We start from the raw sequence: 57,671 nt of genomic DNA on the forward strand, positions 1-57,671 counted from the left end.
CCATTCTGACGCTCTACCGGCGCCTGATCGAGTTGCGGCGCCAGCACCCGGCCCTGAGCGTCGGCGCCTACGCGCAGGTCAAGACCGAGGGAGATATTCTGGCTTATGAACGGCAACATGGGTCGGAGCGCCTGCTGGTGGCTTTGAACCTGGGGCACGAGCCGCAGACCCTCCCGCTGCCGGCTGGGGCGAGTGGACGTTTGATGCTTTCGACCCTGCCGGATCGGAACGAGGAACCCATCGGAGCGCAGGTTGTCCTGCGGGCCGACGAGGGCATCATCATCGCGCTTGGGGTCTGAGGCCCGGCCGTGAGGCGGAACCCGCCGGTGTGAGGAGGATTGCCCCTTCGAGACAACACCTGGAGCGTTCCCCGCATGCCGATTCCTCTGCCGAACCAGCCCTATCCGGAGTCTAACCCGGCCGATCCCAATCCGACTCCCGTAAGCCCGCCCATGCCGCCCGAGACGCCGCAGCCGGAACCCGTCGGCGTGCCTCCGACGACACCGGGCGATATTCCGCCTCCAGCAGAACCCGTGGGCGTGCCCCCGACCACCCCGCAGGAGATTCCCGCCACACCGACAACGCCGCAGCCGACCGCATGAGTTGCACCACGGGAGTAGCGCTCACCCCGCCTATCGCCGCTCGCCTTGTGCCCGGAACCAGCGATAGCCATAAGGATTGAGGGAAATCGGATCGGAGGCATCGCGCATGGCTCGGTCGTCCTGGTCGCAGAAGAGCGGCCGCAATCGGTCGATCCCGTCGAGCGATATCTTCACGTCGACGGCCTGATCGGCCAGGTTGTGAAGGATCAGGATGGTCTCTCCCTGCCAGTCGTATCGCAGAGCGAGGACACCGGTTTCGCCAGTCTCCAAAACCTCGCACCGGCCCCAGCCAACCTCCGGGCAGGCGCGTCGTGTGCGCACCAGCCGCTGCAACGTGCTCATCAGGGAGCCATCGAGATCGCGCTGAGCCGCAACGTTGATGCGCCTGTAGTCGAATGCCCCCTTCGAGACGACGGGCCGCACGAGACGCTCGGCGGGGCCGGCCGAGAATCCCGCATTGGGCTCATCCGCCCATTGCATCGGTGTCCTGACCGAGTTGCGCTCCTTGAGGGAAAGATCCTCCCCCATCCCGATCTCATCGCCGTACCAGAGCACCGGTGTTCCGGCCAGAGCGAACATGAGGCTGAAGGCCAGCTTGATCCGCCGCTCGTCGCCATCGAGCATGGGAGCCAAGCGCCGTCGGATGCCTCGCTCATAGGCCTGCATTTCAGGCGCGGGGCCGAAGGCCGCAAAAACCTCAGCGCGCTCTGCATCCGACAATCGGCCGAGGTCGAGTTCGTCATGGTTGCGCAGGAAGCTCGCCCATTGGCTCTTGGGAGGGATCGCCGGCGTCCGCGCCATCACACGGCGGATCGGCTCGGCGTCATTGCGGGAAAGCGCCAGAAACAGGTGCTGGTTCAGCATGAAGTTGAAGATCATGTGGAGCCGGTCACCCGATGGCCCGAAATATTCCTCCACCTGATCCATAGTGATGTTGGCTTCCGCCAACAGCATGGACTCTGCACGACGCCAGGATGCAAAGTCCCGCATTCTGTCGAGATGCTCGTGTGGATCCTCCTTTGGCCGCTCCTCCTCCGGGAGACCGCGGTACTCGATCAGGAACGGAACCGCATCGAGCCGGAAACCCGAAACCCCGAGCTGCAGCCAGAAGCCCATCACTTTCTCGAGTTCCGCGCGCACCTCCGGATTCGCAATGTTGAGATCCGCCTGATGGGGGTAGAAGCGGTGCATGTACCAGGCCTGGGCGACCTCATCGTAAGTCCAGGTCGCATCCTGCACGCCGGGAAAGACAACGCCCTCATGGATGTTCTCGGGCTTCTCCTTGGACCAGACATACCAGTCGCGGTAGCGTGAGTTCGGGTCGCGCCGCGCCTCCTGAAACCAGGGATGATCGATCGACGTGTGATTTGCCACGAGGTCGATGATGACCCTCAAACCTCGGTCGTGGGCCGCATGCGTGAAGGCGACGAAATCACCGAGCGTTCCAAGCCGCGGATCGACGGCATAGAAGTCGGTCACGTCATAGCCGTTGTCGCGGTTCGGCGTCGGGTAGAACGGCAGAAGCCAGATGCAGGTTGCGCCAAGCGCTTCGACATGATCGAGCCGGTCGGCAAGCCCACCGAAATCACCCACTCCGTCGCAGTTCGAATCCATGAAGGTTTCGACGTCGACGCAGTAGATGACGGCGTTCTTGTACCAGAGATCGAGCATCTGAACTTCCCTAATTGACCATGCGGGCAGCACGCTCCCTGTCCGACAAGCGACTGCGCTTCGTCACGCGGCCATTCGCTCCTAAACGCCACGCGGCCGCGACAGCTCCGGCGACGCACCCGAGGGCAACCGCCGCCAGCACACCACGGGCCGTCGTCCCGGAGACCGACACCACACGTTGTCGAGATTGGGGTCCGAAGCGTCCGTGGGCTCCGGGATCGCCGGGCGGGGCCTCGAAGAGGTTGCCCTCGCGCGGCCTTCCTGAAGCTCCCGTCATCTGCCCCTCCCAGGCCTGTCGTGCCATCATGCGGTCGAGGAGGCCTGGAGCCACCATGGTGCCGAGGATCGCCTGGATCGTGGGGCTGCCGATCCACATCTCGCGGGGCGCCGTCTGGGCTGCCCGCACGATTGCCTCGGCCACGGCTTCCGGCGCGTGGATCGGCGGGACAGGCTGCAGTTCCTCAGGAAGATGACTGCGTGCCCAATCGAATTGCGGCGTATCGACGGCGGGCAGCTGCACCATCGTGAGCCTGATGCGGCTGCCTTCATGATGCAGCTCGCTGCGCAGCGAATCCGTGAAGCCGCGCACGGCGAACTTCGCTGCGCAATAGGCTGATTGCAGGGGAATGGACCGGTAGCTCAAAGCCGATCCGATCTGGACGATCGTCCCCTCACCCCTCTCTCGCATGTGGCGGAGGACCGCCAAGGTCCCATGAACCTGTCCCAGATAGGTTACCTCGGTGACCCGGCGGACTTCATCAGGACTCATGGACGTGACAGGCCCAAAGACGGTCGCCATGGCATTGTTGATCCAGACGTCGATGCGTCCCCATGTGGCGGCCACCTGCGCGGCCGCAGCATCGATCGCGCCTGCATCGGCAACATCGGCCGGGATCACAATGGCCCTGCCGCCCGCTTCTTCCACCTCACGAGCAGCACTCTCGAGCCGCTCGCGGCCGCGGGCGATCAAGGCCACGCGCCAGCCTTCCCGCCCGAATGCCACGGCAACCGCCCGACCAACACCGGCCGATGCCCCCGTGACCACGACGACTTGGGAGCCGAACTCTCTATCCTGCGGCCCGGCATCAGCCCGACGTTTTTCGCTACGGTTTCCAATCACATCGGGCTCTTTGGTTTCAGTGGATAACAATTCCTAGATATAAGAGCCGCTTACCGGGCGGGTTCCATGCACGAGAGGTCAGCCGCCCGGATTTGCGCGGCACCGGAACGGCAGGTGCCCGCCACCTGTCGGACCTATGCACAGGCTGGCAGAATGAAGGCCGGTACGCCGTTCCAGAGGATCGCCACAAGGGAGAAGCCGTTGATCAGCACACCTGCGTGACTCAAAAAACTGTCCGTCGCTGAGGCCGGCCGAATCCTCAGCCGTCGATCCTCGCGAAGCGAGACGGCCAGCAGGATGGCAGCAGCCGACAAGGTTGCCAGGGTGGTTGTGAGGATCGTGAGTGGAACGATACCGATGCCGAAGATCGTTGCGTCTGCCCATCCGCGTCCGCACAGGGTTGATGTCACCCCGTAGATGATGGTGAACTGCACCGCCCAGGCGATCATGCCGCCGAGCGCCAGCAGAACCTGCAGGGTCCGCGCTCCGCTCATCAGACGCCTCCGGTCAGGCGCGGGAAGCCATGGACCACAAGGAGGCCGACCAGCCCCTGGCCTGCCGTGTAGTACCAGAACAGCATGGTGTTATCGAACGTTGTCCGGCGCACCGTGTCGAGCTTGCCGGCGAGCCAGCGCGCGATGGTGTAGATCCCCATGACGAGCGTGGTCAGAACGAAGAAGATCTGCAGGGATGTGATAGCGTAGACTGCAGCCCCGTAGGCATGGGCCGACGGGCTCAGATCGGTCTGCCACTGCGCCCACAGATCCACGGCCGATGCTCCCCCCACGAGCAGGAGCGCCACGCCGATCAGGATCGGCACCGGACGTGGCTTCCGCCGGTCCTCGCCCCGCAGCTGCCGGCTGGCGACGGCGATGAGGATTGCGCTGCCGCAGTAAAGGAAGGCCGAGACAGCGGGCCAGATCCAGTCCGGAATCCGGATGTCCTGCGGCGGCCATGCACCCGGGTTCACGAGCCACAGGAAGAGATAGGAGAAGATCAGGCAGGTGAACACCATGCCTGAGACCACCATGAGGACGATCATCGCCCACCAGGAATGGTTCATCGGACCTGTGACATAGACCGGAACCACGATGCCGCCGCCGATATCCGCCGGCGGGCGGACCGGCCCGGGATCGGTCTCCCAGAGCCACCAGATCACGCATCCGAGTGCAAGAATGCCGCAGATCACCGCGGTGAATACGAACTTGACCGTCAGGAGCAGGAAGAAGGCTGCCGTAAACACCGCGGCGAGCACGGGCTGCCAGCCGGGGCCAGGCACCTGCAGGATGTATTGCGGCCGCGCATCGAAGGGGCTCGTCACCAGCGCTTCGCGCCCGCCCGTCGCGGTTCCGGGGAGATAATAGCGGCCGTCCTCCACATCCTTCGACAGGTTGGGCTGATCCCAGAGGGGATCGCGACTGACCACGGAGGGAATGCTGCGGGTGGCGTAGTTGCCGTTCGGCAGCCACTCGAGCGTGCTGGCGTTCCAGACGTTTCCGGCGTTGTCCTCGCCCGCGAAGCGGAAGTTGCGGGCAATATCGACCAGGAACAGCGCAACGCCCGCAGCAATCATGAAGGCCCCGATGGTGGAGACGAGATTGAGCGCGTCCCAGCCCATGCCAACCGGATAGGTATAGACCCGCCGCGGCATGCCGATCAGCCCGGTGATGTGCATCGGCAGGAAGGTCACGTTGACCCCGAGGAACATGAGGCCGAACACCCAGCGCCCGAGCCGCTCCGAGAGCGCCCGTTTGCTCGCCACGGGAACCCAGTAGTAGATCGCCGCGAAGAGCGGGAACACCATGCCGCCGATGAGCACGTAGTGCAGGTGCGCCACCACGAAATAGCTGTCGTGCGCCTGCCAGTCGAAGGGCGCCATGGCGACCATCACGCCCGTCAGCCCGCCGAGGGTGAAGATGAACAGGAAGCCGATGACGAACAGCGAGGGCGTCGTCAGCTTCATGCGCCCGGACGCGATGGTGGCGATCCAGGCAAAGACCTGGATGCCGCTCGGCACCGCCACCGCCGTGCTGGCGGCCGAGAAGAAGCTCAGGGACATCTTCGGCAGGCCCGTGGCGAACATGTGATGCACCCAGAGCCCGAAGGAGAGAAAGCCCGTTGCGATCAGGGCGAGCACCACGAGGCGGTATCCCACGAGCGGCGTCTGGGCCATGGCGGGCACGATCATCGACACCATTCCGGTCGCCGGCAGGAAGATGATGTAGACCTCCGGGTGGCCGAAGAACCAGAACAGGTGCTGCCACAGGAGCGGGTCCCCGCCCCTCTCGGCGATGAAGAACGGCCAGTCGAAGGCGCGCTCCATCTCGAGCAGCAGCGTGCCCAGGATGATCGCCGGGAAGCCGATGACGATCATCACGGCAAAGACCAGCATGGCCCAGGAATAGACCGGCAGCTTGTCGAGGCTCATGCCGACCGCCCGGGTTTTCATGACGCCGACGATGATCTCGATGGCACCCGCGATGGCGGAGATCTCGATGAAGCCGATGCCGAGAAGCCACCAGTCGGCGTTCTCGGCGGGCGAGTATTTGGTGCTGGTGAGCGGTGGATACATGAACCAGCCGCCATCCGGGGACATGCCGAAGAAGATCGTGCCGAAGAACACGAGGCCGCCGACGAAGTAGGCCCAGAACGCGTAGGCCGACAGGCGCGGGAACGGCAGGTCGCGCGCCGCCTGCATGTTCGGCAGGAGATAGACGCTCGCCGCCTCCACGGCCGGAACGGCGAAGAGGAACATCATCACCGTGCCGTGCATGGTGAAGAGCTGGTTGTAGAGATTGTGGCTGACGAGATCGTTCTCCGGCACCGCCAGCTGGACGCGCATGATCAGCGAGAGAATTCCGGCCAGGATGAAGAACAGGAAGGCCGTGCCCACATACCACAGGCCCACATAGGTGTTGTTGACCGCCGTGATGAAGCTCAAGCCCTTCGGGGCCTTCCAAGCCTTCTTCAGCGCGTCCAGTTCGCCCTCTGGGCGCGGCAGCGGGTTGGGGAACTCGGTCTCCCGGCGCTCGAAGGATTTCGGGAGCTCGGGTGCGTTCATTTCAAGCTCTCCAGATAACCGGCCATCGCCCGCAGGTCCTCGCCGGTGAGCGAGCCGTAGGAAGGCATCTTCGCCCCCGGCTTGATCTGCTGCACATTGGCGATCCAGCCGGCCAGCGTGCCGATATTGTTCGGGAACTGTCCTGCCCCGATGGTCCGCCGGCTTCCCACATGGGTCAGGTCGGGGCCGAACTGCCCGTTGGCTTCGGTGCCGCGCACCACGTGGCAGGAGCCGCAGCCGCCGCTGCGGAACAGCTCGCGGCCCCTCGCGAGGAGCGGGATCGCTGGCTCCCGGGCCGGCTGCGCCTGCATCCTTCGCCACGCGTCGAATTCGGCAGGCTCCAGCGCCACGACATCGAACGCCATGCGCGCATGCTGGGCGCCGCAGAACTCGGCGCAGACGCCGCGATAGACACCGGGTCGCTCCGCCGTGAAGTTGAAGCGGTTGATCCGCCCCGGGATCATGTCGATCTTGCCTCCGAAATTCGGGATCCAGAAGCTGTGGATCACATCAGACGATGTTACAGACACGGTGATCGGCCTGCCGATGGGGATGACGAGCTCGTTCGCGGTCGAGAACTCCGTCTGCTCGCCCTCGGCCGGATAGCGCACCCGCCACCAGTACTGCTCGCCGATCACCTCGACCTGCAGCGCGCCGGGCTGCGGAACATCGACATCGCGCATGACGATGAGGCCGTAGGGGAGAAGCAGGGACAGGACCACGATCGGAAAAGCCAGCCCGCCATAGACGATGGTCCTCCTGGTCCCGAGCCAGGCGCGGCGCTCCGGAGGGGCGAAGACCGCATAGAGCAGCAGGGCCGTCACGAGGACGAAGATGAGGGTGGCCCCCACCGTCATGACAACGGTGAGCCAATAGAGCTGCCAGGCATCGCCCCCGGCGGGATCGAGGGCTGACTGCACGCCGCTGCAGCCTGCAATCGGGACAGCCCACAAACACCCGCCTGCGCACCTCGCGACGGGGTCCCACCGCCATCGGGGGCGCGTCAGGGTCGTTTCGTGGTCCATCCGCCCTAGGTCATTTCTGCATGCACTGAACGGAAAAGCTTGGCCGTGAGACTTGGTTCCCGAAAGCCATTCCCGAACAGGTCCCTCAGGATCGAACTAGGTCTCGCCGTGGGATTGGCCACCATCGTGCTCGACTTCCCTGCTTTCGCTCACGGGACAGCGCCTCACGGCGCGGGCGATCTCTGGCATGTGTGGCATGCGGATCCGCTGGTTTCGGTCCCGCTGCTGTCATCGTGCCTGCTCTTCCTTCGGGGCGTCTATCGCCTGCGGCGGGATCTTGGGCGGTTTCCTCCCGGCTTCGCACCCCGCCAGATCGCCTGCTTCGCCCTGGGGGCGGCTCTTCTCGTCGTCGCGCTGCTGTCGCCGCTCGAGGCGCTGTCGTCAAATCTCCTCTCGGCTCACATGGTGCAGCACATCCTGCTGATCGCGGTCGCGCCGCCGCTCCTCGTCCTCGGCAAGCCCGAGGTCGCATGGCTTTGGGCCCTGCCGGCCCATTGGCGGCGCGGCATGGCGCGCCACGGCCCGTTGCGGTCCGCACTCGCATTCCTGTCGCCCTGCGCAAGGCCTGTCACGGCAGCCCTGATCCACATGGCGACCTTGTGGATCTGGCACAGCCCGATGCTGTTCGATGCAGCGGTCGCCTCCGACGCATTGCACTGGCTGGAGCACGTCCTGTTCTTCGGCACGGCGCTGCTGTTCTGGCGGGCCGTGATCAAGGCGCATTCCGGCCGGGAGGCCGCCGCTGCCGCCCTCATCGCCTGCTTCATCACCCTGCTGCAGAGCGGCCTGCTGAGCGCTCTCCTCAGCTTCGCCCGCGAAGCCCTGTATCATGCGCCTGACACGATGGATTGGGGTTTGACGGCCCTGGAAGATCAGCAACTGGCAGGAGCCATCATGTCCCTTCCCATGTGCGCGATCTATCTTGCGGCGGGGCTCTTGATGGCCCTTCGGCTCCTGACACCCGGCGGATCGGAACGAGGGCGGCCTTCACCGGTTGCCACCGCAGACCTGCTGAAGCCGAGCCGATGATCCTTCGCCCACTCCTCATGACCCTGATGCCGATTGTCCTGACGGGACTTGCCGCCTGCAGCGACACGCAGGACCCGTCCTCGCGCCTCGCGATCGCAGGCGGAGAGCCGGAACAGGGCCATGCGCTCATTCAGGCCTATGGCTGCGGCACCTGCCACACCATCGAGAATGTGCGGGGCGCGAGGGGCAAGGTGGGGCCGCGCCTGGAGAATTATGCCCAACAGCATCTCCTCGCAGGCTTCCTGCCGAACACGCCGCGGAACCTGATCGCCTGGCTGATAGACCCACCAGCCCTGAAGCCCGCCACCGGCATGCCCGCGCAAGGCGTGACCGAGGCGGAGGCGCGGCACATGGCAGCCTACCTCTATTCCCTGGGTCGAGACGGCATGCGCGTCTATCCGCCGGATCCGCCTCTTCCGCTGCGCCCCGAGGACGAAGTGACTGCAGACATCCCGAACCCTCCGGCTGCTCCCTCAGAGACCGATGTCCGCACCCGCCGCATCGTCCCCAATCCCAGTGGCAGCGTGCCGAAGAGCTAAGGCTCTTCCACCGCCTCTTCAGTGTAGGTCGGCCGGACCCGCATCAGGGCCACATAGACACCGATCCACAGAGCGGCAGCCGCGAGAATCAGTCCGAGAGCGAACCAGGAAAGCTCTCCACGCGGCTGCAGCACCCAGAGCATATGCGTGGTGTGGTGCAGGAGCGCCAGCGCGCTGCCGATCAGCATCGCCATGCGGTTCACGCCGGAGGGAACGAGGACGACGATGGCGGCAAGCATGAGCGCGTAGGACGTCCCGAGAAGAGCCAGACTTCCGTCGCCTGAGCGATCCAGATACCACGCGACTTCGTGCGGCAGGTTCGCGAGCCAGACGATGAGGAACTGCGCGAACCACGTCCAGGCCGTCAGCAGCAGCAGGGTCAGCAACGCGCGCTCGAGACTGGCCATGCGCTGAGGAGAAGCAGGTTCCCTCTTAAGAAGCGTGATCAAAATGGCGCTCGCAAGGGCTGCGAGAACCTGCCCCAGGCCGAACGCGAATCCAAACAGGCTCGACCACCATTGCGGCTCCCGCGACAGCACCCAGTCATAGGCCGAGAAGGTCATGACCGGCGTCAGCAGCGCGAGGCCGATGGCGCTGGCGCGGCGCAGGTGACGGGTATGCGTCAGCCAATAGGCCAGCCCTGTGCAGATCAGAATATAGGCGGCACTCCGGATCATGAAGAAGCCGGGGCTCAGGAAACCTGCCCGTGCAGGAGGAAGGGCGAGCGGATGTGCGGCCCACGGGAAAAGCTCACCGAGCCCGAAGGCCAGCACGAGGCCCAGGAGCAGGAAGAAAGGCAGCGTCAGAGCCGCGCCTTCCGCCTCAGCACGGACCGGCGCAAGCCAATCCTCGTTCATGAGATGCCCGACCATCAGCACCACGAGACTGCCCATCGCAATGCCCGCAAGGGCCACGAAGACGATGTAGAGGGCCTCCATGGCGGTCATGGCTTCGCGCTCTCCTGTCCTGACGCAGCCCCGATCCCACGCGCCTGCAATTCCTTGATGTGGTGGGCGATGGCCCAGCGGTCCTCAGGGAGCACACGGTCGGCATAGGGGAACATTCGTCCCTTGCCCTGCGTGATCACCTGCACGATCTGCTCGGGCGCCAGGGACCGCAGGCGCTCCTCATGGTAGGAAGGCGGTGGGGCAAAGCCCCGGGAGACAACAGGACCGTCGCCACGGCCGCTCACACCGTGACAAGGTGTGCAGAAGACCCGGAACCGCTCCTCGCCGCGGGCGAGCAGAGCCGGCATTCGCTCCGGCCCCGGAGGTGCGAGGGCGGCGGCTTGCGCGGACGCTCCCCTTGGCACCGTGCCGGGAGGCACCGGCATATAGGCTCGCTGCACGGTGCGCGTCGAAGCGACGGCGTCCCGCTCCTCCGTCCCGGTGTCGCAGGCGGCGAGCAGCACAAGGGCGGCGAAGGCTGCAGCTACTCGCACGCCGGAACCTCCTGAACGGCCAGAGGCGAGAGTGCTCCCAGAAACTCGCGGACGACAGTGCTGTCGAATTCCGGATCGTCCTGCAGGATGCACAGGAAGAAACGATCCTCCGACGCACGCTCGAAACCCGGCACTGCGAAGACGGGATGATGCAGGCGGGGCAGCCGCAGGATCACGAGCAGGCTAATGAGTGTTGCTGCGCCCGCCCAGAGAATTGCGACGATCAATGAGGCGGGGATGAAGGCAGGCCAGCTGTTGAGGGGCCGTCCGCCCACATTCAGCGGATAGTCGATGGCGTTCATCCAATATTGCGAGGCGTATTGAATGACCCCTCCCGTGAGGCCGGCGACGAGCGCGATCCAGGGAATCGCCGATGTGCGAACGCCGAGTTCCTTGGCAAGATCGGAGAGAGGGAAGGGACTGAATGCATCGAGCCGCGTGTAGCCGGCGCGTTTGGCCGCCCTGACCGCCTCCATGAGAGCCTCAGGGGTCTTGAACTCCGCCATGATGCCATAGGGCTGCCGTGTCATGAGGACTTCTCCTCGTGCTCGTCATGGCGGGTCTCGAACATGGAAATCACGGGCAGGAAGCGGACGAAGAGCAGCAGCAGGGCTGCGAACAGCCCGATGGTTCCCAGGAAGAGACCCGTTTCCGGCAGCGTCGGGCTGTAGCCGCGCCCGACGGAGGGAAGGTAATCGGTCTGAAGCCCGCCGACGATGATGGAGAAGCGGTCGAACCAGATGCCGATGCCGATGGAGATGCCGATGAAGACCCCACCCACGGTGCTCAACCGGGCGGCCCTGAACCAGAACAGCTGTGGGATCACGACAGAATAGACGATTGCCGTCCAGTAGAGGCCTGCGTACTCGCCAGTCATGCGAGTGAAGGTCGCCTCCTGGGCCAAGCCTCCCGACAGGAGGGCTGCGGCGATCTCATCGATGTAAAGGTAGCCGGAGATCAGGGCGCTCGCGAGCACCAGCTTGCCCAGAAGGTCGATGTCACCCTCGTCGATGTACCGCCCGAGCCGTAGGCCCCAGCGGAGGAGCACCGCGACGAGGAGGACGATGGAGAGGCCCTGGGCCAAGCCCGTCGCCACGAAATGGAGCGGCTGGCGCGTCTCGTGCCAGTCGGGCACCAGGGTCACGGCGAACTCGAAAGCGACCGTGCTCTGCATGATGAGGATCAGGGGCAGCACCAGGATGGCGACAAGCCGGTAGGCCCGCTGGTGGCAGGCCCAGTGGCGCACGGAGCCGCGCCAGCCGAGCGCCAGGACACCGTAGATCCGCTGCACGATCGGGCGCCTGGCACGGTCCCGCAGGGTCGCCAGATCCGGGATCAGGCCCACGTACCACAGGAGGCTCGTGACGATCACGTGGGTGCTGATGGCCCAGAAGTCCCACGTCAGGGTGCTGCGGAACTGCGGCCAGACCTCGAAGGTCGCCGGATAGGGGAATGTCCAGTAGAATAGCCAGGGGCGTCCGAGGTGAAAGATCGGGAAGATTCCGGCGCAGATGACGGCAAACAGCGCAACCCCTTCGGCGAAACGGTTGACGGCCGTGCGCAGATCGTGCCGGCGCAGGACCAGAATAGCGGCAAAGAGGCTGGCGCCGTTGGCGATGCCGATCCACCAGGCGTAGTTGATGAGATCGAAGCCCCAGACGTAAGGAATGTTCACGCCCCAGACGCCGACGCCGATGATCGTGACGGAGATCAGCGTATAGCCGAGAAGCGCCACGAGCCCGCCGGCGGCGAGAAGCGCAAGCCACCATGCCCAACCGAAATGCGGGGAGAGCGGAACATCGGCCACCCGGCTCGTCGCTGCATGGGCGTCGCTGGTCATGGGCTCACCCGTTCTCCTTCGGGTCTTGGACACGCGCGAGATAGGTGGTGCGCGGCTGCGTGTTGAGCGCTCCCAGCAGCGCGTAGTTGCGCGGGCTTCCCTTGAGGCGGCTGACAGAGCTGTCGGGATCGTTGATGTCGCCGAACACGATGGCCTGCGTCGGGCACGCCTGCTGGCAGGCGGTCATCACCTCGCCGTCATTCAGGCGGCGATCCTCGACGCGGGCATTGGCGCGGGCAGCCCCGATGCGCTGGACGCAGAAGGTGCACTTTTCCATTACGCCGCGGTCGCGCACCGTCACCTGCGGGTTCGTGGCCTCAAACGGGGCGGAGACGTCGGTGCCCTGATAATCGAGGAAGTTGAAGCGGCGCACCTTGTAGGGGCAATTGTTTGAGCAGGTTCGCGTGCCGACGCAGCGGTTGTAGACCATGTCGTTGAGCCCCTCCGAGGAATGCACCGTTGCGTTCACCGGGCACACGACCTCGCAGGGGGCCTTCTCGCAGTGCATGCAGGGAACCGGCTGGAAATAGGTCTCGGGCGCTGCCGGATCGCCGGCATAGTAGCGGTCCACCCGGAGCCAATGCATCTCGCGCCCCTTCGCCACCTCCTCGGGGCCGACAACGGCGATGTTGTTCTCGGCCTGGCAGGCGATCACGCAGGCATTGCAGCCGATGCAGGCATCGAGATCGATGGCCATGCCCCAGGCATGTTCCTTGTAGGGCCATTCGGGATAAATCGATGGGTGAACCGGCTCGGGAGGCACGGCCTCGCCGGGCGCCACAACACGCACGATGTCCCGCCCCTGCAGGGAATGGTGCTGCTGCGTCGAGATGACGGGTATCCTCTCGCCGACGCGCCGAAGCTCTCCCGACGTGACCCAAGGCAAATCCGAAAAGCGGACGGCATAGGCATCGAAGCCGATCCCGTTGCCGATTCGTCCGGCCATTTGACGGCCATAGCCGAGGGGCAGCGTCACGGCGCCGGGCGCATGGCCGGGCAGTAGCCATACCGGCGCCCGCACGACGCGCCCGTTGACTGACAGGTCGACGGCGTCACCCGATGCGAGCCCGAAGATCTCCGCCGTTTCCGGCGCGATCAGAGCGGCATTGCCCCAGACCTGCTTCGTGAGCGGCTTGGGCAGTTCCTGCAGCCAGCCGTTATTGGCATACGAGCCGTCCCAGACGGAGGGATCGGGCGCAAACAGCACATCGAGCCCTGCAGACAGGACGGGTGCAGCGGGCTCTGGCCTCCAGTTCGGCTGGACGGCGACATCGACCGTGGGGGCCGCGGAACCTTCGACCACGCCGTCCTCGAGGGATCGCACCCAACGTGCGTCGAAAGCGTCGCCCCAGGCCTCGCGCCACGTGGCCTGGACCAAGCCGCGGCCATCCACGTTCTGGCCTGCCATGAGGCCGAGGAATTCCTCGGCACTCAAGCCGGATTTCAGGCGCATCGTAGTCGGTTGACGCAGACCCACCGTGCCGTCGAAGGCCCGCAGGTCGCCCCAGCTTTCGAGCGGGTGGCTCTCGGAAATATGCCAATGACAGACGGCGGCCGTCTCGTCCCTGTGCTGTCCGAGATGCAGGGACAGCGGCACGCGCCGCACGAGCGCTGCCAGTTCAATATCGGCCGGCGCCGTGTAGACGGGGTTGCCGCCGAGAATGACAAGGCGCGAGAGCTGCCCGGCTCGAATGGCTTCCGTCAGATCACCGAGTGACCCGACCGCGCCGCCTGGAATGCGCAGGGGCTCGATGGCGCGCAGGGTCGTGCCAAGGGCACCGAGGCGCGCGTTGATGGCCAGTGCCAGCGCATGAACGCGAGCGGGCTGCTCGCGACCCGCTGTGACGAGACTGCGGGCTCCGGCGCGACGCAGCGCATCGGCCAGACGGGCAATGGCCGGATGGGAACCGGACGGTGCAGCCCCCGTCTCGAGAGCCACCGCAAGCGCCTCGACGAAGGCTTCGAAATCCCTTGGGCGGAGCGGAATGCGCTCGTCCGCACGGGCACCCACGAGGCTCGTGCGTGTTTCGACAGCCAAGAGCTGCGGAAGCCCCCGGTCCGGCGCCCGCCGTCGCGCCTGGTAATCGGCCGCATAGCGGATATGCCCCGGCTCCTCGGCGAAGAGATCACCTCCCAGGGTCACGATCGCATCGGCCTGGGTCAGGTCGTAGACCAGCTCCACGGCGCGTCCGAAAACGGACATCGCAGCAGCATGATGATTGGCATCGTCGATCGGTGTGAACACATGCCATTGCGCATGCGGGAAAAGCTGCCGCGCCTGCCCGATCAGCCTGTGCAGAGTCGGCGATGCGGTCGGGGGCATCAGGATATGCAATCCCCTGCCCTCGTCGACCACGAGTTCATTGCGCACGGGGCGGATGAAGTTCGTGAGCGCCTCCCACGATCTCGGCATACCATCGTGCAGCGGAATGTCGGACCGGTCGGGATCGTAGAGCGAGAGGATCTCGGCCTGGGCGAACACGTCGGTGGCGCCGAGGCTCGCGGGATGAAGTCGGTTGCCTTCGATCTTGATCGGGCGCCCCTCCTGCGCCTTGACGAGCACGCCCCTGCCATAGCCGTTTAGCGCCAGGGAGGTGGCGATCGTCACCGGCACACCCGGCACATGGCCCGGCATGTTGTGGCTCTGCGACAGGAGCGGCGCCTTTGCTCCGGCATCGCTGCCGTTGCAGGCCGCCAGCCCTCCCAGGGCCAGGGAGGCGCTCATCAGCCTCAGCAAGGTGCGCCGGTCGATCTGTGCGGCCTGCACGATGTCGGGGAACTCGGCCTCGATATGGCGGCGCACCTCCGGCACGTTCGCGAGTTCTTCGAGGCTGCGCCACAGACGCGGCCCCTCTTCCGTTGCGAGGCGAGCCCTCAGGGCTTCGAGATCGATCGTCGTTCCCTCGCCCATCGAACCTACCGGTGGCATGTGTTGCAGCTGGTGAGTCGCCGGGAGGCTTCCCGGTAGAACTCGCGAATATCCGCAGGCAGTTCATCGCCATGAGGCTCGTAGCCCATGGTGAAAACCGCCTCGCGGGGGCGAAGGCTCGGCACCGGATCGCGATGGCAGTCCAAGCACCAGCCCATTGAGAGGGTTTGGGTCTTCACCGTCTTCGGCATCTGGTCCACGCGGCCGTGACAGGTTTCGCAGGCGACGCCCTTCGTCACATGGGCCGCGTGATGGAAATAGGCATAGTCCGGCAGGCGGTGAACCGAGGTCCATCGGATCGGCTGGCCGAGCGTGAAGCTCGAACGGACAGGCTCGAGAACGCTCGCCCCCACCCAGACCTGCGAATGGCAGGACATGCAGGTCTGGGCCGAGGGCATGCCCGCGTCCGCCGCGCGCTCCACCGTCGAGTGGCAGTAACGGCAATCGATGCTGAGCTGGCCCGCGTGAAGATCGTGCCGGAACGGGACCGGCTGCGGCGCCGGCTTGCCGACATTCCAGGTGCTGTCCGCACGGGCCCACAGATAGGCGGTCACGCCCGCGCCCACGATCCCAAGCCCCGTGAGCACGATGACCACCCGGAACAGGGTGGTTGCTGCCGGTGTGAAAAGTTGCGCCATCGCCCGTGCTGCGCACCCTTCATTGTGTCAGGCTCCGCGCCCGAGGAGAAGCTTCGCTGTTGGACAATCGGTTCGGCGCAGGATCGTTCCCTCCTCGGAATCGGCAGCCTGTACCCTAGAGGTCAGTCAGTGTGACATTGCTCTCTGGGTTACGGGTGGGGAGTTACAATCCTGCCAGCAGCCTGGAAGCTGCTGACCTGTTCGGCGAGTGGATCGATGACGTTGCTGGATCGTGTCGCAGGAGAAAGCAAGGGAGCTCCCCTTCCTTTCTGGATGTCCGCTCCAAGCGTCTCGGTTGACGAGGGTCTCAGATCTCCAACAATCAGCTCCAGACGGTCACAGGTTCCAGAGCGTGGGTGCACACTCCATCGGTGTGGTGCTTCCATAGGGGCCACAGGGTGATCCAGGCGCCTCCGACAGGCCTGACGAGCCAGTGGCGTTGCGGAGCCAAAGGCTGACGTTCACAGCATTCCAGCGACGATGGGATCTCCCCGGGGATCATCACAGCCAGGAGGCGATTTGCTCCAACGGCTTCTTGACACCACCGTAAACCGGCACCGTGCAGCCCTCGGCTGGGTAACCGACAACGAGGAGGATGTAGGGCTTTTCCGTCTCGGGGCGACCGCAGATCTCGTTGAGAAAGCCCATTGGGCTAGGAGTGTGGGTGAGTGTGACCAAGCCGGCCTCGTGGAGTGCTGCGATCAGAAAGCCTGTGGCGATTCCCACCGATTCCGGCACGTAGTAGTTCTTGACCTTGCGTCCGTCAGGCCCTTCGCTTGACCGCTGCCCGAAGATGGCGATCAGCACGGGCGCCGTCTCGACGAAAGGTTTGCTCGCATCCGTACCGAGCGGAGCCAATGCATCGAGCCACTCCTGGGGAGCGCGGCCGCTGTAGAACTCGCGCTCCTCGGCCTCCGCCTCCTCCCGAATGCGCCTTTTGATGTTTGGGTCAGTGATCACGGTAAAGTGCCAGGGCTGGAGGTTGGCGCCAGACGGCGCCGTGCCCGCAGCCAGAATGGCATACTCGACCACCTCCCGCGGCACCAGCCTGTCGGAGAAGTCCCGCACCGTCCTCCTGCGCTTGATGTCCTCGTAGAAGGCTCGTGCCCGCTCGATCATCTGCTCTCGCGGGTAGGCGCGATACGTGCCCAGAGGCTCAAGGACCAGACGTGTCATGACGTTCTCCTGGGTGGGTTCAAGTCACCCGTTCCACCATGGAGCGCAGGCTAAGACCCTGGACGACGATTGTGAATACGACGACAGCATAGGTTGCGGCCAGCAAAGCGGGCTTTTCGGCGACATCGGGCAGGGACAGCGCCAGCGCGATGGAGATCCCGCCGCGCAAGCCGCCCCACGTCAAAACCGGAATCGTCCCAGGCAAAAACTTTTGCCGTGTTCGCATCACCGTGACCGGAAGCGCCACGGCCAGGAAGCGGGCGAGGAGCGCAAGGGGAATGCTTGCCACGCTGAGCCAGGCAAAGGCAGGATCGAAGCCGAGGACCAGGACCTCGAGCCCGATCAACAGAAACAGCACGGAGTTCAGGATCTCGTCGACGAGCTGCCAGAAGCCGAAGACATACCGCTGAGTCAGATCGCTCATGGCATCCTGCGGGCCACGGTTGCCGATGAGGATCCCGGCCACGACGACCGCGATGGGTCCGCTCATGTGAAACTACGCAGCCGCCGCATAGGTGCCGGCGGCGACCGCCAGGGATATCAGAGTTTCCAGAGGATAGTTGTCGATTACGCGCATCGACCGGTAGGCGACGTATCCCGTGACGAACCCGAGGACCGCGCCACCAAGAGCTTCAACGAAGAAGAGCTCGGCAATATGCCCAGGGCTGGCACCGCCTTCACCAGCTCCCGACGCGATGGCGAGCAGGATTGTGAAAACCACCACGCCGATCCCATCGTTGAACAGGGATTCGCCCGACATATCGGCCTCGAGTGTCTCCGGCACCTTCACGGACTTGAGCGTACTGAGAACCGCAACCGGATCGGTGGGACTGATCAGGGCGCCGAACACCAGCGCCCATGTCAGGGGGAGCGGCACTCCAAGGATCCCGGAAATCCACCACAAGCCAACACCGATGATGGCGGTTGAGATCGCCACGCCAGCTGTTGCCATGACCCCGATGGGCCAGGCACGCCGCTTCAGCAGCGAGAGATCGACATGAAGAGCGCCTGCAAACAACAGAAAGGCCAGGACCCCGTTGAGAACGGTCGCCCTGAAGTCGACCTGGCGCAAAAGGACGGTGAGGTCCTCGTAGAGGTGCACCTCCGGTCGGACAATCTCGACCCCGATCAGGAGCAGGGAGGCGACAAGGCCCATCGTCAGCAGGCCTATGGTATGAGGCAGCCGTATGACGACATGGTTGAACCAGCCGAAGGTGGCGGTCAGAACGAGCAGAACGGCAATGAGGTCAAAGACGGAGAGCATTTGCCGCAATTCTTATTTCGAGGAGAGGTTGAGACGCTACCCCCTTCGCAGGTCCCGACGCAGCACAGCGATCTCGGCTCGACGAGCGCTAATTTCCTTCGCTCCTGCCACCTCGTCCGGGCAGTTTGGCGGAACTCCTGTTCTTCCAGACCACCGCTGCAATGATCAGCGCAAAGGCTGCGACCCGCAGCAGATAGAGCCAGCTGCGTTCCTCCCGCGCCACATCGATTAAGGCGACGAGCGCCTGATTGGCAGCCAACAGCCAGAACGCCGCCGCAAAAGCGGCAAACAGAAGATCCCGGGTTTTGGTCCAGAAACGGAGAAAGAAGAGGCCTGCGATCAGGAACCCCATCGTGATCAGGCCGGAGATGAAGTGGGATGTGACGGCACTCACTTACTCGGTCTCCCAGATGAAGCCAAACAGCAGGACGCTGACGGCAGCAAGAGACGCGAGGTTCCTGAACGGGACGAGGTCGACGCTCGGCAGAACCAGTAGATCAATCACGACCAGCAGGTTGTTAACGGCGAGAAGAACGAAGCAGAGCGCGCTCCAGAGCAGGAGCTTGGCACGGGACTGCCCGTAGCTCCGCACCAGGAGAATGGCGCATCCGGCACTCGTGAGAAGGCACAAGCTGTAGATGATGGTCTGAAAGCTGAGCATGACGTTCAATCTTTCTTCAGACGGAATGCGTCGGCAAATGTTGCGAGCTTGTCGTTGGATGGTGCAAACAGCGCTCGGGTGACGACAGAGGGGCGCTCACGGTAGACGCGCTCGAGTTGCTGGACGAGACGGTCCAATTCTGGAGAGGCTGGGCTGTAGCGATACGTGCCGCTCGCCTCGCCTTGAATCAATCCTGCCTGCTGCAGGCTGGTGATGCCCTGGCCGACAACCATGTCACTTGCACGCATCTCCTGCACGAGATCGGCAGCGTGCCACCCGCGGCTCGTATGCCGGTAAAGCCAAAGCAGCAGTTCGATATTCCAGACCGACCGGAGGGAGTGCCGGAGGAACTCACGCAGTTCATCATCCATCAACCAGTGCCCGCATCCTTTTGGGGTTCCAAATCAAGTGGGGAGGAGGCTTCTAGGCTTCGGCGGAGTAGCCGTCCAGCCCAAGGGTCCAGATTGGCATGAACCCGCCCTCCGGGCCTTGTGTCAGTACCTCGGCTTGGGCTCCGAACTTTCCCGACGAGACGGCAACGGCGATTGCAGCCTGAATGGCTTCGCCTTTCCGGGGAAATGCACCAAGGATGGAGCCTCCCAGTTGAACGGCCCAGCGGTCATCGACAGGCACAACGAGATAACGGTCAAGCTGCATGCCTTAGCCTTATAGGGCACTGAACCGGCAAGACCAGCCTGAACCGGGTAGCTTAAACCGAATAGGGCGGATAGCCTGTCCGCCACGAGTACGAGTGGAGACAAGCGCAACCTCCTGGCAGATCCTGCCAACACAAGGTGAAGCGCAGGCGGATTCCCGCGCGGCTTATCTCAATTGCCAGTGACTGCGGGCAGAAGCGCAGCCTCGGGAGGAAAGGCGGGTCCGACGCTCAGGCTATAATCCTGACGGGTTATCCTGCCCGTCGGCCGTCGAAGGACACCAAGTTGAGTTCGCCGAGATCGGACAAAACTTGAGGTCCACTAGAGAAGGAGCCTGCCTCGCGGAGCAAGGCAAGCTCTTCGCTGTGAACTTGGGCATCGCGGATTTTTGACCGGTAATGTGAGGTCTTCGACCTTGGTCCGTCACGAGCCCCGTGGGCCGTTCAGCTTTGGATGAAGGCAAGAAGATCCGGGTTGATGATCTCCGGGTGCGTGGTGCACATCCCGTGCGGCAATCCCTCATACACCTTGAGCGTGCCATTCCTGACGATCTTGGCTGCGAGCAGGGCCGAGTCGGCAATCGGGACGATCTGGTCGTCGTCCCCGTGCATGATCAGCACAGGCACCTCGATCCTCGTGAGGTCCTCGGTGAAGTCGGTCTCAGAGAAGGCCTTGATGCAATCGTAGTGGGGCTTGATGCCACCCATCATGCCTTGGCGCCACCAGTTGTCGATGACCGCCTCGGAGACCTTCGCTCCGGGACGGTTGAATCCATAAAACGGACCGGCAGCGACATCTCTATAGAACTGAGCGCGGTTGGCCGCGAGCTGAGCCCGGAAGCCGTCGAACACCTCGATAGGCAGTCCGCCGGGGTTCTTGTCCGATCTGACCATCACCGGCGGCACGGCCCCGATCAACACAGCCTTGGCGACCTGGCCCGGCTCAGCCCGGGCAACGTAATGCGCGACCTCGCCGCCGCCGGTGGAATGGCCGACATGGATGGCCTGTCTCAGGTCAAGGGCTGTGACCAGTTCGGCGACATCCGCGGCATAGGTGTCCATCTCATTGCCTGTTGCAGTCTGGGTGGAGCGCCCGTGGCCGCGGCGATCATGCGCGATCACACGGAAGCCCTTATCGAAAAAGAACTGCATCTGGCAGTCCCAGTCGTCAGCACTCAGCGGCCAGCCGTGATGGAAGACGATTGGCTGCGCGTCGCGGGAGCCCCAATCCTTGTAGAAAATCTGCGTACCGTCCTGGGTGGTGATCGTGCTCATCGTCTTCTCCTCGCGCAAGCAGAGCGCAGGGCTGAGCTTAAGACCGGTATTTGACACCCTTGTGGCATGGCACCACCTTCGCCACCCGGAGGCCGGAGGCCCCCGGCCTCCCTTGAGGCGCAGGGAGGGATTGCCATGAACGGGGTCGATCATATTTGGCAGTCGTGATCCGCGCCCAGCATAGTTTCGCATCTCGCTTGGACGGAACTCTGCTGATATCTGAATAGATAAATGAAATAATCGGCAACGCTTGCTATTGATCAAGAAAAGACATATATAATTCCTATCGGATTTTGGCCGGACAATCGGGTCGTTTCGCTTTTGGTTCTTCCAGGCGCACGTTCGGACTTTCTTACCATCACATCGACGAACCGAGCTAGGGTCACGCTTTTGCGTGACTTCGCTCACGTGCATCTGCAACAATCGTGAAAGGTTACCCCAATGATTACGGGCACAGTAAAATTCTACAACGACATGAAGGGCTTCGGCTTCATCCAGCCGAACGATGGCAGCAAGGACGTATTCGTCCACGCCACCGCCCTAGAGCGCGCCGGTATGCGCGGCCTCGTCGAAGGCCAGAAGGTCGCCTTCGACACGGCTGAAGACCGCCGCTCCGGCAAGATCGCCGTCAACAACATTCAGACCGCGTGACCTTTGATGTCCGGCCCAGGACATAAGCCTGAGCCGCAAAGTCTGAAGCCGCCCCACGGGGCGGCTTTTTGTTTGGACCGGCAGACACCTTCTCGCAGCGATCTGCCCGCGGTAACTGAATTCCACGAGGAATGAATGTCCCATAAGTATCAAGTTCATCAACTGGTCCGGATCATCCATCCGCGAATGTCGGACAAGCGTGCAAGCGCAAGCGGCATCTATGAGGTGACCCGCCTCATGCCGGCCGACCAGACCGGCGAAGTCTCGTACCGCATCAGGTCATCCGGCTTCGGCGAGCGTGCCGTGCGCGAAAGCGAGATCGCCGCTCGGGCATCCGAGATTTGACCAGCGGCGACGCCTTCTTCCAAGGATCTCAGATCTACGACCCGATCGCGCTGCTTCGACGGGACGGCGAGCTCCTGTATATCGCCCGCGTGGACATGAAGGCCTCACGACAGTTTATGATCCTGACGCCGACCGGCGAGCCTGCTTGGCCGCATGAGCCGCTCGGCAGCCTCTCGGACATCGGCTGGTCGCTTCGAGCGCATCAATGGCACGATGCGACGCCTGAGCCCGTTGGGCAGAATGAGCGCTTGGCCAAGACGCTGGCTCGCCTGCTGATCGAGCGCGCTTAGGTGGTCGACCCACCCAGGGCTAGCCTGGCACGGACAAGGAGGAACGGATTATGACTGATCAACCGACCAATCTCGATGCTCATCGCGGCATGGCGGCCCAGAAGGCAACCGACCTTCGACGTCTCCGGTCCGAGGTCGAAGCCGATCAGGAAGCGCTACGAGCGACACAGGCAGAACTCGAAGACCTGCTGGCAGCCGCGCCCGCCAGTGATTGGCACGAAGCGGTTGAGAAGGCACGCTACCTGCTTGGACTCTTCGCGCAGAACTTGGATGCGAGCGATCTCCGCCGTCGCAAGCTCATCGACCGTGTCCTGGCTGACTTCGATCATCTGCTCGACAAGACGCCTCATGACTGAGATGATCCCGCATGAGAACTTCCGGATAGCGGAGACCAACCATGGCCAGAGGTGAACAACGCAGTAACCGCGAAGCAAAGAAGCCGAAGAAGGAAAAGCCCAAGGAGGCGATCCCGAACTCACCCTTCGCGAACCAGGGCAAAGGCGGGACGCCCGCGAAGCCATCCACTGGCAAGCGCTAGGGTCCTTGCGCATCGATCTGTGAACGGCCTGCTCGGTGCGTTGTCTGAACACGGCCATTCCCGAGAATGCGACGTGTTGGCCAAGCACCCTCATAAGCGTCCGGCCATTGACCAGCCCTTCCTGACACGTGCATGACCCTGCACGAAATAAGGTAGAGAGCTATTCATGATCCCCTGGGTCTTACTCGATACGGCAAAAATCCCTGGTGACGGTGGCGAACTGCGTCTCAAGAAGCGCGGTGCCGAATTCTCCATCATGTTGGGCAGCAACGAACTGATGAACAGCCGCCTGAGCGGCTCCGAAGAGGCGCTGGCCAAGCTGTCCTGCCTGAGACTTCAGGATCGGGAGCGACCAAAGATCCTCATCGGCGGGCTGGGGATGGGCTTCACGCTCCGTGCCGCGCTTGCTGAACTCGGCTCCGAGGTTCAGGTGACCGTGGCCGAACTCCTACCCGCCGTTGTAGCCTGGGCGCGAGGTCCTATGGCTGAAATCTTCGGCGACAGCCTCACAGATCCCCGTGTCAGCATCCATGAGGGAGATGTCGGGCGTCTGATAAGATCAAGCCGTTCTGCTTACGATGCGATTCTGCTCGACGTCGACAATGGACCCGAAGGCCTGACACGCAAGGCCAATGACAGCCTCTATGACTTGCCAGGGCTAAGCTCCGCCCAGGCGGCGCTCACACCTGGGGGTGTCTTGGCCGTGTGGTCATCGGCGCCAAATAGTGCCTTCACCCGACGTCTGCGCCATGTGGGGTTTGCCGTAGACGAGGTCGGTGCGCGCGCCAAGGGAGCACGGGGTGGCGCAAGACACACAATCTGGATTGCAACCAAGCGAGGGGGCCCAACTGCCCCGCGGGCACGAAGCTAGAGAGCCAACGTCACGCGTGCTTCGTTCCCTATCAGAGCCAGCGCGCAAATTTCAGGCCGAATCGCCCGTTTCGATGACTTTCCCTGCCCGGGGCATGGTCAATAACAGAATCCATAGACGCGCGACTTAGGTCAGCAGACTTGAGCCAACAGACTTGGACGAGGAGCAGCAGAGATGATGAAAAAGCAGATGGTTGCAATCCAAGATGTCTATGTGCCCGTCCAAAGGCGTCAAACGCTCGATCCTCAGAAGGTCGAGGCCCTTGCCGAGAGCATGCTGGCCAAAGGACAAGAGGCGCCTATTCTCGTGCGGCCCGATGGCAAGCGTTTTGTTCTGGTCGAAGGTTTGCATCGCTTGGAAGCCTGCAAGGCTCTCGGAGAGACAACGATACCCGTTTACTTGGTTCAAGCGCGCAAGCATTAGCTGGCGCCTCCTGAGACGACGCTCCGGCTGGACCGAGGAATGGACTGCAAAAGTCATGCTTCGCCTCCCCTCACCGGGTCAGACAAATTCCTCGGGTTTACCTCGCCTCGACCGAGTTCGGCAGCGAGGTGTTCCACTCTGAGCCAGCCGTCCCAATCCGGGAGAATGCTCCAATCCGGATTGCTGAGGTAGGCATGCGGGAGCCGGTAATGGAAAACCGGCCGCGGGCCGATCTTCTCCCGTGGGAGAGTTTGGCGCACCTGCCCCTCATTGAGGTAGGCAAGCACCGGCAGGAGGTCGAGGGCACGTTGGCGCGTAGGATTGGCCGCTAAATAGTCGGCGGTTAGGTCGGCCAGACCGGGCCAATAATCCGGAGCAAGGACGCGCTCCTTGTAGCCCCCGGGGTAGTCCGGCGGAAGCGCAAGCGCGAGCCTCCGGCTGCCCCGGGCCGTCTGCCGCCTGAGGTCGTCGCTGACCAGAAGAAACGCCTTGAGGAAAGCCGTGAGTGTCCGCGCATCGAGGCCTGGTGGGTCGATGTTGAAGTGCAGGCTGAGTGAGTTCTGGAAGATGACGCCACGGCCCCGGGCGCCCACCGACCGAAGGCTTGCGAGGGCCTTGTCCACCTCACCGAGCTGAGTTGCCGGGATGGGTGCGGTGATGAGCTCCCGCGGGACGAAGGACGACAGGAGGGTCCCAAGGATCGCGGCGCCGCGGCGGCCAAGCCCCACATCCAGATCCGGATGGCGAGCGGGATGGATATGGCGCAGGTCCAACTCGACAGAGAGATTGCCCAAACGGGTGCCACGCACCTTGATGGCGTGAGGATCCTCCGGCTCGACAACCCCGCCCAGATCCCGCGCAAGGGCGGCAGCTGCCGTGCTGACACTAGGACCGAGAAACTCCACCTCGACGCCCACGCGTCGCACGCCGCCATCCGCAGAGATCATCGCGGCGGCTTCAAGGGGGTGGGATGATTGGCAGGACTGTTCATGCATCGCATGAGATGGGAACGCTCACATCGTATGGCAATAACTTAGTAGGGGCTGCTTCTCGTAGGTCCCGTAGGCCCTACTTCCCTATGTCTCTGCACCGCAGATCAAATTCCGCCTGGAAGGTGGTCGGCAACTGCCCCACATTTCCCAAAGCAGACAGGTGCAACAGGAGGAGGATATGCTTCTCGGTTCCGGTAATCGGTTTATGCACAGGGTCGGGCTTGCCTCAATTCTTCTCGCTCTGGTGCAGGCAACGCCCGGTCAGGCGCAAGGAGTGGGGTACCTCGTGCCGGCTTTCGTGAAGGATAATGGGCAGGCGGATCCGGAATACGAATGCGATGCACCTGGAGCACCTGTGATCACCCTTGAGACGCAGAGCAAGTACCAGCAGACTGATACCTCCCGCACGACGATCGACGAAACCGCCAACGAGAACTACCTAAAGGCCGTGGTGCCGCTTCGGACTTATGCCAAGGGGTTGGTGAAGATAGCGAACGACTACGTGCGATCGAGCCCGACCAATCCTGCGGTAGCCGGCTGTGCGCTTGATTGGCTGGAGCATTGGGCCTCGGCAAACGCAATGACCGACATGCGCTCGAAGCAGGCCCTGTACAATCTGGGCCAGACACTCGGCGGTTTCGCGTTGGCCTACCTCCAGATCCGGAATGCCCCAGACTTGTCGGCGGACAAGAAAAAGCGGGTTGAAGCCTGGTTAAACTCACTCGGCAAGCAAGTGGTCAACTTCATGGACGACAACCATGAGGTCTCAGGCAGGAACAACCATCGCTACTGGGCGGGCCTTGCCGCCACTGCAGCGGGTATCGCCAGCGATGACAAGCATCTGGTCGGATGGGGTATCGACAGCGCACGCATCGGCCTTGCGCAAGTCACGCCAGAAGGCACACTGCCGCTCGAGGTCAGCCGGGGCAAGCGAGCCCGCGACTACCATATCTACGCCGCGGAACCGCTCATCGCGACAGCGGAACTGGCGCGCAGCCGGGGTGTCGATCTCTATGCCGAAAAGAATGGTGCTTTGAAGCGGCTGGCAGACCGAGTGGTTGCATCCCTCGACGACCCATCGTTCTTCGAGAAGGCCACAGGCACAAAGCAGGAGCCTTTCCCCGATAACGGCACCGTGCCGGCAAACCGCATCGCTTGGCTTGAAATTTACCAGAGCCGGTTCCCCTCGCCGAGGGTCGAGGCGGTGCTCGCATCGAGGCGCCCCCTCGCGTCAAGCGGCCTCGGAGGAGATCTCACGCTTCTCTTCCACGGCAGCAAGTGACACCTGCATGTCATGCGATGAGGCCAGGCGCGCTTCTTCTCAAATCATGCCGAGGCCGCCGTTGATCTGAAGGATCTCTCCAGACAGATAGGAAGCGCGGTCCGATGCAAGGAAGAGCACGGCTTCGGCTACATCCTCCGGCTGACCCTCCCGGCGGAGAGGCGTTCGCTCGACCGTCGCCTTGCGGCCCTCGGGCGTACTGAACACGTCGTGAAAGCGCGTGCCTATGAGGCCTGGCGCTACGCCGTTCACGCGGATCCCGAGCGGGCCGACTTCCTTCGCCAGCGCTCGGACGTAGGTCGCGACCGCGCCCTTGGTCGCGGCGTAATGGGAAGCACCAGGGCCGCCGCCGTCGAACGCAGCAAGCGAGGACATCAGCACCAGGGTTCCGGATTTTCGGGGCTCCATGCTGCGCAGGGCCGACTGGCAGGCGAGGAACGTGCTTGTCAGGTTGACGGCAATCGCCTCCTGCCAGAGGTCCAGGGATGTCTCGACACAGCGGCTGCGCTTGAGCAGACCGCCGGCATTCGCAAAGAGGATATCGACTGGCCCGAACGCCTCCTCGGCCTTTCCGAATGCGTCGGCAACGCTGGCTGGATCCGTCATATCGGCTTTGATGCCCAAAACCTGACGCTCAGAGCCGTTGAAATCGCGCTCCAGGACACCGGCTTCCTCGGCGCTCGTCACATAGGTGAAAGCCACCTTGGCACCTTCCGAGGCAAAAGCCCGGGTGGTGGCGGCACCGATCCCGGATGCCCCACCGGTGATCAGGACGGTCTTCCCCCTGAACTGGGACTCTGACGGCATGGCAACCTCCCTGCAGATAATGCGCCCATGAAACCTTTCGCCATCAATTGGCTCTTGCCAGGGCTTCGTCAACTGATATCTTAGATTAATAAACTGATATCTCTGTCATGGCCCTGACCCTGGAAAGACCGCTTACAGATGTCCTCGACCCCAGCCTTCTGGCTGGGAACGGACCCCTTGTCGTGCAGATCCACAGGGCGTTGAGGAACCTCATCCTCGAAACCGTTCTGCTCCCCTGGCAAACCCTGTCGGAAAAGGACGTGGCTGCATGCCTGGAGGTCAGTAAGACGCCCGTACGCGAGGCGATCATCCGGCTTTCGGAGGAAGGGCTCATCGCTGTCATTCCCAAAAGCAGGACCTATGTGGCGCCGATCAACCTCGATCGGTTTTTGGAAGGCTGCTTCGTTCGCCTCCAACTTGAGAGCGGCGCGGCCAAGCGTGCCGCTGCGGAACGAAGCCTCGAGGACGTCTGCAACCTGAAAGCCTGCCTTGCCCGTCAGGAAGAGGCCATAGCAGCAGAGGATTACACGGCATTCCGGCACCTCGACGAGGAGTTTCACTCTCTCATCATCGAAGCCGCAAAATTGCCGGGTGTCATTCAGCTCCTTGAGACCGCGAAGGTCGAAATCGACCGGATCCGCAGTCTCAAGCAGCGCCTGAACATCCGCGCCACCGATCGGGTCCTGGCTCAGCATCGGTCGATCACGGCAGCGATCGCCGACAAGGATCCGGCCAAAGCCGAGGAGGCCATGCGAGCCCATCTCGGCAGCATCGAGACCAAAGTTTGGGAGCTTGGGGAGAACCCGGAGTTCTGGGCGCTCTTCGAAGCGATCAACCGGGAACGCCCCCGGTTCAGACTCTCCGCATAAACCAAGAACAGGAGCGGAGGCGAAGGGAGGAAGGCAGGATGGCAGACGCGGCACTCGACAGGGAGAGCGGCGGCGGATCCGTGAGAATCATGGACGGCGTCATCGCGACGCCTGAACTCGCCACGCCGCCGGCCTTTTCCGCGACCGGTCCGGGATACGACTTCCGCAAGGCGGTCCGTACCCTGCTCAGCGACATGCGCCGGGACTGGCAGCTCTATGTGCTGCTCGCCCCCATGATCATCTGGTTCGTGGTCTTCCTCTACACGCCGATGTACGGGCTTCAGATCGCTTTCAAGCAGTACAGCCTGTTCCGTGGGATCGACGGGAGCCCGTGGATCGGCTTCGACAATTTCGTAGCCCTGTTCAGCAACGAGTACTTCCTGCGAGCGGTCAAGAACACGCTCCTCATCAGCCTCTACTCGCTCGTTTTCGCCTTCCCGGTTCCGATCATCCTGGCCTTGATGTTCAACGAGATCCACCATCAAGGGTTTCGCAGGATCGCCCAAACCATCACCTATCTGCCTCATTTCATCTCGGCGGTGATCATCGCTGGCCTCGTCGTGAACTTCCTATCGCCCACGACCGGAATCGTGAACATCATCCTTGACCGGCTCGGCTTCGAGAAGATCTACTTCCTCACGATTCCGGAATATTTCCGCCCGATCTTCATCGGCTCCAACATCTGGAAGGAGGCCGGGTTCGACTCGATCGTCTATCTGGCGGCGATCGCCGGCATCAATCCGGCCCTCTATGAATCGGCCCGCATGGACGGTGCCTCGCGCTTGCAGATGATCCGCTACATCACGCTGCCGTCGCTTCTTCCGGTCATCATGATCATGCTGATCATCCGCGTCGGCCAGCTCATCGAAGTCAACTTCGAATATATCATCCTGCTCTACCAGCCCGCCACCTTCGAGACGGCCGACGTAATCTCCACCTTCATCTACCGTGCGGGCCTGCAGAACAACCAGTATGCGCTCGGAACGGCGGCAGATCTCTTCAACGCCGTCGTAGCACTCGTCCTCGTGGTGGGCGCCAATTGGCTGAGCCGGCGCTACAGCCAGCATTCGGTGTGGTGAGGTCTGGTATGTCTGCTCGCGCGCTCACCTCCGACACCTCCCACGAACCCTTCAATCTCTATACCCGGGGAGACAGGATCTTCGGATTCGCCAACACGGCTCTCCTCCTGCTCTTCGTTCTGAGCACCCTGTATCCCTTCGTCTACATTTTGTCGGCGTCGCTGAGTTCGGGCTTTGCGGTCACGTCAGGCCAGGTCACCCTTTGGCCGGTGGACATCACGCTCGCGGCCTACGAATACGTCCTGGCGGACCAAAAGTTCTGGATCGCCTACGGCAACACGCTGTTCTATGCCTTCTTCGGCACAATCACGAGCCTGCTCATCATGGTGCCGGGCGCGTTCGCGCTGTCCCGGGCAAGGCTCAGAGGGCGCCGCATCATCGGATTCATGGTGGCCTTCACCATGTGGTTCCACGCGGGGCTCATCCCGTTCTTCCTCAACATCCGCGATCTCGGGCTGCTCGACGCTCGGATCGGCATCGTCCTGGCATTCGCCTGCAATGCCTTCAGCGTGATCCTCCTGCGCAACTACTTCGAGTCCGTGCCGGCCTCGTTCGAGGAGGCCGCCCGGATCGACGGCGCGAGCGACTTCCAACTCCTGTGGAAGATCTTCATCCCGCTTGCCAAGCCGGCGATCATGACGGTCGCGCTCCTGTGCCTCGTCTCCCGCTGGAACGGCTATTTCTGGGCCATGGTGCTTCTGCGCAGCGAGGAGAAGGTTCCCCTTCAGGTCTACCTGAAGCGGACGATCGTCGACATGCGCAGCGACGACACCTTTGCCAGCGCTCTCATGTCCACGGAATATTCGTTCGAGACGATCACGGCAGCCATCATGGTCGTGTCGATCCTGCCCATCGTGATCGTTTTTCCATACGTGCAGAAATACTTCAACAAAGGCATCACACTCGGCGGAGTCAAGGAATAACGAGGGAACGCCGCGCCGGGTCGGCTTGCCCCAGAGGAAACGCTTTCGGAGGACTACCATGAGAAGGATCATGACAGCCGCGCTGCTGTCGGCCGTTCTGGCCGCGGCGCCCGCTGCGGCTCAAGACGCCAAGACCACCAAGATCGTCGACAAACCGCTCGAGCTGACGATCCACATGCATTTCCGCGACAAGTACGTGTGGAACGACGAGTGGCCCGTGGCCAAGGAGTTGACCCGTCTCACGGGCATCAAGCTGAAGAACGTGGCCTCGAAGGCCACCACCCTCAGCCGTGAGGCGTTCAATCTCCAGATGGCTTCGGGCAACCTGCCGGACATCATTGCCGGCAACGAACTCCGCCACGATTTCGTGCGCTATGGGATGGAGGGCGCCTTCCAGCCCCTCAACAAGCTCATCGACCAGCACGCCCCGAACCTGAAGCGCTTCCTCGCGGAGAACCAGGAGGTTCGCAAGGCCATCACCGCGCCGGACGGCAACATCTATTGGGTTCCCTATGTGCCCGACGGCAAGTTCGCCCGCGGCTGGTTCATCCGCTACGATTGGCTGGAGAAGCTCGGCCTGAAGCCGCCGCAGAATGTGGATGAACTCTACACGGTCCTGAAGGCCTTCCGCGAGCGTGATCCGAACGGCAACGGCCAGAAGGACGAGGTGCCGCTCTTCTTCCGTGAGCCCGACTCCGAGCTCCAGCGTCTCGTGGTGCTTTGGGATGGTCGCTCCAGCGGCTCGGACGCCGCACACGACTTCTACATCGACAACGGCAAGGTCAAGCACCCTTATACCGGCGACAACTATCGCATCGGCATGCGCAACATCGCCAAGTGGTATGCGGAGGGGCTCATCGACAAGGAGGTCTATACCCGCCGCGCCCGCGCCCGCGAGGCATTGCTCGGCGCCAATCAGGGTGGCATGACCTATGATTGGTTCGCGTCAACTGCTGGCTACAACACAAGCCTCAAGGATAAGGTGCCCGACCTGAAATTCCTGGCGATCGAGCCGCCGGCCAGCCCGACAGGCAAGCGCATCAACGAGAACCGGCGCGCACGCCTGAGGCCTGATGGTTGGGCGATCACGGTCGCCAACAAAAGTCCCGTCGAGACGATCAAGCTCTTCGACTTCTACTTCACGCCCCAGGGACGGCTGCTCGCGAATTTCGGCGTCGAGGGGCAGCATTACGACATGGTCGACGGCAAGCCGCGCTACAAGCCGGAGATCCTGAATGCCAAGGCCCCGGTCAATGCGCAGATGTGGGACATCGGCGCCCAGATCCCGGTCGGCTTCTGGCAGGACTACGAGTACGAGCGCCAGTGGACCAACGAGGACGCACTCAAGGGAATCGCGCTCTACGAGAAAGGCAACTACCTCATCGACGAGTTCCTGGGCGTCAGCATGACGGTTGACGAGCGTCAGGTCTTCGACCGCCACATGCCCAATATCCAGACCTACATGATCGAGCAGATGCAGGCCTGGGTGCTCGGCTCGCGCGACATCGATAAGGATTGGGAATCCTACAACGCCCAGCTGAAGAAGCTCGGGTTGGATCAGGTTCTTGCCGTCATGCAGAAAGCCTACGACCGTCAATATCGCTGAATGTCTGCCGCCAGCCTTCGGGCTGGCGGCTCCTCACCATCGGATCCGCCATATGTCGACCAGCGTCTACTCGCATTCCCCCGCCAAGCAGCCCATCCTCGACCAGCCGAAGGCCGGTACGCTGACGGTGAAATACAGGCCGGACGCCGAAGAGGTTTATGAAAATCCGCCGCGGTTCGTGTGGCTTCCGACCCTGGACGAAGGATCCCGCTACGTGCTGCAGGTGACGGAGGGCAGCAGCGGGAACGGCAAGCCCATCTTCACCTACGAGAATCTGCCGAGAAACTTCTTCACGCCGGATCACGCCTATGCTCCGGGCGAATATTCATGGACTTATGCCGTCTGGGATCCCAACCGGGGCGCTCCTGCGAGCGCCTGGAGCGAAAGCCGCTGCTTCACTGTGCCAACAGGCTTGGATCCGGTTCCTCTCCCGTCCGGCATGGCTCGGGCCAAGGCCGCCCCTCTGTCCCATCCACGGCTCTGGCTGGACGAGGATAAGGCTCGCGCCTTCGCCGCAGCCTTGAAGGATAATCCGGACCATTGCGGTTTCCGGACCTTCTACGAACGCTCCGTTAAGCCATGGATCGGCCGGCCAATCATCGCCGAGCCTGCCCCCTATCCCAACAACAAACGGGTCGCCTCCCTGTGGCGGCAGATGTACATCGATTGCCAGGAAGTGATCTACGCCATACGGCACTTGGCGATCGCAGGCCGCCTGCTGGAAGATGAGGAACTTCTCGTGCGGGCCAAGGAATGGCTTCTCGCTGTCGCCGATTGGGATGTGCTCGGGCCGACATCACGTGCCTACAACGACGAGGCTGCGTTTCGCGTGGCGAGCGCCCTCGCCTGGGGCTACGACTGGCTTTACGGCTGTCTTGATGCGCAGGAGCGGGCGATCGTCCGCGCAGCGCTCCTGGCGAGGACCCGTGAGATCGCCGACCATGTCATCGGCCATGCCCGCATTCACATCTTTCCTTACGACAGCCACGCGGTGCGGGCTCTGTCGGCCGTCCTGACGCCTTGCTGCATCGCCCTGCTGGACGATGAAGAGGAGGTCCGGGACTGGCTCGACTACACGGTCGAGTATCTGTTCAGCATCTACTCTCCGTGGGGCGCCAAGGATGGCGGCTGGGCGGAGGGTCCGCATTACTGGACCACCGGAATGGCTTATCTGCTGGAAGCGGCCGGCCTCATCCGCAATTACTACGGCGTCGACATTCTCCAGCGAACCTTTTTTCAGGCCACCGGCAACTTCCCTCTCTACACGAAGGCACCAGGGGTGCGCCGCACCTGCTTCGGCGACGACTCCACCATGGGTGATCCGCCAAGCCTCAAGACCGGCTACAACATGCGCCAGTTTGCCGGAGCGACAGGCAACGGACACTATCAGTGGTATTTCGAGCAGGTGAAGCGCGACGATCCAGGCACCGAGGACCTGTTCTACAATTACGGCTGGTGGGACTTCGCCTTCGAGGATCTTCAATACGCCCATGACCTCAGGACGGTCGAGGCCAGGCAGCCGACGGATCTCCCGCTGCTGCACGTCTTCCACGATATCGGCTGGGTTGCTCTTCAAAAGGACATGAGCGATCCGGCGCGCCACCTCCAGTTCGTCTTCAAGAGCAGTCCCTACGGCTCCCTGAGCCATAGCCATGGTGATCAGAACGCGTTCCTGTTGCGCGCCTTCGGCGAGGATCTGGCTATCCAGGGCGGATATTACGTGGCGTTCAATTCCTCCATGCATCGCCTCTGGCGCCGTCAGACCCGTTCGAAGAATGCAATCCTGATCGGCGGCAAGGGCCAATATGCGGAACGCGACAAGGCGCTGGGCAAGGCGGCGTCAGGTAGCCTTCTCGAGGTGAAGCAGGACACCACAAGCATCTTCATGAGCGGGGACGCCACGGCCGCCTACCGGTCCCTCAATCCCGGAGTGAAGCTGGCACAACGAGACGTGCATTTCGTGCGCGAGCGGTACTTCGTGATCGTTGACCGCGTCTCCCTCAAGGAGCCGGAGCCGATCACGTTCCTGTTCCACACCGAGAACGAGATGGAGATCGGCGGTCAAACCTTCCGGGTGACCGGCAAGCAGGCAGGCCTCTACGGCCACTTCGTCTTCAGCAGCGCGGGCAAACCCGTTCTCCGGCAGCATCAGGGCTTTCCGGATGTCGACCCGGCGGAGGTCGAGGGCTTCCCGCTGCAATGGCATCTTGCCGCCGAGGTGCCCGCTGCCCGACAGCACAACCTGGTCACGCTGCTCGTTCCTTATGCCCTCGATGAGCCGTCACGCGTCCTGCACTTCATCGACGATCAGGGCTTCAGCACGGATCTCTATTTCGTGGACGAAAACGATCAGGAGTTCTCGGTGGTGCTGCCAAAGGAGTTCTGAGCAAACAGAAGATCAGGATGCCTGACCTGGGCCGGACTCGGGACCCCCAGTTCTTCCCGGCAGGCCATCTTACGGAACCAGCCGACCTAAGCTCCAGCCGAGTGGGCTTGTAGGCGAACTCGTGCGTTGTTGCTTCAGCAACCCGCGCACCAGGAGCCACCGTGTCGGACACCAGTCTTGCAGAAACCATCGCCCAGGTTCCCCTCGCCTTTTCCAATTGGAAGCCGATTCGGCATCTGGAAGACCCGCTTCACAAGGATCTGTCGGCCGTCACGCGAATTGGCGACTGCCTCTTTCTCGCTTGCGACGAGACCGCCAGCGTCGAACGCCTCAGGCGCTTGAACGACGGCAGCTTTGGAGATCATCGGCATTTCGTCCTCGACGCGCTGGCCCACCTGCCGGCCGGAGCCGACGGCGAGATGGACATCGAGGGCCTCTGTGCCGATGAGGGCTTTCTCTGGGTTGTCGGCTCCCACTCGCTCAAGCGCTCCAAGCCAAAGCGGGATGCGAACGACAGCAGGGAGGCTCTACGGAACATGGAAGAGATCGAACGCGAGCCCAATCGCTACTTCCTGGGACGCATCCCTCTTGTGGAAGAGGTTCCGGGGCTTTTCCTCCCTGCCCGATCGGACGGGGAGCGACAGGCCGCCTGGCTCAGGCTCGGCAGGAAGCAGAGTGCCCTTGAGCGATGGCTTGCGGGGGATCCTCACCTCGGACCGTTCCTGAACATCCCGTCCAAGGAGAATGGCTTCGACATCGAAGGGCTTGCGGTGCGTGGAAACCGGGTCTGGCTTGGACTGCGCGGCCCTGTGCTGCGCGGCCATGCCGTGGTTCTGGATCTGGAGTTGAAACAGAAAGCGCCGGATCGGCTGAAGGCGCGCCGGGTTGATGGCGGGCGCCGATATCGCAAGCACCTGCTCGACACCCGAGGCCTGGGCATCCGCGACATGCGGTTCGAAGGAGATGATCTTCTTCTGCTGGTAGGCCCAACCATGTCCCTGGAGGGGCCTGCGTTTGTGCTGCGGTGGCGGGATGCGGCTCAGGATGACGTCTCCGGCGTGATTGCCCCCGAGCGGATCGAGACCATTGCTGAACTGCCCTACCAACTGCATGTGGATCATCCGGAAGGGATCGAGCTCTGGCCTGAGGCCGGCGAGGGCGCCCTGCTGATCATCTACGATGCGCCAGCCCCGAAACGGACCGATCCAGACACGTTCACGGTGCGGGCGGACGTGATCTGCCCGAGTGGAGCAGGCTCAGGCCAGAGCTGACGGATCCCCTGGCTCCTATGGGCTGCAATCGCGGCACTTGATCCGGGAATGCGGTAGAACCTTGTCCGAGCTCATCCGTTCCCCTTGTGAGCGTCTCAGGACGCCGTGCTCGAAGGAGGAATACATGTTGAGGATGCAGCTTGCAGCAGGCCTTGCCGCAACCGCCCTGTTGGCCGGTTCGGCCCTGGCTCAGACGACGGCCCCGACCCAGCCCGCCGGGCCCGGTCAGGTGATGACGCAGATGCCGCCGGACCTCATGCGCGGCTCGCAGCTGATGGGCATCGACGTATATGGGGCCGACAACCAGAAGATCGGCGACATCGATGAGGTTCTGGTGGACCGCCAAGGCAAGATCCATGGTCTTGTGGTAGGCGTCGGCGGCTTCCTGGGCATCGGCCAGAAGGATGTCGCCATCCCGTTCGATCAGGTGCAGTGGATGTCGAACCAAGAGGTTCAGGCCTCCGCCAACACCGGCCAGCGCAGCGCAGACACGACGGTGCCAAGCACCGCCACCGGCGGAGCGGGTCAGCCGGCGACCACCGGCAGCACAGCCGCAGGCACCACCGGCTCGCCTGGAGCGGCCGGAACCCTGGGTGGTGCGGGAACAGGTGGCTCCACAGCCGGAGCCGGCGCCACAACGGGTGGAAGCGACCCCAATACCCCTGCCCGCGCCATGGTGAAAATGACCAAGGCCGACCTGCAGAACGCACCTGAGTTCCGCTACAGCCAGGATGCCAACCGCGCGGGCGCTGCGGGAAATACGAACCCGCCTCCGCAGAATGTGAATACCCCCGGAAATACGCCGCCGAACGCACCGCGGCAGTAACCTGGAGATTATCCGAACAGGCGGGATTGGCGGCATCGTCAATCCCGCCGAGCGAACCGATCAAGGCAGGCGGCCTGCGCCTCTTCCTTCAGGCCGCCTGCTGGCTGGCCGATCCGATCGAGATTGCGATCGTGCAGCACACTCCTTCACGCTCGAACCTGACGTCCAGTTCGCCTGCGAGCTCCTGAACGATGGTCTGCCGGAGCAGGCGGGATCCAAACCCGGAACTTGGCTGACCGTCCAGCAGGGGGCCGCCCCGCTCGCGCCACTCGACGGTGAGAATGGGCTCGCCGCCTCCTTCATCGGTCCTCCAGTCCACCTGCACCTGACCGGATGCCAAAGACAGGGCCCCGTGCTTGACGGCATTGGTGGCGAGCTCGTGAAGTGCCATGCCCAGCACCACCGCGGATTTCGGGGAAAGCTGCACCTCCGGGCCGTGGAGCCGGATGCGCGAGGGAGCCGTTGCATAGGGCTGAAGCTCCGTCTCCAGAATCGTCCTGAGGGAAGCTCCTTCCCAATGCGTCTCATTGAGGAGGTTGTGGGTGCGTGAGAGCGCCAGCAGGCGCTCCTGGAAGCGCTGCTGCGCCACCTGAGGCGGCACTCCCTGACGCGCAGCCTGCCAGGCCAGCGACTGGACGGTCGCGAGTGTGTTCTTCACCCGGTGGTTCAGTTCGTCGATCAGCAGCTTCTGGCGCCGGTCGGCTTCCCGGCGTTCCGTGACGTCCTCGACCACGCGCACAGCGTAGAGGAACTCCCCTGCGGCACCCCGGACCGCCGTGCTGGTCACGCGCGCCCAGCCGCTGCTGCCGTTCTTGCGGCAGAACTTGCTGTCGGTCGTATAGGTGTCGAACTCACCTGCCACCTGCCGGCTGAACAGGTCCAAATCCTGTTGGAGAGTCGAGGGATCGGCCGCGTGCCCGAAATGCACACCCAGCAGTTCCTCATGGGTATGGCCGGTCAGTCTGCAGCGTGCCTCATTGACGGAGACGAATCGCCCGTCCCTGTCCACCTCGGCAATGCCCACTGCTGCATTGTTCTGCGTGGCCCGCAGGCGGGCCTCGCTTCGAGCCAGCGCAGCCTCCCGGCTCCGCAACTCTGCCGAGGCGCCCGTCAGGGCCTCCCCGACCCGATCGATCTCCATCAGTCCGGTCGATCCCGCGGCGATCGGCTCGCCACAACCGAGGCGCTGCGCCAGACCGGCCAATCCCTGGACGGACTCCGCGATGCGCTTCCCGAACCCGCGAGCGAGAAGAAAGGAAAGCACAAGCAGACCCATCCCGAGTCCGAACATGGTCCAAAGGGAGCGGCGCAGGGGGGCTTGGACGATCTCGGCGGGAACGCCCACGAACGTCGTCCAATTCGACAGTTCGGAGCGGGCATAGGCTCCAAGCACCTCGGTTCCTTCGAGATTGCGTCCCTCCCAGATGCCGTCAGTCTGACGCGCCGCCTGGAGGAACTCGTCGGGGGCAGTCGTTCCGACGAAAGCCTCATGCCGGCGGGAACGGGCTACTACGCGATCTGCCCGGTCGATGATCGTGGCGACCCACTGGCCGGGAAGCCCTTCCGCCTGCAGAACATCCGCAATCCGCCGAGGTTCGACCGCCATGGACAGCACATGGGTCACTGTATCGTCTTTGAGGACGGGAACCCTGACGCTGATGATCGGGCGGCTGGCCGTTGCGCCGGTGAAGAGATCCTGGACCACAGGGCGCTTGGTTGCGATCACCTGCTGGTCGATCGGGAGGTTGGCTCCCTTCGGCAGAGGCGAGCCCCAGGGCAGGCGCGTGTTGACGACCTGCTGACCCATGATGTCGCGAACCACGATGGCGTAGTCGTCCGGCTTGGCCCGCGACCAGGATTGGAGGGTAATTTGGGTTTGGCGCTGGAACGCCTCGAAATTGCCCTCGAGCAGGGTCGAGGAGGTTGCAAGGGCCTGAGCGGCGGCTTGGATCCCAACGAGTTCGCGGTCGACCGAGGCCATGATGCGCTGGGCGGTGCCGAGGGTCTCCTCCTCGTAGTGATGGCGCTCCGCGCCCGCATAGCGCCACAGCAGAATGGCCGTGAAGACAAGGCTCGGCAGCACGAGAGCGGCGCCGAAAGCCATCAAGCACTGGCGAATGGTGTAGCTTCGCGATGAGACCATGCAAACTAAATACCGCTTCTGCGATCCAAGTCGAGTGACCGGCTAGAACTCCTCATGCCTGATGGTTATGGCCAAGGCGGTCCGCCTCAGCGGCCGGCGCCGTCCGCAGCACCAGCTTGCCCGCCGTCTTGCCGGACTCAAGGGCCTGATGCGCGCGAGCCACATCGGCCAATGGAAACGTCTGCACCCTCGGGGTCCGAAGGCGGCCCTGTTCCACCCATGCCGTGAGATCGTCCACAGCGGGGCGCAAGAGATCGGTGCGGGAAAACAGGAACGACAGGTTGAATGCCACCACGCCCTTGTTCTCGCTCGTCATGGACAGGGGATTGAACCGTGGGACCCTCAACAGCCCGAGGCCGGCCTTGAGATAGCTGAAGCGTCCGCCCTGCTTGGGCAGCATGGTGTGAAAGCCGTAGACCAGCAGCTTCCCGGTCGGCCTGAGATGCGCGTAGCTCTGGCCTAAGGTTTCGGGACCATTCGCATCGAAGACGAGGTCGTACCCTTGAGGGCAGAGGCGCTTCGCCTCCTCCCAGAGCGGCTGCCGGGATTTGTCGATCACGGCATCGGCCCCCAGTTCACGCACATGCTCGACCTTGTGGCTCGATCCCACGACCCCGGTGACGTCCAGATCGTGCAACTTGCACAGCTGGACCAGGGCCGAGCCCACACCGCCGGCGGCCGAGTGCACGAGGACCTTCATGCCGGGGCGGATCGCCACATTCTGCAACAGACCATGATAGGCCGTCAGGTGAACAGCCAGAAACCCTGCGGCGGCGTCGAAATCCAGAGCCCGGGGCTTGGGCCAGACCAAGTCTGCGGGGGCACACACGTGGGTGGAATAGCCGTTGAAGAAGGTGAGCCCGAACACCGCATCGCCCGGCTTCACATGTGCGACCTCGGGGCCGACCTCCTCAACATGACCTGAATACTCGAATCCCGGCGTGATGGGCCAGCCGACGAACCGGCGGGCCGATTCATACACGCCCCAGCGCACGCAGATGTCGGCATAGTTCACCCCCACGGCCTGCGTGCGGATCAGGACTTGCCGGGGACCCGGCTTCGGCACGGGATGACTTTCAGCTTTCAACTGCTCATAGCCGCCAGCCTGATGGATGACGACTTTCCGCATCATTTCCGATGACATGATCGTGCTCCCGCAGCCCCGGCGAAGAGGTGAGCCATAGCATATCCGGTCTTGAATCGCTCGGCGTCGGCTTGCTCCTGTCGGCTCGGCAGGCGCAACGCATGTCCGGAGAATATTGAACACGCCGCTCAGGTGCTGTTCACTAAAGCCGGAATGTCCGCAGCATGAACGCCCAGGCAGCAAGGAACCATGCCCCGTTTCTCGGCCAATCTCGGTTTTCTCTTCTCGGATCGCCCTGAGATCGAGCGGGTCGCCGCTGCCGCCGCCTGTGGCTTCAAGGCCGTCGAGATGCACTGGCCCTACCACGTGCCTGCCCATGACATGCGTGAGGCACTGGCCGCCCACAACCTCACCATGCTCGGGTTGAACATGCCTGTGGGGGACGCTCCAGGAGACTTCGGCTTGGCCGCCTTACCGGGTCGGGAGAATGATTTCCAGCATGCGCTGGATCAGGCCCTGTCCTATGGCAGCACCATCCAGGCCACCGCCATCCACTGCCTCGCCGGGATTGTCTCTCCCGACGATCGCGCGGCTGCCGAGCGCACCTTCATCGCCAATCTGCAATGGGCGGCCGATAGGGCCGGCGAGGCAGGCATGACGGTGCTGATCGAGCCGATGAACCATCGCGACAGGCCTGGATACTTTCTGCAGCACGTGGAGCAGGCGGCCGCCATCGTCGAACAGGCGGGCCGCCGCAACATCAGGCTCATGTTCGACTGCTATCACGTGCAGATCACCCAGGGCGATCTGACCACGCGGCTGCGAACCCACCTGAACCTCATCGGGCATGTACAGATCGCCGCGGTGCCGAGCCGCGCCGAGCCGGACGAGGGCGAGGTCAACTATCGGGAGATCTTTCGAACCCTCGACAGCCTGGGCTACCAAGGCTGGGTCGGGGCCGAGTACAGGCCGCGAGGGCGCACCGAGGACGGCTTGGGCTGGCTTTCCACATTATCGGGCGGCTAAGCGGACGCCCCTCACGCACCCGCTGCAACGAAGTCGTCTCGCATCGGGGTGAACACATCGAGCAGAACGCCGGCTTCGATGGCAACCGCTCCATGCACGGCATTCGGCGGGACAAGAAAGCTGTCCCCGGGCCGCAGCCGCTCGGTGCGGCCGTCGATGGTGACGTCGAAGACACCCTGCTCGACGAGACTGCACTGGACATGCGGATGCGAATGGGCGGCGCCGACGGCTCCCGCCTCGAACGCCACGCGGACCATCATCACGCCCGTATCGTAGGTCAACACCTTGCGGCGGATGCCCTCGCCTGCCGCCTCCCAGGCGGTGTCACGGTTGAAAGCGAAGGCCGAGCCTTTGCGAGTCATGATCATCTCCGAAATGCGTTATCGGGCAAGCCATCCGCCGTCGACGGGCAGAACGATGCCATGGATGTAGTTGGCTGCGGGCGAGGCCAGGAAGACGGCGGCGCCGCCGAGATCGGCTGGATCGCCCCAACGGCCGGCGGGGATTCGCCCGAGAATCTCGCCGCTGCGCTTCGGGTCGTTGCGCAGAGCCTCGGTGTTGTTGGTGACGAAATAGCCCGGCGCGATGGCGTTGACGTTGATGCCCTTCGACGCCCATTCGCAGGCGAGCAGCCGCGTGAGGCCGGCAAGCCCGCTCTTGCTGGCCGTATACGATGGGATTCGGATCCCGCCCTGGAAGGACAGGAGCGACGCGATGTTGATGATCTTGCCGCCTTGCTCATCGGCCATCATCGTGCGCGCCACTGCTTGGGACAGGAAGAAGGTGGATTTCAGATTGACGTTCATCACGTCGTCCCAATCCTTCTCCGTAAAGTCGATGGCATCGGCACGCCGGATGATGCCGGCGTTGTTGACGAGAACATCGATCCGGCCGCTGAGCGTGCTCGCCTCGGCAACGATGCGCTCGACCGGCTCGAGGGAGGACAGATCCGCCTGCACGCTGTGGAACGCAGCGCCCGCCTCGCGGCACAGGCGCTCCGTCTCGTCCATGCTCGAGCGGCCGACCGCCACGATGGAGGCACCGGCCTGAGCCAGCGCCAACGCGATTCCCTGACCGAGGCCCGTGTTGGCCCCGGTGACGAGAGCGGTCTTGCCCGTGAGATCGAAAGAGAACGTCATCGCCATGTCCTCAGCGCAGGGCGTCCATGGGCACCATGTCCATGTCGGTGAAGTCCTGGTTGTCGCCGCCCATGGCCCACACGAAGGTGTAGTTGCTGGTGCCGACGCCGGAATGGATCGACCATCCGGGCGAAAGGATCGCCTGCTCGTTCGACACCACGAGATGCTTGGTCTCGTCAGGCTCACCCATGAAGTGGAACACTCGGGTGTCGGGCTGCATGTCGAAATAGACATAGACTTCGGAGCGACGGTCATGGACGTGCGCCGGCATGGTGTTCCACATGCTGCCCGGCTTGAGCTGCGTCATGCCGAGAACGAGCTGCGCCGAGCGGCAGACCTCCGGATGGATCATCTGGAAAATGGTGCGGACATTGCCATTCGCCGCATCACCCAGATCCACGCGGCGCGCGCGGTCGAGGCCGATCTTCACCGTCTCGAAACGCGCATGCGCCGGGGTGCTGACCAGGTAGAACTTGGCCGGGGTAGCGGCATCAAGGCTCTCGAAGCGCACGTCCTTCGTGCCCATGGCGATGTAAAGGGCATCGCGGGGGCCGAGTTCATGGACGGTCCCATCCGTATGGACGCGGCCCGCGCCACCGAGATTCACGACGCCGATCTCGCGACGGTCGAGAAAGTTCGGAGAACCGATCTGCTTGTGCGTTTCCAGCTTGATGGGCCCGGACGTCGGCGTCGCGCCGCCGACGACCAGACGGTCGATATGGCTGTAGGTCAGCTTGACCTCGCCGGGAACGAACAGCGTCTCGATCAGGAAGTGGCGGCGCAGTTCGGCGGAGCTGAAGTGGCGCACGGCTTCGGGATGGCATACCTGCCGGATGTCGATGGTCATCATTGCCTCTTTCAGTAAAGGGATCAGCGGAACAGGGCCGGCAGCCAGAGCGACAGGCCCGGGATGTAGGTGACGAGGAGCAGCACGACGACGCTGGCGCCCAGGAACGGCCAGATGGTCTTCATGGCCTCGCCGATGGAGATCTTGCCGACTGCGCAGCCGACGAAGAGAACGGAGCCCACTGGCGGCGTGTTGAGGCCGATGCCGGCATTGAGGATCAGGATCACGCCGAAATGGACCGGGTCGATGCCGAAGGCCTTGATGACAGGCAGGAAGATCGGCGTGCAGATGATGATCAACGGCGCCATGTCCATGAAGGTGCCGAGCACCAGCAGGATGACGTTGATGAGGAGAAGCACGACGATGGGATTGTCGGACAGCGCCTTCATGAGGGAGATCGTCGCCTGCGGCACCTGCAGGAAGGCCATGAGCCAGCCGAACGCGCTGGCCGCGCCGATGACCAGCAGGACCATGGCCGTGGTGCGCACCGCCCCGAGCGTCGCCTCGACGAAGCCCTGCCAGTTCAGCTCGCGATAGACGAGGAGCGTAATGAGCAGGGCATAGACGACCGCGATGCACGAACTCTCGGCCGCAGTGAACACGCCCGAGCGCACGCCGCCGAAGATGATGAAGATGAGCAGGATGCCGGGCACGGCCGAGACGAAGAAATAGGCCAGCAACCGAAATCCGGGGAATGGATCCGACGGATAGCCGCGGCGCAGGGCGACGATGTATGCGGTGATCATCAGGGCGACGGCCAGGAGGAACCCCGGGACGATTCCGGCGGTGAACAGGTCGGCGACCGAGATCGTTCCGCCTGCCGCGATCGAATAGATGATCATGTTGTGCGACGGCGGGATCAGAAGCGCGATGATCGCCGAACTCACCGTCACGTTGACGCTGTAGTCCCGCGCGTATCCCCGCCGCTCCATCTGCGGGATCATGATACCGCCGATGGCCGAGGCATCGGCCACGGCCGATCCCGAAATGCCGCCGAACAGCGTGGAGGCCACGATGTTCACCTGACCCAAGCCGCCGCGCAGATGCCCGACGAAGCCCGCTGCAAGGCGAATGAGGCGGTCGGCGATGCCGCCCCGCATCATGAGGTCGCCGGCATAGATGAAGAAGGGAATCGCCATCATGGCGAAGGCGCTCATGCCGGAATTGACCTGCTGGAACACCACGACCGGCGGGAGCCCCATGTAAAGGACGGTCGCGAGGGAAGCGATACCGAGGCAGAACGCGACGGGCGTGCCAATCAGAAGCAGCAGCGTGAAGACGCCGAAGAGAACCCAGATCTCCATGAGGTCATTCCTTCACGACAACGAGATGGGGCTCGCCCGCGCGCACCAGCGGCGCCTCTTCTCCGGCCAGGAGAAGGCGAACGAGCTTTTCAAAGGAAAAGAGAGCAATCAACGCGCCGCCCACTGCGAGGGGCACATAATCGAGGCCCTGAGGGATGGGCAGCCCCGGCATGGCGGCGGACCATGTTTCCATGGCCAGCATCGTGCCGTACCAGGCCATGGCACCGCCGAAGATCATCACCAGCACCTCGGTAACGGCGAGCATGCCCTGCCGCAGGACGGATGGCGCATGGTGGAGAGCGATCTCGAAGCCGAGATGGTTGCCCTCCCGCACGCCGACAGCGGAGCCGAGAAGAATGAACCAGCTCATCAGCAGAAGGGAGGCCGGCTCCGTCCAGCTCGGCGACTGGTTCAGCACGTATCGTCCGAACACCTGCCAGGCGACAAAGGCCGTCATCAAGACGAGGCCGGCCCCGGAGATCCAAAGCGCCGCACGACTGACGACAGCAAGAACTCGGGACAGCGCGGCAAGACCATCGCGCATCGATCAAATCTCCAGCGGGAAAAGAGGGCCGGCCGAAGCCGGCCCAGTTTGGTTCGGGAGGACCGAACTCAGTTCATCGCCTGGATGCGGGACACGAGATCCTTCACCTTCGCGTCCTTGGCGTATTTCTCGTAGACAGGCTTCATCGCGTCGATGAAGGGCGTCTTGTCCACGTTGTTGATCTGACTGCCGCCGGCCCGGATCTTCGCCTCGGCCTGCTTCTCGCGGGCCTCCCAGAGCTCACGCATCTTCGCGACCGATTCCTTGGCGGTTTCGCGCACGGCCTTCTGGTCCTCGGGCGAAAGCTTGTCGAAGCTCTTCTTCGACATCACCAGCACTTCCGGCGACATGGAATGCTCGGTGAGCGAGTAATACTTCGCCACCTCGGAATGACGGAAGGAATCGTAGCTCGGCCAGTTGTTCTCGGCGCCGTCCACCACGCCCGTCTGCAGGGCCGAGTAGACCTCTCCCGGAGGCATCGGCGTCGCGTTGGCTCCGAGCGCGTTGACCATGTCGAGGAAGAGGTCGGACTGGATCACGCGGACCTTCATGCCCTTCAGGTCGGCCGGCGTGTTGATGGGACGCTTGGAGTTGTAGAAGGACCGGGCGCCCGAATCGTAGAAGGCCAGCGCCACGAGGCCATGAGGCTCGAACGCCTTCAGGATCTGATCGCCGATGGGACCATCCATGGTCTTGCGCATATGGTCGACGGACCGGAAGATGAAGGGAAGGCCCGGGACCAGGGTCTCGGGAATCAGGTTGTTGAACGGACCCATGTTGATCCGGTTCAGGTCGATGACGCCGAAGCGGGTTTGCTCGATCGTATCCTTTTCCTGGCCCAGCTGGGCGGAGTGGAAGACCTGCACCTTGTACCGGCCGTTGGTTTTCTTCTCCAGCAGGGAGCCGAAATGCTTGACTGCTTCGACTGTTGGATATCCATCTGGATGAATGTCGGCAGAGCGCAGGGTCGTCTGGGCGCTGGCCGTGCCGCCCATCATAGCGGCGCACAGACCGAGCGCAGCAACCGCGAATGTCCTTTTCGTCAGCATCATCTTCCTCCTTGGGCTTCCTCTAATGTCCTATTGGTTCAAATCCGCCCTTGCTGGACAGATTACCGCCTTCCCCAAGGGCCCTTGGCCCCTTGGTCCAGACCGAGGAGCCGTCTTTCGCGGCTTACTTGGTCGACGATTGTATGGTAGTATACACTAATATATGACGCAACTCGCCAAAAGAATGAGATCCGTTGTGAACAGCCCCTTTTCTACCGGTCATGGCTCTGCGGCCCAGCGCATCGAAAGCGAGTTGCGTCGCCTGATCATTGCTCTGGAGCTCCCGCCGGGCAGCCGGCTCTCCGAGCAGGACATCGCCGAGCGTCATGGCGTTTCCCGCCAGCCCGTTCGCGAGGCGCTGATTGGTCTGGCCAGAACCCGGCTCGTGGAAATCCAGCCCCAGCGCGGCACGACAGTCGTGAAGATCTCGGTTCGGAAGATGATGGAGTCGCGCTTCGTACGGGAAGCGATCGAGACAGCCGTCGTGCGCCGGGCCTGCTCATCGTTCGACACGCAGAGCCGGGAACGGATCGACGACCTTCTGGAGTTGCAGGACCAGGCAGCCAGCCGGGACGATCATGCGGCCTTCCAGCGCTATGACGAACTCTTCCACATCGCGCTTGCGGAAGGAGCCGGCTGCCCCCTGGCCTGGGAGGCGGTTCAGGACATCAAGGCCCATATGGACCGGGTGTGCCAGCTGACCCTTCCGGGCCCGGAGGCAATGCTGCCCCTGATCGACCAGCACCGCGCCATCATGGCTGCGATCGATGCCCGCGACGAGGATGCGGCAGCAGAAGCAATGCGCCGCCATCTCACGGAGATCCTGCGAGCCTTGCCGCGCGTCGAATCCGAGCACCCGGAACTCTTCAGTGCGTGAGCACGGAGATCAAGAGGACTCAGGGGTGTAGAATCCCGATCTCCTCCTTGTGATTGGTCAAGCTCCAGGCAAGCCGTAAGCTCTCCCACCCTCGCATTCCCCCTGGAGCAGGACGTGCTGTCGCGCAGACAAGTCGTACACCTGATCGGATCTCTCCCTTTCATCGGCGCCGCCTCGGGAGCAAAGGCCCAGGTGGGCGGCTTCTACTACAGCGGTCCTCCGAGCGATCACTTCGACGGCCAGCGCTTCTTCAACCCCGGCGGGGAGATTTCCCGCGGCTTCGGCGACTTCCTGCGCTGGCGGCTCACCAAGAGCGCGGCGCCATGGCCTGAGCCTTACCCGAGCCCGTTCCAGGACACGCCCCCGGTACGTGTGGGACGGCGCGACCTGCGCGTCAGCTTCGCCGGGCATGCATCCTTCCTGATCCAGATCGCCGGCCACAACATTCTGACAGACCCGATCTGGTCCGAGCGCGCGAGCCCTGTGCCGTTTGCCGGACCACGGCGCTACAATCCGCCGGGCATCTCCTTCGATCAGCTGCCCCGGATCGACGCGGTGCTCATCTCGCACAATCATTACGACCACATGGACGTGCCCACCCTCGCGCGCCTGTGGCAGCGCGACCGCCCGCGGATCGTAGCGCCGCTCGGCAACGACGCCATCATCCGGGCGCACGATCCGGGCATCGCCGTCACTGTCATGGACTGGGGCGACCGCCTCTCGCTCGCGCCCGACCTCCAGGTGTTCGCCGAGCCGGCGCACCACTGGTCCGCCCGCGCCACGAACGACCGCAATCATGCACTCTGGGCCTCCTTCATGCTGCGCGGCGGCGGCCGTTCCGTCTATTTCGGCGGCGATACGGGCTTTGGCGGCGGCAGGCATTTTCAGGGCATCGCCGCACGGCATGCGGGTCCGGATGTGGCCCTTCTGCCCATCGGGGCCTATGAGCCGCGCTGGTTCATGGCGCCCAACCACATGAATCCTGAGGATGCGGTTCGCGCATTCGGCATTCTCAAGGCCAGATCGGCCTTAGGGTATCACTGGGGAACCTTCAGGCTTACGGATGAAGGCGCCGATCAGCCGCCCCGGGATCTCGCCCGGGCTCTGCAGGCACGAAACATTCCTGCCCGCCGCTTCACGGCCATGAGGCCGGGACAGGTCTGGACGGCCTGATCGGGCCAGACGAGGTCCTGCGACCAGCACCAGCCACCAGGTTCTTGGAGCCCGCTCCTCATTCACTGACGAGGATCTGCCCTCCAGGCGGGAACGCAACGGGTTTCCGTGCTTTGCCAAGGGAGCCATTCAATCGATGGAGCTTCCATGTCCGACACGCCAAAGCCTTCTGACCAGCCACCTGACGTTCCGGGTCCCTTGCCGGAACTTCCTTCGCTGGATCCTTTCGAACCTCTGGAAGACGACAAGCCCACCGACGAGCCCTCCCGTCCCGCGGATGTGCCCATCGTGCAGCCAGGCACCCAATGAGGCGGATCGCGCAGGACGGAGCCTCGCGGGCACCGTCCTGCCGTGCAAGCGGTCAGGACCAGCTCATCCGGGATGCATCGACCTGGAGATCGTCGATGGTCTGAACATGGTCCACAGCCGGCTGATCGAGGGTGGTCGCGGCATGCGACGTATCCGAGGATTGATCGCCATGGATCTGCTCCGTCCATGAACCGGTTGCAGTGTGGCTCATCTCGGCCTCCTCATCGGCCATCAGGAGGATGAGGTCCGATCCGGCCCCGGTCTGCATCGGCTCCGTGCCATGGGAGGCAAAGCCCTGCCCTTCTGGTGCCACAGGCTGCACCTCGTCGACCACCACATCCACGGATTGCCGGATCGAGGCGGCGCCGTCGCTGTCGAACAACACGACACCGATGCTGCGGGTGCCGGCCGCTAGTCCTGACTTATCGCCGCTCTCGAGCATCAGGGACTGCAGCACGGCAGCATAGGTTTCGGGAGAGGCATGGCCGCTGAGGGTCAGCGTGCCCGTCTCGCCAGCATAGGCACCTCCCACGAGTTCGATGCCGGTGTCGCCGATCATCGTGTGCCCGTTTTCATTGTGCAGGGGGTAGCCTTCAAGGTCGAGCCTATCGCCCGGCTGCGCTCCGGAGAGCGTGACGACAGCGCCACCGAGTTGCGTGCTGTCGATGTCGGTTGCGTGCGCTGTGCCGAAGAGTTCTGTTTGATGATCTCCCGCATCGGCATGTTCGCGGGTCGTCAGGGTCAGCTCGGGTGCATCGTTGACCGGATTGAGGGTCACCGTGAATGGCTTGCTGGTTGTGGCGGAGCTCGCAGAACCTGTTTCGGTGCTGACGGCCTCCACCGTCAGGTTCAACGTGCCGTTCCAGTTCGCCGGGGGATTAAGCTTGAGGCCATGTATATCTCCCGCCGGAACGCGCCACTCGCCGCCGCCATGCGCAGTGCCGGCGGACAGCGTGAATCCCTCGGGAATCCCGAAGATGCTGACGACCATGGTCTCGGAACCATCGGTATCGATGAGGGACGCGGAGAGATCGAGCGCAACGGGCGTGTCCTCCTGGCCTGCTACGTTACGTGCCTCGATCTGCGGTGCATCGGCGACAGCTTCGACCTGGACCTTCAACGTAGCCGCAGTGCTGGCGATGTTGCCGTTGGAGGTCTCGCGCGCATGAGCGAGCACGGACAGGTTGGCGGTGCCGCTCCAGTTTACGGGCGGGATCAGGTTGAGGTTGGTGAGCTGCGCTGACGTGAGGGTCCAGGTTCCGTCGCCGTTGTTGGATCCGGCCGAAAGGCGGGCGCCCTGGGGCAGGTTGCCGATCACCACCGAGAGCACCTCGGAACCGTCGGTATCGACGAGGCTTGCCGAGAGGTCGAGCGGGATGGCGCTGTCCTCCTGACCCGTCACATCCCTGGCTGTTACCTGCGGCGCATCGGCCACGGCCGTGACCGTCACCGCATGCGTGCCCGTCACCTCCCGGCTCACGCTCGTGCCGTTGCCCGTGTCGATCAGCATCGCCCTGACCGTGAGCGTAAAGTCCGCATCCGCATGCTGCGCCGGATGAACAGCCACCAATCCTGCCTGCAGGTCCACTGTGGACACCTGCCACACGCCGGGCGACAGCTCGGTGCCGTGGCTCAGCCGCGCCCCCGCAGGCACTCCCGACACCTGGGCGAACTCGCCCCAAGTCTCCGACGGATCGGGCGTGGCAAAGACCGGCCGGATCACGATCGCCGTGTCCTCCTGGCCCGTGCTCGCACCCGAGATCGTGCCGGCATCCGCCACCGGGTCGAAGCCTACCGTGAAGCTCGCTGACGTGCGGGCACTCGAGCCGTTGCTGCCCTCCGTGGCCACGGCGGTCAGGGTCAGGGTGTAGCTGCCGGAGAAGTGGGCCGGTGGATGAAGGGCAAGACCTGCCAGCTGATCTGGCGTGAGCTTCCAGGTGCCGTCCGGCTGGCGTGTGCCGGCGCTCAACGTGGCATCGCTGGGAACCCCGCCGAGCACGAAGCTGAGGCTCTCCGAGCCATCGCCGTCGCGCAGGGCACCGCTTAAGCCGGCGAGGCTCACGGGTGTGTCCTCGGAGCCGCGGGCGTCCATCACCGTGACCGTGGGGGCATCCGCCACCGCCTCCACCTGCACCCGGAAGGTGGTCTCGACGGAGGCGCTGCCGCCCTGGCTTTCGTGGGCGGTGGCGCGCAGGGTGAGGGTGATGGAGCCGGAGAAGTGTTCGGGCGGGGTGAGGGAGAGCTGCGCCAGGTTGGAGGCCGGCACGCTCCAGGAGCCGTCGGGCTGGCGGGAGCCGTGGGACAGCGAGGCACCCGAGGGCACGCCCAGGATGAGCACCGTGAGCGTCTCGGAGCCGTCGCGGTCCACCAGTGCCGCCGACAGGTCGAGACGGATCGCGCTGTCCTCCAGGCCACCAGCATCGCGCGAGCCGACCACCGGCGCATCGGCCACCGCTTCGAGCTCCACCTTCAAGGTCGCCTCAGAGGTGGCGACTTTGCCGTTGGAGGTTTCCCGCGCATGGGCGAGCACGGACAGGTTGGCGGTGCCGCTCCAGTTTGCCGGCGGGATCAGACTGAGATTGGTCAGCTGGCCGCGCGTGAGGGTCCAGGTTCCGTCGCCGTTGTTGAGACCGGCCGACAGGCGAGCCCCCTCCGGCAGGTTGCCGATGACCACCGAGAGCACCTCGGATCCATCGGTGTCCACGAGGTCCGCCGAGATGTTGAGTTGGACGGTCGTGTCTTCCTGGCCCGACGCATTCATGACCGTGAGAACTGGCGTATCGGCTACAGCCTCGAGTTTGATCGAGACGTTCTGAGACGTGGTGCGCGTATGCTCGTTGCTGGCTTCCTGCGTCGTTGCAGTGACCGTCAGCTTCAGGTCGCCGATCCAGTTGGCGGGCGGGATCACGCGCACGCCGTCGAGATGAGCAGGATCGACCGTCCACGTGCCGTTTCCGTTGTCGGTCACGCCCGGGCCCACGATCCGAGCGCCGGGCTCCACCTTCGAGATGATCACGGACGTAACCGTTTCGCTGCCGTCCCCGTCGCGGGGACTGATCTTCAGATCGAGCGGGATCTCGACATCCTCCGCTCCGGCAGAAGGAGCCACACCGATCGATGCGCCGTCGGCCACCGCTTCCACCGTGATGGTCAACGTGGCCGGGCTCTCCGCCTCCGATCCCGTCTTCTCCGTCGAGATGGCGGTGATCTTCAGGGAGATCGTGCCGGCGAAGTCGGCCGGAGGGATCAGTTCCAGGCCGGCGAGCTGATCGGGTCGCAGCACCCAGGATCCGGTGTCGGGATCGCGCACGCCGGCCGAGAGCCGCGCTCCTTCAGGCACGTTGTCGATGCGGATGCCCAGAGTCTCGGAGCCGTTGTCCGTATCGACTGTCTTGGCGCTGATCGACAGGGCAACCCTGGTGTCCTCGGAGGTCGACGCGCTCGAAACGGACAGCTCGGGAGCCTGAGCTACGGGGGCCGTGCCCGGAACGCCGCCAGGATCTCCGCCGGATCCGCCTCCGCCTCCTCCAGGAGGTGTGACGGTAATCTCGACGACACCGGTGCGAATGGTCTGGTCGCCTTCGCGTTCGGTGACGACAACCGAGACCTTCAGCTCGATCGGGTCGTTGTCGCCAGCTTTGGGGCGAATGGCGAGGAAGGGGAGATTCTCCACCGGCACGAGCCAGACGCCTTCACCGGCTGGAATGCCGTGCGACAGCGAAGCCCCCGTGGGCACACCCCGCACCCAGATCGTCAGCGTCTCGGACCCGTCCGTATCCGTCGGAACGGCGGTGATGTGCAACGGGATCCAGCCGGCGCTGTCGCTTGTGCTGTTGTGCCCGGTGCCGGTCGACGGCTCGATCGTGAGAACCGGAGCGTCGGCATCGCCGCGCGGGTTCACCACCATGTGCCCGCTGATTTCCTTCGTGACCGTCCTGCTTCCGTCCGTGTCCTGGATCGTCATGCGGACAGTCAGGGTTTCGGCCACGTCGCTGTTGCGGGGCATCGTCAGGGTAACGCCAGCCATCTTCTCGGCGGCGATCCGGTAGAAGCCATCCGAGTCAGCGGTGACGATGCTGTTGTCGGCAAGGCGCAGCACCGCGCCGGACGGAATCCCGCCGATGACGATCTCGCCGATCACCTTCTCCGATCCGTCACGGTCCCTCAGGCCGGGATCGAGGTTGAGCCTGATGGGCTCATCCTCCGTTCCGTGCATGGTGCCCCATCTGCCGGAGCTGCCGTCGAGCCCGCCCACGGCAGGATTATCCACCACCGCGCCCACATGGACTGGGAAAGTGACGCGGGTGGAGGCCTGATCGCCTCCGTCCTTTTCCTGCGTGACCGCCGTGACGGTGATGTTGATGGTGCCGGCGAAATCCGCCGGGGGGCGCAGCGTCACGATCTTGGCCTCATCGGCCGTCAGCGACCATGTGCCGGGGCCGCGATAGGTTCCGACGGACAGAAGAGCGCCGTTCGGGATCCCCGAGATGACGAAGCTCAGGATCTCCGAGCCATCGTTGTCCGGCAGGGTCGCGGTCAGATTGAGGGGGATATCGCTGTCTTCGGAACCCCTGGCACTCGTGACGTCGAGGATGGGTGCGTCGGCGTCGGCGCGCACGGTTACCACAAGCTCCTTCGGCAAGCTTCTGGCCGTGCTGCCGTTCGGCTCCGCCGAGATGGCGAAGACCTTCAGGTGCATGTCCTCGTCGGAATGGGGCGGCGGAGTGATGCTCAGGCTGCCGGCCACGCCGACCGGCACGCTGATGCTGTTGTCGGCGTTCCTCGTCAGAATCACGCCGCCTGCGCGCACGATGGCGCCATCCGGCACATCTTCCAGCCGGTATGCGATGATGGATTCGGAATTGTCGATATCGGTCGTCCGAGCCGTCACGTGCAGCGGGATTGCCGTATCCTCGTCGCCGTATGCCCGGTTCACGAACAAGTCCGGTGCATCGGCGACCGCGTCCACCTGGACCTTGAAGGGAATCGTGACAGAACTCTCCGCGCCGCCATTGGTCTCCCTGGAAGTGGCCGTGATGCTGAGCGCGATGGAGCCCGAAAAGTCACGTGGCGGCGTGAAGGTCAGATGGGCCAGATCAGCCGGCTTGACGCTCCAACTGCCGTTGGCCAAGCGCTCACCCGGTGCCAGAACGGCTCCATCCGGAACCCCCAGGATGACGATCGACAGGGTCTCCGATCCATCCAGATCCGTCAGCTTCGCGGACAGGTCGAGTGGGATTGCCGTGTCCTCGCTGCCCTTCGCATCGTGGGCCGTGACAGTCGGCGCGTCCGCAACCGCGTTCACTGTCACACCATAGGTGCCGCTGATCGTACGGCTGACGCTCGTTCCGTTGCCCTTGTCGGTCTGAGTGACCGTGAAGGTCAGCGTAAAATCGTCATCGCTGTTCGGCGGCGGCTTGATCGTCACCCGCTTGTTGATCAGGTCGTTCGTGTTGACCTGCCAGACGCCCGGCGAGATTTCCTTTGTTCCAGTGCCGCCTTTGAGCGTGGCGCCCAATGGCACTCCGGTGACTTCAGTGACTGTCGACCAGGTCTCCGAGCCGTCCTTATCGGTGAGGGTGAAACTCGGCTTCAGCGTGATATCCGAATCCTCTGAGCCGGAGGTGCTGCCGCTGATGGTGGCCTTGTCCAGGACAGGATCGATCCCCACGGTAAAATTGGCCGAGGTCGAGGCTGTCGGCTGGTTGTCTCCGGCTTCCGTGGCAATGGCGGTGAGCTTGAGGGAGAGACACCCTGAGAAGTTCGCCGGGGGCTTGAGGGTGAGGCCCGTGAGTTGGGCTGGCGTGAGCTTCCAGCTGCCATCGGGTTGCTTCGTGCCTGCACTCAAACTGGCTGTTCCCGGCACGCCGCTGAGCACGAAGCTCAGACTTTCCGATCCGTCCAGATCGCGCAGCGCGCCGCCCAGGCCGGCGAGGCTCACCGGGGTGTCCTCATAGCCATGGGCATTGGCCACCGTGACGGTCGGCGCATCGGCCACGGCGGCCACCGTCACCGTGTACGTTCCCGTCACGTCCTGGCTCACGGTCTTGCCGTTGCCGGCATCCGTGAGCGTCGTCCGGATCGTCAGCGTAACATCCGCATCCGAGTTCTCCGCCGGATGCAGCAGCACCCGTCCGGCTTGAAGATCGGCGGTCGACACCTGCCACACACCCGTCGACAGCTCTGTTCCATGGCTCAGGCGCGCACCGGTCGGCACCCCTGAAACCTGGCTGAACTCGGCCCAGGTTTCCGAACCGTCCTTGTCGCTCAGATTGAAGACCGGCTTCAGCGCGATGCCTGTATCCTCCGACCCGGATGTGCTGCCGCCAATCGTGGCAGAATCGAGCACAGGATTGACCCCGACGGTGAAACTGGTCGAGCTGCGGGCCTCCGACCCATTGCTGCTCTCGGTGGAGATCGCCGTGACGGTCAGCGTATAGCTGCCCGAGAAATTCCCAGCTGGGTTCAGCTTGAGATCCTTGAGCTCGCTGGGGCTCAGCGTCCAACTGCCATTGCCGTTGTTGAGACCGGCGGAAAGGGTTACGCCTGCAGGAATCCCGGCGACGACGACCGAGAGGAGTTCCGAACCATCTTTGTCGACCAGAGCCGCCGAGAGGTCGAGCGGGATAGGGCTGTCCTCCTGGCCTGTCACATCTCTCGCCGTGACCTGCGGGGCATCGGCCACGGCCGCGACCGTCACCGCATGCGTGCCTGTCACCTCCCGGCTCACGCTCGTGCCGTTGCCCGTGTCGATCAGCGTCGCCTTGACCGTCAGCGTGAAGTCCGCATCCGAGTGCTCGGCCGGATGGAGAGCCACCAATCCTGCCTGGAGGTCAGCGGTGGATACCTGCCACACGCCGGGCGAAAGTTCGCTGCCGTGGCTCAGACGGGCACCCGCCGGCACCCCTGACACCTGACTGAACTCGGACCAGGTCTCCGATCCATCCTTGTCACTCACTTCGAAGATCGGCTTCAGCGTGACGGGAGTATCCTCAAGGCCCGAGCCGCTGCCGCCAATAGTGGCAGCGTCCACCACCGGATCGAAGCCCAACGTGAAGCTGGCCGAGGTGCGGGCCTCTGAGCCGTTGCTGCTCTCCGTTGCCACAGCCGTCAAAGTGAGATTGTAGCTGCCGGAGAAATTGGCCGGTGGTTTCAGCGTTAGGCCTGAGAGTTCCGCATGGGTCAGATGCCAGGTCCCGTCCGGCTGGCGTGTGCCGGCACTCAAGGTGGCATCACTCGGTACTCCGCTGAGCACGAAGCTCAGAGACTCCGAGCCGTCGCGGTCGATCAGCGCGCCGCCGAGGCCCGCAAGGCTCACAGGCGTGTCCTCTGAGCCGCGGGCGTCCATCACCGTGACGGCAGGCGCATCCGCCACGGCATCCACCTGCACGCGCAAGGGGGCCCGGGTGGTCGCCGTCGAGCCGTTCGAACTGCGCGATGTGGCTTCGACCGTAAGGTTGATCGCGCCGGAATAGTGCTCCGGTGGGCGAAGGGTGAGACCATCGAGTTCGGAAGGCGCCAGAAGCCAGCTGCCATCGGTCTGGCGTGTGCCGTGCGACAGGGATGCATCCGCCGGGACACCAAGTATGCTGATCGATAGCACTTCGGACTTGTCCGTATCGGTCAGGCCTGCGGACAGATCGAGCGCAATGGCCGTATCTTCGGGACCTGATGCGTCGCGGGTGGTCAGAAGCGGTGTGTCGGAAACATCCTCGACCCTGACCTGGAACGGAAGATCCGTGGTGGCCGTGGTGCCGTTCGAACTCTCCCGTGCCGTTGCGCGCAGGGTGAGATTGACCGTCCCTGAGAAGTCGTGCGGCGGTGTGAATGCGAGGTGCTCCAGATCGGCAACGGGAACACTCCAACTTCCGTCCGGCTGGCGCGCGCCATGTGAAAGAATGGCACCCGGAGGAACATTGAGAATGCTGACGGCGAGCACCTCGGAACCGTCGGTATCGACCAGAGCCGCCGAGAGGTCGAGCGGGATGGGGCTGTCCTCCTGGCCCGTCACATCTCTCGCCGTGACCTGCGGGGCATCGGCCACCGCCGTGACCGTCACCGCATGCGTACCTGTCACCTCCCGGCTCACGCTCGTGCCGTTGCCCTTGTCGATCAGCGTCGCCCTGACCGTCAGCGTGAAGTCCGCATCCGCATGCTGCGCCGGATGCACCGCCACCAATCCTGCCTGCAGGTCCCCTGTCGACACCTGCCACACGCCGGGCGACAGCTCGCTGCCGTGGCTCAGCCGCGCCCCCGCAGGCACTCCCGACACCTGGGAGAACTCGCCCCAAGTCTCCGACGGATCGGGCGTGGCAAAGACCGGCCGGATCACGATCGCCGTGTCCTCGGCGCCCGTGCTGGAGCCGGCAATCGTGCCGGCATCCGCCACCGGATCGAACCCCACCGTGAAGCTCGCTGACGTGCGGGCACTCGAGCCGTTGCTGCCCTCCGTGGCCACGGCGGTCAGGGTCAGGGTGTAGCTGCCGGAGAAGTGGGCCGGTGGATGAAGGGCAAGACCTGCCAGCTGATCTGGCGTGAGCTTCCAGGTGCCGTCCGGCTGGCGTGTGCCGGCGCTCAGGGTCGCGTCACCCGGCACGCCGCCGAGCACGAAGCTGAGGCTCTCCGAGCCGTCGCCGTCGCGCAGGGCACCGCCCAGGCCGGCGAGGCTCACGGGGGCATCCTCGGAGCCGCGGGCGTCCATCACCGTGACCGTGGGGGCATCCGCCACCGCCTCCACCTGCACCCGGAAGGTGGTCTCGACGGAGGCGCTGCCGCCCTGGCTTTCGTGGGCGGTGGCGCGCAGGGTGAGGGTGATGGAGCCGGAGAAGTGCTCGGGCGGGGTGAGGGCGAGCTGCGCCAGGTTGGAGGCCGGCACGCTCCAGGAGCCGTCGGGCTGGCGGGAGCCGTGGGACAGCGAGGCACCCGAGGGCACGCCCAGGATCAGCACCGTGAGCGTCTCGGAGCCGTCGCGGTCCACCAGTGCCGCCGACAGGTCGAGACGGATCGCGCTGTCCTCCAGGCCACCAGCATCGCGTGCAATCACGGCAGGTGGATCGGCGAGGATATCGGCCGGTTCCTGCGGATCCGGCTTCAAGGTGGTGGGCGGTGTCACAACGCCCGGATTGTCAGGAATGTCGCCGAACACCGGAGACGTCACCTGCACGGATGAACCATCCGTTTCAGTCTCGACGGAACCTGACGAGGATCGTGCAAGGTTCGCCCTGGGTCCGATCAAGGGAGCCGGCGCTGCGGACAGCGATAGATCGACACCGGCCGGTGCCTCATCCAGCATGATCGCAGGTTTGGCCGGCGGCGCGAGATCCAGGGGCTTCAAGGGCTCGTCCTGTGGCGCCAGCGCCAAGCTCCATTCAAGAGGGCCGATTTCATGGGGCCGGAGGGCGATGGCCCCGGACGGCCCTCCTCTCACCATGCCGAACGCCGCAACCGCCTCCGTTCCGCCCACCAGGTTTCCGCTGGCACCTCCGTCGCCCATCGGGAGGCTTCGCTGAACCGCCCGCAGGGCGCGCAGCGCCTCCTCGTCGACCACGCTGGCGTCGAATGGGATGGTTGGATCGGGTTGCTGGCTCATGCGATCAGCGTCCTCAACGCTCGTGGAATGATGCCGCCATGGCGGAATAGATCGGCTTCAGCAGGTACTGCAGCACTGTCTTGTTGCCCGTCGTGATGTCGGCCTGAACCGTCATGCCGGGCACGAGCTGCGCCTTGCCGGGGTCGCGACCTACATGCTGCTGCTTGAGCGCCACGCGCACGCGGTAATGGGGCTGCCGCTGCTCGTCGAGGAACGTGCCGGCCGAGACGCGCTCAACGATGCCCTCCACGGCGCCGTAGCGCGCATAATCGAAGGCCTGCACCTTGACGTGCACGGATTGCCCGATCTCGATGAAACCGATGTCGCGTGGCATGATCCGCACATCCGCGACAAGCGGCGCGTCCTGCGGCATGACTTCGGCGATCAATCCGCCGGGCGGCAGGACCGTGCCGGAACGGTGAACGGCCAGCCCGCGCAGGACACCGGCAGCCGGGGCGCGCAGCAGCGTCCGTTCCGCACGGTCCTCCAGCTTGCGGACGGC

51 protein-coding genes and 1 pseudogene (2 of these 52 running past the window's edge) are annotated in these 57,671 nt (G+C 63.7%); 22 read left to right on the plus strand and 30 right to left on the minus strand.

Annotated features, from left to right (window positions below; all coding sequences use genetic code 11):
* Together MA07_RS19780 and MA07_RS29095 are read left to right on the plus strand one after the other, a co-directional pair.
* Positions 1–299 carry the end of an alpha-amylase family glycosyl hydrolase gene (locus tag MA07_RS19780; protein WP_036355662.1) on the plus strand. 1,294 nt of this gene lie to the left of the window's left edge, so only the last 299 of its 1,593 coding nucleotides appear in the window; the start codon falls outside the window, past its left edge; it ends in the stop codon at positions 297–299.
* Between the two features lie 75 nt (positions 300–374).
* The gene (locus tag MA07_RS29095) at positions 375–602 is read left to right on the plus strand and encodes a hypothetical protein (protein WP_081929063.1); all 228 of its coding nucleotides are present in this window, start codon (positions 375–377) and stop codon (positions 600–602) included.
* Positions 603–632: 30 nt separating this feature from the next.
* Here MA07_RS29095 and MA07_RS19785 read toward each other — a convergent pair whose 3' ends face one another.
* The 5 genes from MA07_RS19785 to coxB all read right to left on the minus strand — a co-directional run bounded on the left by MA07_RS19785 (position 633) and on the right by coxB (position 7,374).
* Complete coding sequence (locus MA07_RS19785; RefSeq protein ID WP_036355665.1) at positions 633–2,273, minus strand: alpha-amylase family protein; 1,641 nt, start codon at positions 2,271–2,273, stop codon at positions 633–635.
* A 10-nt stretch (positions 2,274–2,283) separates the two neighbouring features.
* Positions 2,284–3,393, minus strand: coding sequence for an SDR family oxidoreductase (locus MA07_RS19790; protein WP_348270412.1), 1,110 nt, complete (start codon positions 3,391–3,393; stop codon positions 2,284–2,286).
* A gap of 134 nt (positions 3,394–3,527) precedes the next feature.
* On the minus strand, positions 3,528–3,887 hold the full coding sequence (locus MA07_RS19795) for a hypothetical protein (protein WP_036355668.1): 360 nt from the start codon (positions 3,885–3,887) through the stop codon (positions 3,528–3,530).
* Positions 3,887–6,454, minus strand: coding sequence for a cbb3-type cytochrome c oxidase subunit I (locus tag MA07_RS19800; RefSeq protein WP_052003349.1), 2,568 nt, complete (start codon positions 6,452–6,454; stop codon positions 3,887–3,889). The genes MA07_RS19795 and MA07_RS19800 overlap by 1 nt, the downstream gene beginning before the upstream one ends.
* Positions 6,451–7,374 carry a cytochrome c oxidase subunit II gene (coxB, locus tag MA07_RS19805; protein ID WP_244445303.1) on the minus strand — a complete coding sequence of 308 codons (924 nt, stop codon included), beginning with the start codon at positions 7,372–7,374 and terminating at the stop codon, positions 6,451–6,453. The genes MA07_RS19800 and coxB overlap by 4 nt, the downstream gene beginning before the upstream one ends.
* A gap of 150 nt (positions 7,375–7,524) precedes the next feature.
* On the opposite strand from coxB, the gene MA07_RS19810 reads away from it, so the two are divergent.
* Positions 7,525–8,508 (plus strand): cytochrome c oxidase assembly protein, encoded by a 984-nt coding sequence (locus tag MA07_RS19810; RefSeq protein ID WP_160195461.1) that lies wholly within the window; start codon positions 7,525–7,527, stop codon positions 8,506–8,508.
* The gene (locus MA07_RS29100; protein ID WP_200879404.1) at positions 8,505–9,047 is read left to right on the plus strand and encodes a c-type cytochrome; all 543 of its coding nucleotides are present in this window, start codon (positions 8,505–8,507) and stop codon (positions 9,045–9,047) included. The genes MA07_RS19810 and MA07_RS29100 overlap by 4 nt, the downstream gene beginning before the upstream one ends.
* Here the strand turns inward: MA07_RS29100 and MA07_RS19820 are convergent.
* The 13 genes and pseudogenes from MA07_RS19820 to MA07_RS19880 all read right to left on the minus strand — a co-directional run bounded on the left by MA07_RS19820 (position 9,044) and on the right by MA07_RS19880 (position 20,926).
* Positions 9,044–9,994, minus strand: coding sequence for a hypothetical protein (locus MA07_RS19820; protein WP_036355675.1), 951 nt, complete (start codon positions 9,992–9,994; stop codon positions 9,044–9,046). The genes MA07_RS29100 and MA07_RS19820 overlap by 4 nt on opposite strands.
* On the minus strand, positions 9,991–10,488 hold the full coding sequence (locus MA07_RS19825) for a cytochrome c (protein ID WP_052003352.1): 498 nt from the start codon (positions 10,486–10,488) through the stop codon (positions 9,991–9,993). Before MA07_RS19825 ends, MA07_RS19820 begins: the two co-directional genes overlap by 4 nt.
* Entirely contained in the window at positions 10,479–11,018 is a 540-nt protein-coding gene (locus MA07_RS19830) for a DUF3341 domain-containing protein (protein WP_036355678.1), read from the minus strand. Before MA07_RS19830 ends, MA07_RS19825 begins: the two co-directional genes overlap by 10 nt.
* Positions 11,015–12,328: an NrfD/PsrC family molybdoenzyme membrane anchor subunit gene (gene nrfD / locus MA07_RS19835; protein WP_036355680.1), complete on the minus strand. Its 1,314-nt coding sequence runs from the start codon at positions 12,326–12,328 to the stop codon at positions 11,015–11,017. Before nrfD ends, MA07_RS19830 begins: the two co-directional genes overlap by 4 nt.
* 4 nt (positions 12,329–12,332) lie before the next feature.
* Positions 12,333–15,257, minus strand: coding sequence for a TAT-variant-translocated molybdopterin oxidoreductase (locus MA07_RS19840; RefSeq protein ID WP_200879405.1), 2,925 nt, complete (start codon positions 15,255–15,257; stop codon positions 12,333–12,335).
* Positions 15,245–15,895: a cytochrome c3 family protein gene (locus MA07_RS19845; RefSeq protein ID WP_036355685.1), complete on the minus strand. Its 651-nt coding sequence runs from the start codon at positions 15,893–15,895 to the stop codon at positions 15,245–15,247. The genes MA07_RS19840 and MA07_RS19845 overlap by 13 nt, the downstream gene beginning before the upstream one ends.
* A 501-nt stretch (positions 15,896–16,396) precedes the next feature.
* Positions 16,397–17,071 carry a nitroreductase family protein gene (locus tag MA07_RS19850; RefSeq protein WP_036355687.1) on the minus strand — a complete coding sequence of 225 codons (675 nt, stop codon included), beginning with the start codon at positions 17,069–17,071 and terminating at the stop codon, positions 16,397–16,399.
* A gap of 19 nt (positions 17,072–17,090) precedes the next feature.
* A pseudogene (locus MA07_RS19855) lies at positions 17,091–18,335 on the minus strand (sodium:proton antiporter).
* 88 nt (positions 18,336–18,423) lie between these two features.
* Positions 18,424–18,729 carry a DUF5985 family protein gene (locus tag MA07_RS19860; protein WP_244445304.1) on the minus strand — a complete coding sequence of 102 codons (306 nt, stop codon included), beginning with the start codon at positions 18,727–18,729 and terminating at the stop codon, positions 18,424–18,426.
* A complete protein-coding gene (locus MA07_RS19865) occupies positions 18,730–18,996 on the minus strand; it encodes a DUF5985 family protein (protein WP_036355956.1) in 267 nt (88 codons plus the stop codon).
* A gap of 5 nt (positions 18,997–19,001) precedes the next feature.
* On the minus strand, positions 19,002–19,367 hold the full coding sequence (locus MA07_RS19870) for a hypothetical protein (protein ID WP_036355690.1): 366 nt from the start codon (positions 19,365–19,367) through the stop codon (positions 19,002–19,004).
* A gap of 52 nt (positions 19,368–19,419) precedes the next feature.
* Complete coding sequence (locus tag MA07_RS19875) at positions 19,420–19,653, minus strand: hypothetical protein (RefSeq protein ID WP_036355694.1); 234 nt, start codon at positions 19,651–19,653, stop codon at positions 19,420–19,422.
* A gap of 442 nt (positions 19,654–20,095) precedes the next feature.
* Positions 20,096–20,926 (minus strand): alpha/beta hydrolase, encoded by an 831-nt coding sequence (locus MA07_RS19880; protein WP_036355696.1) that lies wholly within the window; start codon positions 20,924–20,926, stop codon positions 20,096–20,098.
* A gap of 441 nt (positions 20,927–21,367) precedes the next feature.
* Here MA07_RS19880 and MA07_RS19885 point away from each other — a divergent pair, with 441 nt between their 5' ends.
* The 7 genes from MA07_RS19885 (at position 21,368) to MA07_RS19910 (ending at position 24,044) form a co-directional block, all read left to right on the plus strand.
* On the plus strand, positions 21,368–21,577 hold the full coding sequence (locus MA07_RS19885) for a cold-shock protein (protein ID WP_036355698.1): 210 nt from the start codon (positions 21,368–21,370) through the stop codon (positions 21,575–21,577).
* A gap of 135 nt (positions 21,578–21,712) precedes the next feature.
* Positions 21,713–21,922, plus strand: coding sequence for a hypothetical protein (locus MA07_RS19890; protein ID WP_036355701.1), 210 nt, complete (start codon positions 21,713–21,715; stop codon positions 21,920–21,922).
* Positions 21,919–22,212, plus strand: a complete 294-nt coding sequence (locus MA07_RS19895) for a hypothetical protein (protein WP_036355703.1) — start codon at positions 21,919–21,921, stop codon at positions 22,210–22,212. Before MA07_RS19890 ends, MA07_RS19895 begins: the two co-directional genes overlap by 4 nt.
* Before the next feature lie 50 nt (positions 22,213–22,262).
* Complete coding sequence (locus MA07_RS19900) at positions 22,263–22,568, plus strand: hypothetical protein (RefSeq protein WP_036355706.1); 306 nt, start codon at positions 22,263–22,265, stop codon at positions 22,566–22,568.
* A gap of 41 nt (positions 22,569–22,609) precedes the next feature.
* Complete coding sequence (locus MA07_RS30520; RefSeq protein WP_200879406.1) at positions 22,610–22,750, plus strand: hypothetical protein; 141 nt, start codon at positions 22,610–22,612, stop codon at positions 22,748–22,750.
* A 166-nt stretch (positions 22,751–22,916) separates the two neighbouring features.
* Complete coding sequence (locus MA07_RS19905; protein WP_036355709.1) at positions 22,917–23,621, plus strand: hypothetical protein; 705 nt, start codon at positions 22,917–22,919, stop codon at positions 23,619–23,621.
* A gap of 174 nt (positions 23,622–23,795) precedes the next feature.
* On the plus strand, positions 23,796–24,044 hold the full coding sequence (locus MA07_RS19910) for a ParB N-terminal domain-containing protein (protein WP_036355711.1): 249 nt from the start codon (positions 23,796–23,798) through the stop codon (positions 24,042–24,044).
* Between the two features lie 53 nt (positions 24,045–24,097).
* On the opposite strand, the gene MA07_RS19915 is transcribed toward MA07_RS19910, so the two are convergent.
* Positions 24,098–24,991 (minus strand): amidoligase family protein, encoded by an 894-nt coding sequence (locus tag MA07_RS19915; RefSeq protein WP_052003353.1) that lies wholly within the window; start codon positions 24,989–24,991, stop codon positions 24,098–24,100.
* Between the two features lie 223 nt (positions 24,992–25,214).
* Between MA07_RS19915 and MA07_RS19920 the strand changes: the two genes are divergently transcribed.
* A complete protein-coding gene (locus MA07_RS19920) occupies positions 25,215–26,318 on the plus strand; it encodes an alginate lyase family protein (protein ID WP_081929067.1) in 1,104 nt (367 codons plus the stop codon).
* Positions 26,319–26,357: 39 nt separating this feature from the next.
* Here MA07_RS19920 and MA07_RS19925 read toward each other — a convergent pair whose 3' ends face one another.
* Positions 26,358–27,125: an SDR family oxidoreductase gene (locus MA07_RS19925; protein WP_036355717.1), complete on the minus strand. Its 768-nt coding sequence runs from the start codon at positions 27,123–27,125 to the stop codon at positions 26,358–26,360.
* Positions 27,126–27,232: 107 nt separating this feature from the next.
* Here MA07_RS19925 and MA07_RS19930 point away from each other — a divergent pair, with 107 nt between their 5' ends.
* From MA07_RS19930 to MA07_RS28000, 7 genes are all read left to right on the plus strand, one after another.
* Entirely contained in the window at positions 27,233–27,994 is a 762-nt protein-coding gene (locus MA07_RS19930; RefSeq protein ID WP_036355720.1) for a GntR family transcriptional regulator, read from the plus strand.
* A 194-nt stretch (positions 27,995–28,188) separates the two neighbouring features.
* Positions 28,189–29,073, plus strand: coding sequence for a sugar ABC transporter permease (locus MA07_RS19935; protein WP_052003371.1), 885 nt, complete (start codon positions 28,189–28,191; stop codon positions 29,071–29,073).
* Positions 29,074–29,081: 8 nt separating this feature from the next.
* Positions 29,082–29,996, plus strand: a complete 915-nt coding sequence (locus MA07_RS19940) for a carbohydrate ABC transporter permease (RefSeq protein WP_052003354.1) — start codon at positions 29,082–29,084, stop codon at positions 29,994–29,996.
* A 70-nt stretch (positions 29,997–30,066) separates the two neighbouring features.
* Positions 30,067–31,602, plus strand: coding sequence for an extracellular solute-binding protein (locus tag MA07_RS19945; RefSeq protein ID WP_036355723.1), 1,536 nt, complete (start codon positions 30,067–30,069; stop codon positions 31,600–31,602).
* Positions 31,603–31,654: 52 nt separating this feature from the next.
* Positions 31,655–33,988, plus strand: a complete 2,334-nt coding sequence (locus MA07_RS19950) for a DUF4962 domain-containing protein (protein ID WP_036355726.1) — start codon at positions 31,655–31,657, stop codon at positions 33,986–33,988.
* Positions 33,989–34,149: 161 nt separating this feature from the next.
* On the plus strand, positions 34,150–35,259 hold the full coding sequence (locus tag MA07_RS19955; protein ID WP_081929068.1) for a DUF3616 domain-containing protein: 1,110 nt from the start codon (positions 34,150–34,152) through the stop codon (positions 35,257–35,259).
* Positions 35,260–35,383: 124 nt separating this feature from the next.
* Positions 35,384–36,085, plus strand: a complete 702-nt coding sequence (locus tag MA07_RS28000; RefSeq protein ID WP_081929069.1) for a PRC-barrel domain-containing protein — start codon at positions 35,384–35,386, stop codon at positions 36,083–36,085.
* A gap of 88 nt (positions 36,086–36,173) precedes the next feature.
* Here the strand turns inward: MA07_RS28000 and MA07_RS19965 are convergent, their stop codons facing one another.
* Both MA07_RS19965 and MA07_RS19970 read right to left on the minus strand, forming a co-directional pair.
* Complete coding sequence (locus tag MA07_RS19965) at positions 36,174–38,228, minus strand: HWE histidine kinase domain-containing protein (protein WP_081929070.1); 2,055 nt, start codon at positions 38,226–38,228, stop codon at positions 36,174–36,176.
* A 52-nt stretch (positions 38,229–38,280) separates the two neighbouring features.
* Positions 38,281–39,372, minus strand: a complete 1,092-nt coding sequence (locus tag MA07_RS19970) for a medium chain dehydrogenase/reductase family protein (protein ID WP_081929071.1) — start codon at positions 39,370–39,372, stop codon at positions 38,281–38,283.
* A 189-nt stretch (positions 39,373–39,561) separates the two neighbouring features.
* On the opposite strand from MA07_RS19970, the gene MA07_RS19975 reads away from it, so the two are divergent.
* Positions 39,562–40,338, plus strand: a complete 777-nt coding sequence (locus MA07_RS19975; protein WP_036355730.1) for a TIM barrel protein — start codon at positions 39,562–39,564, stop codon at positions 40,336–40,338.
* An 11-nt stretch (positions 40,339–40,349) separates the two neighbouring features.
* Here MA07_RS19975 and MA07_RS19980 read toward each other — a convergent pair whose 3' ends face one another.
* The 6 genes from MA07_RS19980 to MA07_RS20005 form a co-directional block, all read right to left on the minus strand.
* Positions 40,350–40,700, minus strand: a complete 351-nt coding sequence (locus MA07_RS19980; RefSeq protein WP_052003356.1) for a cupin domain-containing protein — start codon at positions 40,698–40,700, stop codon at positions 40,350–40,352.
* An 18-nt stretch (positions 40,701–40,718) separates the two neighbouring features.
* A complete protein-coding gene (kduD, locus tag MA07_RS19985; protein WP_036355978.1) occupies positions 40,719–41,477 on the minus strand; it encodes a 2-dehydro-3-deoxy-D-gluconate 5-dehydrogenase KduD in 759 nt (252 codons plus the stop codon).
* A gap of 10 nt (positions 41,478–41,487) precedes the next feature.
* A complete protein-coding gene (kduI, locus tag MA07_RS19990; protein ID WP_036355981.1) occupies positions 41,488–42,324 on the minus strand; it encodes a 5-dehydro-4-deoxy-D-glucuronate isomerase in 837 nt (278 codons plus the stop codon).
* Between the two features lie 23 nt (positions 42,325–42,347).
* Positions 42,348–43,628 (minus strand): TRAP transporter large permease, encoded by a 1,281-nt coding sequence (locus tag MA07_RS19995; protein WP_036355736.1) that lies wholly within the window; start codon positions 43,626–43,628, stop codon positions 42,348–42,350.
* Between the two features lie 4 nt (positions 43,629–43,632).
* Positions 43,633–44,172: a TRAP transporter small permease gene (locus MA07_RS20000; protein WP_036355737.1), complete on the minus strand. Its 540-nt coding sequence runs from the start codon at positions 44,170–44,172 to the stop codon at positions 43,633–43,635.
* 68 nt (positions 44,173–44,240) lie between these two features.
* Complete coding sequence (locus tag MA07_RS20005) at positions 44,241–45,221, minus strand: TRAP transporter substrate-binding protein (protein WP_036355739.1); 981 nt, start codon at positions 45,219–45,221, stop codon at positions 44,241–44,243.
* A 184-nt stretch (positions 45,222–45,405) separates the two neighbouring features.
* On the opposite strand from MA07_RS20005, the gene MA07_RS20010 reads away from it, so the two are divergent.
* Both MA07_RS20010 and MA07_RS20015 read left to right on the plus strand, forming a co-directional pair.
* Positions 45,406–46,098, plus strand: coding sequence for a GntR family transcriptional regulator (locus MA07_RS20010; RefSeq protein WP_036355745.1), 693 nt, complete (start codon positions 45,406–45,408; stop codon positions 46,096–46,098).
* Between the two features lie 114 nt (positions 46,099–46,212).
* Positions 46,213–47,271 carry an MBL fold metallo-hydrolase gene (locus MA07_RS20015; RefSeq protein ID WP_348270413.1) on the plus strand — a complete coding sequence of 353 codons (1,059 nt, stop codon included), beginning with the start codon at positions 46,213–46,215 and terminating at the stop codon, positions 47,269–47,271.
* 361 nt (positions 47,272–47,632) lie between these two features.
* On the opposite strand, the gene MA07_RS20020 is transcribed toward MA07_RS20015, so the two are convergent.
* Together MA07_RS20020 and MA07_RS20025 are read right to left on the minus strand one after the other, a co-directional pair.
* Positions 47,633–57,169 carry an Ig-like domain-containing protein gene (locus MA07_RS20020; RefSeq protein ID WP_036355747.1) on the minus strand — a complete coding sequence of 3,179 codons (9,537 nt, stop codon included), beginning with the start codon at positions 57,167–57,169 and terminating at the stop codon, positions 47,633–47,635.
* A gap of 13 nt (positions 57,170–57,182) precedes the next feature.
* Positions 57,183–57,671, minus strand: the final stretch of a protein-coding gene (locus MA07_RS20025) for an HlyD family type I secretion periplasmic adaptor subunit (RefSeq protein WP_036355749.1). It continues 966 nt past the right edge of the window; 489 of the gene's 1,455 nt are visible here — the last part of the coding sequence; its start codon lies off the right edge, out of view — the gene reads right to left on this strand; it ends in the stop codon at positions 57,183–57,185.

The organism is Microvirga sp. BSC39, assembly GCF_000739015.1.
Taxonomy (GTDB): domain Bacteria; phylum Pseudomonadota; class Alphaproteobacteria; order Rhizobiales; family Beijerinckiaceae; genus Microvirga.

What these genes read in the sequence shown, in the direction of transcription:
- MA07_RS19925 (WP_036355717.1), bottom strand. Translation starts at nt 27,125, where the DNA reads ATGCCGTCAGAGTCCCAGTTCAGGGGGAAGACCGTCCTGATCACCGGT.
- MA07_RS19980 (WP_052003356.1), bottom strand. Translation starts at nt 40,700, where the DNA reads ATGACTCGCAAAGGCTCGGCCTTCGCTTTCAACCGTGACACCGCCTGG.
- MA07_RS19870 (WP_036355690.1), bottom strand. Translation starts at nt 19,367, where the DNA reads ATGGATGATGAACTGCGTGAGTTCCTCCGGCACTCCCTCCGGTCGGTC.
- MA07_RS19785 (WP_036355665.1), bottom strand. Translation starts at nt 2,273, where the DNA reads ATGCTCGATCTCTGGTACAAGAACGCCGTCATCTACTGCGTCGACGTC.
- MA07_RS20000 (WP_036355737.1), bottom strand. Translation starts at nt 44,172, where the DNA reads ATGCGCGATGGTCTTGCCGCGCTGTCCCGAGTTCTTGCTGTCGTCAGT.
- MA07_RS19945 (WP_036355723.1), top strand. Translation starts at nt 30,067, where the DNA reads ATGACAGCCGCGCTGCTGTCGGCCGTTCTGGCCGCGGCGCCCGCTGCG.
- MA07_RS19795 (WP_036355668.1), bottom strand. Translation starts at nt 3,887, where the DNA reads ATGAGCGGAGCGCGGACCCTGCAGGTTCTGCTGGCGCTCGGCGGCATG.
- MA07_RS19920 (WP_081929067.1), top strand. Translation starts at nt 25,215, where the DNA reads ATGCTTCTCGGTTCCGGTAATCGGTTTATGCACAGGGTCGGGCTTGCC.
- MA07_RS19840 (WP_200879405.1), bottom strand. Translation starts at nt 15,257, where the DNA reads ATGCCACCGGTAGGTTCGATGGGCGAGGGAACGACGATCGATCTCGAA.
- MA07_RS19995 (WP_036355736.1), bottom strand. Translation starts at nt 43,628, where the DNA reads ATGGAGATCTGGGTTCTCTTCGGCGTCTTCACGCTGCTGCTTCTGATT.
- MA07_RS19910 (WP_036355711.1), top strand. Translation starts at nt 23,796, where the DNA reads ATGATGAAAAAGCAGATGGTTGCAATCCAAGATGTCTATGTGCCCGTC.
- MA07_RS19965 (WP_081929070.1), bottom strand. Translation starts at nt 38,228, where the DNA reads ATGGTCTCATCGCGAAGCTACACCATTCGCCAGTGCTTGATGGCTTTC.
- MA07_RS19930 (WP_036355720.1), top strand. Translation starts at nt 27,233, where the DNA reads ATGGCCCTGACCCTGGAAAGACCGCTTACAGATGTCCTCGACCCCAGC.
- MA07_RS28000 (WP_081929069.1), top strand. Translation starts at nt 35,384, where the DNA reads ATGTTGAGGATGCAGCTTGCAGCAGGCCTTGCCGCAACCGCCCTGTTG.
- MA07_RS19950 (WP_036355726.1), top strand. Translation starts at nt 31,655, where the DNA reads ATGTCGACCAGCGTCTACTCGCATTCCCCCGCCAAGCAGCCCATCCTC.
- MA07_RS20020 (WP_036355747.1), bottom strand. Translation starts at nt 57,169, where the DNA reads ATGAGCCAGCAACCCGATCCAACCATCCCATTCGACGCCAGCGTGGTC.
- MA07_RS19940 (WP_052003354.1), top strand. Translation starts at nt 29,082, where the DNA reads ATGTCTGCTCGCGCGCTCACCTCCGACACCTCCCACGAACCCTTCAAT.
- MA07_RS19880 (WP_036355696.1), bottom strand. Translation starts at nt 20,926, where the DNA reads ATGAGCACGATCACCACCCAGGACGGTACGCAGATTTTCTACAAGGAT.
- kduI (WP_036355981.1), bottom strand. Translation starts at nt 42,324, where the DNA reads ATGACCATCGACATCCGGCAGGTATGCCATCCCGAAGCCGTGCGCCAC.
- MA07_RS19830 (WP_036355678.1), bottom strand. Translation starts at nt 11,018, where the DNA reads ATGACACGGCAGCCCTATGGCATCATGGCGGAGTTCAAGACCCCTGAG.
- nrfD (WP_036355680.1), bottom strand. Translation starts at nt 12,328, where the DNA reads ATGACCAGCGACGCCCATGCAGCGACGAGCCGGGTGGCCGATGTTCCG.
- kduD (WP_036355978.1), bottom strand. Translation starts at nt 41,477, where the DNA reads ATGACGTTCTCTTTCGATCTCACGGGCAAGACCGCTCTCGTCACCGGG.
- MA07_RS19850 (WP_036355687.1), bottom strand. Translation starts at nt 17,071, where the DNA reads ATGACACGTCTGGTCCTTGAGCCTCTGGGCACGTATCGCGCCTACCCG.
- MA07_RS20005 (WP_036355739.1), bottom strand. Translation starts at nt 45,221, where the DNA reads ATGCTGACGAAAAGGACATTCGCGGTTGCTGCGCTCGGTCTGTGCGCC.
- MA07_RS19820 (WP_036355675.1), bottom strand. Translation starts at nt 9,994, where the DNA reads ATGACCGCCATGGAGGCCCTCTACATCGTCTTCGTGGCCCTTGCGGGC.
- MA07_RS19915 (WP_052003353.1), bottom strand. Translation starts at nt 24,991, where the DNA reads ATGATCTCTGCGGATGGCGGCGTGCGACGCGTGGGCGTCGAGGTGGAG.
- MA07_RS30520 (WP_200879406.1), top strand. Translation starts at nt 22,610, where the DNA reads ATGGCCAGAGGTGAACAACGCAGTAACCGCGAAGCAAAGAAGCCGAAG.
- MA07_RS19845 (WP_036355685.1), bottom strand. Translation starts at nt 15,895, where the DNA reads ATGGCGCAACTTTTCACACCGGCAGCAACCACCCTGTTCCGGGTGGTC.
- MA07_RS19905 (WP_036355709.1), top strand. Translation starts at nt 22,917, where the DNA reads ATGATCCCCTGGGTCTTACTCGATACGGCAAAAATCCCTGGTGACGGT.
- MA07_RS19875 (WP_036355694.1), bottom strand. Translation starts at nt 19,653, where the DNA reads ATGCAGCTTGACCGTTATCTCGTTGTGCCTGTCGATGACCGCTGGGCC.
- MA07_RS19935 (WP_052003371.1), top strand. Translation starts at nt 28,189, where the DNA reads ATGCGCCGGGACTGGCAGCTCTATGTGCTGCTCGCCCCCATGATCATC.
- MA07_RS29095 (WP_081929063.1), top strand. Translation starts at nt 375, where the DNA reads ATGCCGATTCCTCTGCCGAACCAGCCCTATCCGGAGTCTAACCCGGCC.
- MA07_RS20010 (WP_036355745.1), top strand. Translation starts at nt 45,406, where the DNA reads ATGAGATCCGTTGTGAACAGCCCCTTTTCTACCGGTCATGGCTCTGCG.
- MA07_RS19900 (WP_036355706.1), top strand. Translation starts at nt 22,263, where the DNA reads ATGACTGATCAACCGACCAATCTCGATGCTCATCGCGGCATGGCGGCC.
- MA07_RS19800 (WP_052003349.1), bottom strand. Translation starts at nt 6,454, where the DNA reads ATGAACGCACCCGAGCTCCCGAAATCCTTCGAGCGCCGGGAGACCGAG.
- MA07_RS19885 (WP_036355698.1), top strand. Translation starts at nt 21,368, where the DNA reads ATGATTACGGGCACAGTAAAATTCTACAACGACATGAAGGGCTTCGGC.
- MA07_RS19890 (WP_036355701.1), top strand. Translation starts at nt 21,713, where the DNA reads ATGTCCCATAAGTATCAAGTTCATCAACTGGTCCGGATCATCCATCCG.
- MA07_RS19865 (WP_036355956.1), bottom strand. Translation starts at nt 18,996, where the DNA reads ATGCTCAGCTTTCAGACCATCATCTACAGCTTGTGCCTTCTCACGAGT.
- MA07_RS19970 (WP_081929071.1), bottom strand. Translation starts at nt 39,372, where the DNA reads ATGTCATCGGAAATGATGCGGAAAGTCGTCATCCATCAGGCTGGCGGC.
- MA07_RS19975 (WP_036355730.1), top strand. Translation starts at nt 39,562, where the DNA reads ATGCCCCGTTTCTCGGCCAATCTCGGTTTTCTCTTCTCGGATCGCCCT.
- MA07_RS29100 (WP_200879404.1), top strand. Translation starts at nt 8,505, where the DNA reads ATGATCCTTCGCCCACTCCTCATGACCCTGATGCCGATTGTCCTGACG.